This is a genomic window from Collinsella sp. AM16-21 (assembly GCF_003471905.1).
GTDB lineage: Bacteria > Actinomycetota > Coriobacteriia > Coriobacteriales > Coriobacteriaceae > Collinsella.
Map to the genome: position 1 here is coordinate 115343 of NZ_QRKJ01000004.1, position 45274 is coordinate 160616.

Annotated in this window: 37 protein-coding genes and 1 tRNA gene (1 of these 38 only partly in view); 2 read left to right on the forward strand and 36 right to left on the reverse strand. The window is 59.2% G+C overall.

What is annotated here, in order from left to right; translation table 11 throughout:
• Both DW180_RS03540 and thyA read right to left on the reverse strand, forming a co-directional pair.
• Positions 1-210, reverse strand: the 5' end (the start) of a protein-coding gene (locus DW180_RS03540) for a dihydrofolate reductase (protein ID WP_117639324.1). It extends 309 nt beyond the left edge of the window; the window shows 210 of its 519 coding nt (coding positions 1-210); its start codon is at positions 208-210; the stop codon falls past the left edge of the window.
• Positions 211-219: 9 nt separating this feature from the next.
• Positions 220-1068, reverse strand: coding sequence for a thymidylate synthase (thyA, locus tag DW180_RS03545; RefSeq protein ID WP_117629294.1), 849 nt, complete (start codon positions 1066-1068; stop codon positions 220-222).
• 166 nt (positions 1069-1234) lie between these two features.
• Here thyA and DW180_RS03550 point away from each other — a divergent pair, with 166 nt between their 5' ends.
• Complete coding sequence (locus DW180_RS03550) at positions 1235-1999, forward strand: NifB/NifX family molybdenum-iron cluster-binding protein (protein ID WP_117647331.1); 765 nt, start codon at positions 1235-1237, stop codon at positions 1997-1999.
• A 120-nt stretch (positions 2000-2119) separates the two neighbouring features.
• Here the strand turns inward: DW180_RS03550 and ffh are convergent, their stop codons facing one another.
• From ffh to DW180_RS03680, 26 genes are all read right to left on the reverse strand, one after another.
• Positions 2120-3595 (reverse strand): signal recognition particle protein, encoded by a 1476-nt coding sequence (gene ffh / locus DW180_RS03555; RefSeq protein WP_117637757.1) that lies wholly within the window; start codon positions 3593-3595, stop codon positions 2120-2122.
• 10 nt (positions 3596-3605) lie between these two features.
• Positions 3606-4523: a signal recognition particle-docking protein FtsY gene (ftsY, locus tag DW180_RS03560; RefSeq protein ID WP_117564147.1), complete on the reverse strand. Its 918-nt coding sequence runs from the start codon at positions 4521-4523 to the stop codon at positions 3606-3608.
• Entirely contained in the window at positions 4523-8059 is a 3537-nt protein-coding gene (smc, locus tag DW180_RS03565) for a chromosome segregation protein SMC (RefSeq protein WP_118237470.1), read from the reverse strand. Before smc ends, ftsY begins: the two co-directional genes overlap by 1 nt.
• 10 nt (positions 8060-8069) lie before the next feature.
• Positions 8070-8795, reverse strand: a complete 726-nt coding sequence (rnc, locus tag DW180_RS03570; RefSeq protein WP_117765703.1) for a ribonuclease III — start codon at positions 8793-8795, stop codon at positions 8070-8072.
• 3 nt (positions 8796-8798) lie between these two features.
• Positions 8799-9041 carry an acyl carrier protein gene (locus tag DW180_RS03575; protein WP_055309519.1) on the reverse strand — a complete coding sequence of 81 codons (243 nt, stop codon included), beginning with the start codon at positions 9039-9041 and terminating at the stop codon, positions 8799-8801.
• A gap of 124 nt (positions 9042-9165) precedes the next feature.
• Positions 9166-10185, reverse strand: a complete 1020-nt coding sequence (gene plsX, locus DW180_RS03580; RefSeq protein WP_117816783.1) for a phosphate acyltransferase PlsX — start codon at positions 10183-10185, stop codon at positions 9166-9168.
• Positions 10186-10272: 87 nt separating this feature from the next.
• Entirely contained in the window at positions 10273-10452 is a 180-nt protein-coding gene (rpmF, locus tag DW180_RS03585) for a 50S ribosomal protein L32 (protein ID WP_022094017.1), read from the reverse strand.
• A 64-nt stretch (positions 10453-10516) separates the two neighbouring features.
• Entirely contained in the window at positions 10517-11071 is a 555-nt protein-coding gene (locus DW180_RS03590) for a DUF177 domain-containing protein (RefSeq protein ID WP_118237472.1), read from the reverse strand.
• Positions 11071-11568 carry an ATPase gene (locus DW180_RS03595; protein WP_040358176.1) on the reverse strand — a complete coding sequence of 166 codons (498 nt, stop codon included), beginning with the start codon at positions 11566-11568 and terminating at the stop codon, positions 11071-11073. The genes DW180_RS03590 and DW180_RS03595 overlap by 1 nt, the downstream gene beginning before the upstream one ends.
• A gap of 68 nt (positions 11569-11636) precedes the next feature.
• Positions 11637-12134 carry a pantetheine-phosphate adenylyltransferase gene (coaD, locus tag DW180_RS03600; RefSeq protein WP_117847654.1) on the reverse strand — a complete coding sequence of 166 codons (498 nt, stop codon included), beginning with the start codon at positions 12132-12134 and terminating at the stop codon, positions 11637-11639.
• Positions 12127-12783 (reverse strand): 16S rRNA (guanine(966)-N(2))-methyltransferase RsmD, encoded by a 657-nt coding sequence (rsmD, locus tag DW180_RS03605; protein ID WP_118237474.1) that lies wholly within the window; start codon positions 12781-12783, stop codon positions 12127-12129. Before rsmD ends, coaD begins: the two co-directional genes overlap by 8 nt.
• Positions 12780-14957 (reverse strand): ATP-dependent DNA helicase RecG, encoded by a 2178-nt coding sequence (locus DW180_RS03610; RefSeq protein ID WP_118237476.1) that lies wholly within the window; start codon positions 14955-14957, stop codon positions 12780-12782. Before DW180_RS03610 ends, rsmD begins: the two co-directional genes overlap by 4 nt.
• Positions 14958-14967: 10 nt before the next feature.
• Positions 14968-16629, reverse strand: coding sequence for a DAK2 domain-containing protein (locus DW180_RS03615; protein ID WP_118237478.1), 1662 nt, complete (start codon positions 16627-16629; stop codon positions 14968-14970).
• A gap of 27 nt (positions 16630-16656) precedes the next feature.
• Positions 16657-17046, reverse strand: coding sequence for an Asp23/Gls24 family envelope stress response protein (locus tag DW180_RS03620; RefSeq protein WP_187361832.1), 390 nt, complete (start codon positions 17044-17046; stop codon positions 16657-16659).
• 161 nt (positions 17047-17207) lie between these two features.
• Positions 17208-17282, reverse strand: a tRNA-Asn gene (locus DW180_RS03625).
• Positions 17283-17446: 164 nt separating this feature from the next.
• Positions 17447-18796 carry an RNA polymerase sigma factor RpoD gene (rpoD, locus tag DW180_RS03630; RefSeq protein ID WP_055286388.1) on the reverse strand — a complete coding sequence of 450 codons (1350 nt, stop codon included), beginning with the start codon at positions 18794-18796 and terminating at the stop codon, positions 17447-17449.
• A 110-nt stretch (positions 18797-18906) separates the two neighbouring features.
• A complete protein-coding gene (dnaG, locus tag DW180_RS03635; RefSeq protein ID WP_118237480.1) occupies positions 18907-21015 on the reverse strand; it encodes a DNA primase in 2109 nt (702 codons plus the stop codon).
• Positions 21008-22015: a riboflavin biosynthesis protein RibF gene (ribF, locus tag DW180_RS03640; protein WP_233545169.1), complete on the reverse strand. Its 1008-nt coding sequence runs from the start codon at positions 22013-22015 to the stop codon at positions 21008-21010. Before ribF ends, dnaG begins: the two co-directional genes overlap by 8 nt.
• On the reverse strand, positions 22012-22944 hold the full coding sequence (truB, locus tag DW180_RS03645) for a tRNA pseudouridine(55) synthase TruB (protein ID WP_117800789.1): 933 nt from the start codon (positions 22942-22944) through the stop codon (positions 22012-22014). The genes ribF and truB overlap by 4 nt, the downstream gene beginning before the upstream one ends.
• 15 nt (positions 22945-22959) lie before the next feature.
• A complete protein-coding gene (locus DW180_RS03650; protein WP_118237482.1) occupies positions 22960-24003 on the reverse strand; it encodes a bifunctional oligoribonuclease/PAP phosphatase NrnA in 1044 nt (347 codons plus the stop codon).
• Positions 23996-24406: a 30S ribosome-binding factor RbfA gene (gene rbfA / locus DW180_RS03655; RefSeq protein ID WP_118237484.1), complete on the reverse strand. Its 411-nt coding sequence runs from the start codon at positions 24404-24406 to the stop codon at positions 23996-23998. The genes DW180_RS03650 and rbfA overlap by 8 nt, the downstream gene beginning before the upstream one ends.
• A gap of 11 nt (positions 24407-24417) precedes the next feature.
• Positions 24418-27132 carry a translation initiation factor IF-2 gene (infB, locus tag DW180_RS03660; RefSeq protein WP_118237486.1) on the reverse strand — a complete coding sequence of 905 codons (2715 nt, stop codon included), beginning with the start codon at positions 27130-27132 and terminating at the stop codon, positions 24418-24420.
• A gap of 91 nt (positions 27133-27223) precedes the next feature.
• Positions 27224-28471, reverse strand: coding sequence for a transcription termination factor NusA (gene nusA / locus DW180_RS03665; RefSeq protein WP_117758165.1), 1248 nt, complete (start codon positions 28469-28471; stop codon positions 27224-27226).
• A gap of 1 nt (position 28472) precedes the next feature.
• Positions 28473-28967 (reverse strand): ribosome maturation factor RimP, encoded by a 495-nt coding sequence (rimP, locus tag DW180_RS03670; protein ID WP_118237488.1) that lies wholly within the window; start codon positions 28965-28967, stop codon positions 28473-28475.
• 257 nt (positions 28968-29224) lie between these two features.
• On the reverse strand, positions 29225-31801 hold the full coding sequence (leuS, locus tag DW180_RS03675) for a leucine--tRNA ligase (protein WP_118237490.1): 2577 nt from the start codon (positions 31799-31801) through the stop codon (positions 29225-29227).
• Positions 31802-32174: 373 nt separating this feature from the next.
• The gene (locus DW180_RS03680; RefSeq protein WP_118237491.1) at positions 32175-33686 is read right to left on the reverse strand and encodes an IMP dehydrogenase; all 1512 of its coding nucleotides are present in this window, start codon (positions 33684-33686) and stop codon (positions 32175-32177) included.
• 193 nt (positions 33687-33879) lie between these two features.
• Here DW180_RS03680 and DW180_RS03685 point away from each other — a divergent pair, with 193 nt between their 5' ends.
• On the forward strand, positions 33880-34227 hold the full coding sequence (locus DW180_RS03685) for a winged helix-turn-helix domain-containing protein (protein ID WP_117758168.1): 348 nt from the start codon (positions 33880-33882) through the stop codon (positions 34225-34227).
• Positions 34228-34452: 225 nt separating this feature from the next.
• On the opposite strand, the gene DW180_RS03690 is transcribed toward DW180_RS03685, so the two are convergent.
• The 8 genes from DW180_RS03690 to DW180_RS03730 all read right to left on the reverse strand — a co-directional run.
• Positions 34453-35445, reverse strand: a complete 993-nt coding sequence (locus DW180_RS03690; RefSeq protein WP_158561595.1) for a PLP-dependent transferase — start codon at positions 35443-35445, stop codon at positions 34453-34455.
• 147 nt (positions 35446-35592) lie between these two features.
• Positions 35593-36099: a hypothetical protein gene (locus DW180_RS03695; protein ID WP_117765733.1), complete on the reverse strand. Its 507-nt coding sequence runs from the start codon at positions 36097-36099 to the stop codon at positions 35593-35595.
• A 478-nt stretch (positions 36100-36577) separates the two neighbouring features.
• A complete protein-coding gene (locus DW180_RS03700; protein ID WP_117758171.1) occupies positions 36578-36886 on the reverse strand; it encodes a hypothetical protein in 309 nt (102 codons plus the stop codon).
• On the reverse strand, positions 36883-37272 hold the full coding sequence (locus DW180_RS03705) for a helix-turn-helix transcriptional regulator (protein ID WP_117758172.1): 390 nt from the start codon (positions 37270-37272) through the stop codon (positions 36883-36885). The genes DW180_RS03700 and DW180_RS03705 overlap by 4 nt, the downstream gene beginning before the upstream one ends.
• Positions 37273-38398: 1126 nt before the next feature.
• Complete coding sequence (locus DW180_RS03710) at positions 38399-39994, reverse strand: SIR2 family protein (protein ID WP_117758173.1); 1596 nt, start codon at positions 39992-39994, stop codon at positions 38399-38401.
• 507 nt (positions 39995-40501) lie between these two features.
• The gene (locus DW180_RS03715; protein ID WP_118237493.1) at positions 40502-41911 is read right to left on the reverse strand and encodes a hypothetical protein; all 1410 of its coding nucleotides are present in this window, start codon (positions 41909-41911) and stop codon (positions 40502-40504) included.
• Positions 41912-42394: 483 nt separating this feature from the next.
• Positions 42395-43213 (reverse strand): hypothetical protein, encoded by an 819-nt coding sequence (locus tag DW180_RS03725; protein ID WP_117635105.1) that lies wholly within the window; start codon positions 43211-43213, stop codon positions 42395-42397.
• A 564-nt stretch (positions 43214-43777) separates the two neighbouring features.
• Positions 43778-45274, reverse strand: a 1497-nt coding sequence (locus DW180_RS03730) for a reverse transcriptase domain-containing protein (protein ID WP_118237495.1), incomplete at its 5' end; no start/stop codon positions are given.

Consider the following 45274-nt stretch of genomic DNA (forward strand, 5'->3'; position numbering starts at 1 on the left):
GTCACGCGTGAGCACGATATTGCGGCGGTTCTTGAGCGGACGCCCACCGGGAAAACTCAGCAGGGTCTTGCGTCCCATAATAACCGGGCACCCTTTGGTGCACGCCACAAAATGGCGCATGTCGGCGCGATTGGACACCACCATGTCGCCCTCGCACCCAATGCCCCAGTCATCGCACACGGCGACAATGGCAGAAAGCTTACACGTCATGCGCGTCACCTACACCGCAATGGGGATGTTCTTGACCTGCGGGCCGTGCTCATAACCCTCGACGATCAGGTCGTCGGTCGTAAACGCATAGAAGTCATGCACATCGGGGTTAAGCGTTACCTTGGGCGCGGCAAACTGCGGACGCTCGATAAGCTCGCGGACGATATCGACATGACGGTCGTAAATGTGGGCATCGGCAATCACATGTAGCAGCTCGCCGGGAATCATATCGACCGATTGCGCGACCATCATCAGCAAGATGGCGTACTGGCACACATTCCAGTTGTTCGCGGCCAAAATGTCCTGGCTGCGCTGGTTGAGAATCATGTTGAGCGTCGGTTTGTCATCCTGCGGGCGCTGCGTCACGTTATACGTCACGCTGTAGGCGCACGGATACAGGTGCATCTCGGACAAATCGCTAAACACATAGGTATTCGTCATAATGCGGCGGCTGTACGGCGTGTTCTTAAGGTCGTACAGAACGCGGTCCATCTGGTCGAAATCGCCCTCGGCATAATGGCTCTTTTGCCCAATCTGATACCCGTAGGCCTTACCGATGGAGCCGGTCTCGTCAGCCCACTCATCCCAAATATGGCTGTTGAGGTCATGCACGTTATTGGACTTCTTTTGATAGATCCATAGGATCTCATCCATGGCAGATTTGAGGGCCGTACGACGCAGGGTAAGCGCCGGAAACTCCTCACGCAGGTCATAGCGTGCCGTAACGCCAAAGTTTTTAATGGTATAGGCAGGGGTGCCGTCCTCCCACACCGGACGGACCTTTTGGCCCTCGGTGGTGGTGCCATGGTCCAGAATATCGCGGCACATGGTTACAAACTGTTGATCAGCCTTGCTCATTGACCCTCCTGTCAGTCGCCTACAAGCGAGATTCATTGTAGCCCAGGCGCACGCGGCCCCACAGCCCAAACATAAGCCCTTGTTTTCTGACATATGCCAGAAATCTCTTGCGTAAATCTGCACGTTCGTTATTCTATTGTTGACATATGTCAGATAAGGAGCACGTATGGCAGGAAGACGCGAGAAATTGCGCCGTGTTGGGATCATCCCCGAATATCGCGGCTTTACCCCCGACGGCCTTGCCAGTGGAGACGCCATCGACATGACGGTCGACGAACTCGAGGTGCTGCGCCTGTGCGACCTGGAAGGCCTTAACCAAGAGGCAGTCGCACAGCAGATGGGCATCGCGCGCGCCACGGTGGCGGCTATTTGCAGCCGAGCGCATCGCAAGGTGGCAAACGCGTTGGTCAATGGTCGGGCGCTCATCATCGAAGGCGGCAATATCGCGTACTCCCCCATCACCACGACAACGGCCGCATGGCCAGCAAAGGGGGTCGGCACCATGAGGGTGGCAACCACGTACGACAATGGCAACATCTTTATGCACTTTGGCCGCAGCGAGCAGTTCAAGATCTACGACGTTCAGGACGGCAAGGTGCTCAACGAGCAGGTCGTGGGCACCGGCGGCACCGGCCACGGCGCACTTGCGGGCCTGCTCGCCAACGGCGGCGTGGACACGCTCATCTGCGGCGGCATCGGCGGAGGCGCTATCAACGCGCTTGCCCAAGCCGGCATCACGGTATACGCAGGTGCCCAGGGCAGCTGCGACGCTTGCGTCGAGGCCCTTATCGCCGGCACGCTCGCACAGAACGGCGAGGCCACGTGCGGCTGCCACAGCCACGACCACGAGCACACCCATGAGCATGGCGGGTCCTGCGGCTGCCACGGCCACCACGACCACGAAGGCCATGAGGGCTGCGGCTGCCACTAACGGCACGGCACCGCGAGCTCGGGACGCGAAGCCGAACGCAACCCAACAATCAAAGCCAACAACAAAGGCCACCCGGTAGCTTCCGAGTGGCCTTTGCCATATCAAGCTGGAATTACAGCTCTATTTCTTATTACGCATCTGCGCTTCCATCTGGCGCAGCAGCTCCATATCGGACTTGGGACCGCCCGTACCTAGGCCGCCCATGCCGCCCAGACCCATAGCGTCCAGGCCAGGGATATTGGGCATGCGCATCTTCTTGCCCTTCTTTCCCTTTTTGCCCTTTTTGCCGCCGGCCTGCGCCTGATTGGCCATCGTGCGCATGCGGCCCATCATCTTATTCATCTCGCCCCACTGCTTCATAAGGCTGTTGACCTCGGTGGGGGTTACGCCGGCACCCTTGGCAATGCGGGCGCGGCGCTGGCCGTTGATGATGGAGGGACGCAGGCGCTCCTCCTTGGTCATCGACATGATGATGGCCTCGTTCTTATCGAAGATGCCCTCGTCCAGGTTGCCGCCCATCTGGTTGAGTGCACGCTGACCACCGGGGAGCATGCCCAGGATACCCTTCATACCGCCCATCTTTTTGACGGCTTTCATCTGGTCGAGCATGTCGTTCATGGTAAAGCCCTCGCGCAGCATGCGCTCGGCAGCCTCGAGCTGCTCTGCATCGGCGGCCTCCTGGGCCTTCTCGATAATGCCGACAACATCGCCCATGCCCAAGATTCGCTTGGCCATGCGGTCGGGATAGAACGGCTCCAGCGAATCGGGTTTCTCGCCCATGCTCACGAACTTGATGGGCTTACCGGTCACCTGGCGCACGGAAAGTGCGCCGCCGCCACGGGCGTCGCCGTCGAGCTTGGAGATGATCACGCCGTCAAAGTCGGTGCGCTCGGCGAAGGTCGAGACGACGTTGACAATATCCTGGCCGGTCATGGCATCGACGACCATCAGCACCTGATCGGGCTTGACGGCCTTCTTGATGTCCACGGCCTCCTGCATCATCTGCTCGTCGATCTGCAAACGACCGGCGGTATCGACAATGACCACGTCACGCAGGTGGTCGACGGCCTCCTGAATGGCGCCCTTGGCGATGTCGACCGGGTGCGCACCGTCGCCTCGGAAGACCGGGACACCGATCTCTCCGCCGAGCGTGGCCAGCTGGTCGGCAGCGGCGGGACGGTAGACGTCGCACGCGGCGAGCAGCGGCGAGCGGCCCTGCTTCTTGAGCAGGTAGGCCAGCTTTACGGCCGCCGTGGTCTTACCGGAGCCCTGCAGGCCCACGAGCATGATGACATTAGGAATGCGATTGCTAAAAACGAGCTTACTCTCGGTGGAGCCGAGCATCTCGGTGAGCTCGTCGAGCACGATCTTGACGACGTTTTGCGCCGGCGACAGCGACTCCATGACCTCGGCGGTCATGCAGCGCTCCTTGGTCTTGGCAACGAACTCCTTGACGACCTTAAAGTTAACGTCGGCCTCGAGCAGCGCCATGCGAATGTCGCGCATGGCCGAAGTGATATCGGCCTCGGTCAGCTTACCCTTGCCGCGCAGGCGGTCAAATGTGTCGTTGAGGCGATCGCTCAGAGAATCAAACACTAGTCACTCCTTAATTGGACTCGCCCACCAGGGCGCGGCAGAAATCTTTTGCATTAAACTCCTGCAGGTCATCGACCTGCTCGCCGACGCCGATGCGCAGGATCGGGAGCTTGAGCTTCTCGGCCACGGCCATGGCGATACCGCCCTTAGCCGTGCCGTCGAGCTTAGTCATGATAATACCGTCCAGGCCCAGCGCCTCGTTAAACTCGAGCGCCTGGTTCAGACCGTTCTGACCAGTGGCGGCATCGATCACAAGCACGACCGAAACCGGCATGGGACCAGCGGCCATATTGGCGGCGCGCTTACGCGTCACGTTGACCACCTTGGCAAGCTCGCGCATGAGCTCGGGGCTCGTGTGCAGACGGCCGGCGGTATCGATGAGCACCAAGTCGCTGCCGCGCTTATCGGCCTCGTCGAGCACGTCATAGCACACGCTCGCCGGATCGGAGCCGCGGTCACGCTTGATGACGGGCACGCCGGCACGCTGGCCCCACACATCGAGCTGCTCGATGGCGGCGGCGCGGAAGGTGTCGGCCGAACCGATCACCACGTTCTTGCCGCGGGCGGCCATGGCGCTCGCAATCTTGCCGACCGTGGTGGTCTTGCCGGCACCGTTAATACCGACAAACAGTACGCAGCTCGGCGTATCGGAAAACGGATCGCGCTCAACAGGCACAAAATGGCCCTCGAGCTGCTCGGCCAGGGCGCGACGAAGCTGCGGGGCGGTCTTGAGGTTCTTCTTAGCGGCGGCGTCGCGCAGGTCATCGGAGACCTGAATGGCGACCTCGGCACCCATGTCACCCATAACGAGGGTATCCTCAAGGTCCTCCCAAAAGTCCTCGTCGACCTCGCCGCCAAAGTAGAAGACCTCGTTGAGGGCCTCGCGGCTGCGCTCAAGTCCGCGCGAGAGAGCGTCAAAGAATCCCATTATGCATTCACGACCTTTCCGGTTTCGCGATCGAGTTTTTGCGAGACGACGCGGCTGACGCCGTCGGCTTGCATCGAGACGCCATAGAGAACGTCAGCGTCCTCCATAGTACGGCGCTGATGCGAAATGACCAAGAGCTGCGTATCGGAACGCAACACGTCGAGCGCGCCGATGAGCTTGGACAGGTTGGCGTCGTCAAGTGCCGCCTCGACCTCGTCCAGCACATAGAACGGCACCGTGCGCGTGCGGTACACGGCAAAGAGCAGGGCGAGTGCCGTCAGACTCTTCTCGCCGCCCGACATGAGCATCATCTTGGTGATGCGCTTGCCGCGCGGCTGCGCCACGACCTCGATACCCGTCTCGGCCGGATGCTCAGGATCGGTCATCTCCAGATGAGCCTGGCCACCCGGGAACAGCATAGCGAAGATCTCGCGGAAGTTCGCGTCGACCTTCTCAAACGTCACAAGGAACGCCTTGCGCATCTTGCGATCAATGGCCACCGTGATCTTGGTGAGCGCCTTACGCGCGCTCTCCAGATCGGCCAGCTGCTCCTCGATGTAGTCAGCGCGGCGCTTGAGCTGCTCGTACTCCTCCATGGCAACTTGGTTCACGGGACCAAGGTTGTTGATCTGGCGCACAAGCTGGTTGAGCTCGCGCTCGGCGGCATCGCGGTCCGTGGGCGCGGGAAGCATGAGCGCTTCCTCGAGTACCGTGTTGCCATCGGCGGTAATGGCCTTAATGGCGGCCTCTACCTGCACCTCGAGCTTGCCACGCGCGACCTTAAACTCGTTTTGCGTGGCGGTGGCGGTATCGACCTTCTCCTTAGCGCGGGCAACCTCTGCCTTGGCATCCTCGATGGTCTTCTTGAGCGAAGCGGAGTCCGCCTCCTCCAGAGAGGCCTGGTCACGCAGACGCGCTGCCCAATCCGACGCGCGCTCCAGCAGGGCCGAATAGCGCTCGTGCATGGGATCGACGCGCAGGCGCAGCAGCTCGAGTGAGCGCGAGGCCTGGCGTGTTCCGCGGATACGGCGGTCGATGCCCTCCAGGCGATGCTCCAGATCGGGCACGCGGCCCTTCAGAGAACGAAGGCGCTCGCTCGTCTGGGCCAGGCGGACCTTGGCATCGGCGAGCTTGCCGGCGGCCTCGGAATCGTCACGGCGAACGCGGTCGAGTTCGTCGTTGGCTTCGGCAATCTGAAGGCCAAGATCGCTTGCCTGCGCTCGGGCCTCGTCACGCGAGCGGGTGAGCTCGTCCACGCGCGGGCGCGCAGCGCGAACGGCCTCGGCGGCCTGCTCGCGGCGCTTGGAGATGCGCACGCGTTCGACCTCGGCGTTGTTGGCGCTTTGCTCCAGGCGGCCAATCTCGGAGAGCAGCGAGCGGCGCTCGCCCTCAAGACGGGCGATCTCGCCGGCGGCATCGCCCTCAGCGGCACGCGCCTCTTCGACGGCCGCATTGGCCTCGACGACCTGATCCGACACATGCTCAAACACAGCAGCCAGATCGGGCTCCAGGCCCTCCAGCTCGCGAATGCGACGCTTGCGCTCCAAGGCACCCGACGCCTCGCCGGCGTCGAGGCCTACACGCACCAGGCCGCCGCAGGCGACGCGGGCGCCATCGGGGGTCACGTAAGTCACGCCGTCAACGACAGGCGCGGCCAGCGCAGCCGCCAAGTCGTCGACAACGTAATAGCCGCCGAGCAGCGCCTCGACAACCGGGCCATAGCCGGCGCGTACGGACAGGCGATCGACCAGGCGGGAACCGGCAGCGCCCTTAGCGGCAGCAGAGGCGCTCGCACCGCGCGCCACCAGCAGCGCCTCGCCCGAGGCCTTCTTCTGGTCCAGAGCGGCACGACCGGCACGCTCAAGCGCGGACGTATCGTCGAACAGCAGCGCATCGATATCGCCGGCAAGCAGCTGCTCCACCAGGCCCTCGAGCTCACGAGGGGCCTCGAGCACGTCGCCCAGACGACCCGAGACATCGTCGCCCAGTACACCCACCAGACAGCTCACGAGCGGCGAGCTGTCGGCCATGCGGGCATCGAGTTTCTTTTGGCTAGCAAGCTCCGAGCGCACCTCGGACAGTTTGTTGCGCGCCTCGCTCTCGCGGGCACGCAAGTCCTTAAGGGCTGCACGGGCGACCTCGGTAGCCTCGCGCGCATCAATCTGGGCTTGACGGGCCTGATCGAGTGCACCCTCAAGCTCCTCGGCGCGGTCGCGACGGCTCTCGAGTGAGGCCGTGACTTCCTCGAGCTGGTCATCGATCTGCTCCAGGCGCGAGGCATACATGTTGTCCTCGACCTCGGCGTTGCTCAGCGAGTCCTTCACCTTGGCGAGTTCGAGCGCCGCGTTATCGGCCACACGCTGCACATCGCGTTGCTCACGCGTAAGCTGCGAAATCTGATTGTCGAGCGTCACGCGCCGCTCGTGGAGCTCGGCGGCGGCAGGTCCGGCGGCGTCAACGTCCTCCTGGGCCTGCATGTGCGCGCCGGTCACTTCCTCAAGCTGCGCACGCGCGTCCTCGAGCTCCTCTACCACGCGACGACGCTGATGCTCGGAGCTCGAGATCTGGCCGCGCATGTCGGACAGGCGCGACACCATGTTGTGGCCCTTTTCCTCGAGCAGGCGCATATCGGAGTTAATGCGGCCGACCACGTCTTGCATATGGCGGCGCTGCTCGCCCAGATCGCCCACAAACAGGCCCTTTTCCTCGAGCATGACCTGGAGCTTCTCGAGCTCGCGTTCCTTTTCGCCCAAGCGGTACTGCGCAAGCTCCAGCTCGGCGGCACCTTCCTTGGAGCGGCTCTCCAAGTCGTTCCACTGCGACTGCAGCGAACGCAGCTCGTCGACGGCCAGCATCTGCGTAAGCTCGTTCGCGCGCGAGGACAGCTCTTTATACTTGCGCGCGCGATCGACCTGACGCTCCAGCGGTCGCAGCTGACGGGCAATTTCCTTATTGATGTCGCGGGCACGCGTCAGGTGCTCGTCCATCGATTTAATCTTTCTGAGCGCACGCTCCTTGCGGCGCTTGTGCTTGGAGATGCCGGCGGCCTCCTCGATGAGGGCACGGCGCTCCTCGGGGCGGCTCTGCAAAATGGCGTCGAGCTTGCCCTGGCTGATGATGGAATGCGTATCCTTGCCCAAGCCCGAATCGTGCAGGATGTCCTGAATGTCCATCAGGCGGCACGGACTCGAGTTGATGAGGTACTCGCTTTCGCCCGAGCGATACATACGACGGGTGATGGCGACCTCGTCAAAGTCGACGGGCAGCATATGGTCCGAGTTATCGAGCACCAGCGTGACCTCGGCGACACCCACCGGCTTGCGCGCTGACGAGCCCGAGAAGATGACATCCTCCATGGCCTGGCCGCGCAGCTGCTTGGCGCTCTGCTCGCCCAGGACCCACAGAATCGAGTCAGAGATGTTCGATTTTCCCGAGCCGTTGGGACCGACGATGACGGTCAGGCCCGGCTCAAACGTCATATGGGCACGGTCGGCAAACGACTTGAACCCCTTGAGCGTGAGGGACTTGAGATACACGGTTCCTCGCTTAAACAGGCTTCTTGTTGAGAATCACGCCGTTGGTGGTGTAGCCCATGCGGTCAAGTGCCTCAAGTGCAGCGGCTCCCTCGGCTTCCTTCTTTGAGGAGCCGGAGCCGCGACCCTGGCGAATACCATCGATCAACACCACGGCGGTAAAGGTGGGCGCATGCGCCGGGCCCTCGGAGCCAACGAGCTTATACGCCGGGGGTTCGTGACCGTCGGCTTGCACGCACTCCTGCAAGAACGATTTGGGGTTCGCGGGGTGCTCGGCACGCTCGGAGGCCAGGTGCGGTTTGAGCGTACGATGGATAAAGTCCGCCGCAACATCCCAGCCGGCATCCAGGTACAGCGCACCCACGAGCGACTCGTAGACGTTCTCGAGCGCCGAGTGCAGGCCGCGCGCGCCGGTACCGGTCTCGGAGGCACCAAAGATGATGATGTCGTCGATGCCCAGCTCATGCGACACCTCGGATAGCGTAGCGCCCGAGACAAGCGACACCTTCAGGCGCGTGAGCTTGCCCTCGTCAAACTCGGGATAGGACTCAAAGAGCGAACGGGCGACGACGGCGCCCAAAATGGAATCGCCCAAGAACTCAAGGCGCTCATAGCTGGCAGAAACCGGCTGGCCCTCGACTGCCGAGGGATGCGTAAGCGCCGCGCGCAGAAGCACCTTATTATTGAACTCGTGGCCCAGAATTTCCTGGGCACGCGTAAGTCGTTCAGACAAAGCCAAGACCTAGGCCTCCCTGGCGTTTTCAATCGCGTCGACGGCGTCGGCGACAGAGTTGAGCGAGAGCAGAGTCTCGTCATCGATCTCGAGGTTGAACTCGTCCTCGATAGCCGTAACCAGCTGCAGGCGCTCGAGCGAGTTGGCATCGAGATCGTCAAAGGTGGTCTCATCGCTAATTTCGGCAACATCGACGCCCAGAACGTCAGCAGCGACCTCGGCGATCTTGTCGAAGATTTCGGAGCGGTCCATAGCGCTTCCTCTCATAGTGCATGAATACCAAAAGAATGGTACCGCCCGGGCGGTACCAAGACACGGTTCTGATTCTACCCCACGAAGCAGGCCGCGAGGCACATAACAGCGCTCTAACTCGCTCTTATAAAACGATGCCGTCCATGGAGTTGGCGACATTCTCGACCAGCCCGGCGCGCACGGCTTCGGCCGCCGCAAGCGTACCGTTTTTAACAGCTTCGACCGAGGTGGCGCCATGGCCGATCAGAACCACGCCGCGCAGGCCCAAAAGAATCGCGCCGCCCTTGGCGTCGCCAGAGAGCTTGGCCTTTATCTCACGCATCTGCTTTTTAATGAGCAGCGCGGCGATCTTGGTGCCAAGCGAAGACATAAAGACGCCCTTGAGCTCCTGCAACAAAAACTTGGCAGCGCCCTCGGTGGCCTTGAGCGCAATGTTGCCCGACATGCCGTCGGCCACGACGACATCGAAGTGGCCCGAGGTAAGGTCGGTACCCTCGCAGTTGCCCACAAAGCCGGGAACGGCAGCCTTCATGGCCGGGAAGCAGGACTTGGTAAAGTTGGAGCCCTTCTCGTCCTCGGTGCCGTTAGCAAGCAGGCCCACGCGGGGATGCTCGATACCCAAAACGACGCGGGCATAGGCGGCGCCCATCTGGGCAAAGCGCACCATATCGTCCACCTCGACATCGGGGTTGGCGCCCATATCGCACAGCACCGTCAGGCCGCCGGCGCGATTGGGCAGTGCATTGGTCAGACAGGGGCGCACCGGCTGCTTCTTGCCTTCGGCCTGATACCTAAACGGCGTCACATAGGCGGTAGCGGCAGCGGTCATGGCACCGGTCGAACCGGCAGAGAAGAACGCGTCAGCATTGCCCTTCTTGATAGCGCGGCACGACAGCACGATCGAAGACTTGCGTTTGGTCATCACGGCGCGAATGGGATCGTCATCCATGGCGATAACGTCGGGTGCCTCAAGGGCCTCAACACGTGCGTGGGAAGCAGCAAAGGGATTGACGATTTCGGCGGGGCCAGCTGCCAAGACCTCGATATCGGGATCGACGGCAAGTGCAGCCTCGATACCATCGAGAACAACCTGAGGTTTCTCGTCTCCACCCACAACGTCTACACAAACGCGAACGTTACTCATATACATGCTCCTTATACAAAAATGGCCGACTCATTGAGCCGGCCATTGTGGTTCCATTTGGAACGGCATCGCATCCAGAGTATACCGTTACTCGGTAACGATAACCTCGCGGTCCTTGTAGAAACCGCAGCTGGGGCACACGTGGTGCGGAAGCTTGACAGCGCCGCAACGGGGGCACGTGGACTGAGCCGCAGCCGAGATCTTCATGTTAGCGGAACGACGGGTGTGAGTGCGGATACGACCCTGCTTTTGTTTAGGTACGGGCATAGTGACCTTCCTTATGAACTATCCAGTGTGGCGATTACGCGCAAGTAGCGATACTACCACAGTTTTACTCATCGAGCTTGAGATTCTTCAATGCTGCAAATGGATTTTTCGTGGCAGCGGCCCATTCTGCCTCTGCCTGGGCGGCGCAATCGCATTGCTCGACGTTGAGATTGCAACCGCAAGTGGGGCACAGGCCGCGGCAATCGGGCTTGCACAGAACGACAAACGGCGTGTCCATGACGACCGCGTCGTTGATGGGCTCACCCAGATCGACGATGCGGTCCTCACCCAGGAGCTCGTAGCCGTCCTCGTAGGCCTCGGGATCCTCGGGCTCCTCGAAGAGGTAGAACTCCTCGATCTCGCCGGCGATATCAAACGAGGCAGGCTCCAGGCAACGGTCGCACTCGCCGGTGGCGTGCGCGCGGACCATGCCCGTGAGCAAGACACCGGTACCGGCATTGGTAAAGACAACGTCGTAGTCGATGCCGTCCTGTAGCTGGTACTCCTTCTCGCCCACCGTGTAGGTGGCAACATCGACCTTGCCGGTCAGCGGATACGAATCACCAGGAAACTCGAGCTGCTCGGAAAGATCGACGGTAACGCTCGGGAACTCAGCCATTACCACTGACCATTCTGTTGGGCGGCACCCTCGTTGAGCTGCTGACGGCAACGGGTAACGGTGCCGGTCAGGCTCTTGAGGTTCTCCTCCAGGTGCGTAAAGACCTGCTCTGCGTAGTCCTCGGCAGCATAACGCGTCTCGCGCTCGTACTGCTGGGCACGATCGCGGATGTCGTCGGCCTGCTGCTGTGCCAAGCGGACGATCTCCTGCTCACCGGCAATGGTGAGGGCCTGCTGCTGAGCGTCGGCGATGATGGAATCGGCCTGAGCGGCGGCGGAAGCCATAAGCTCCTCGCGCTCCTTAAGGATACGGCGGGACTTCTGCCACTCCTCGGGATAGCTCATGCGGATCTCGTCGAGGATGTTGAAGAACACGTCGGCGTCGATGACCTTGAACTGAGCGTTCTTGCCGAAAGGCGGCTTGGCTTCCTCGATCAGCCCTTCGAGCTCATCGACCAAGCTGACGATCCTATCGCCAGGAAAATTCTCGCCCGGCATCCGGTCTCCTTTCATAGGTAACATATCATCGTGCTAGTTTACCACATGCCACCAGGCAATAAAAAACGTCACGAAAAGCGATGTCTGAGCGCTTCGACCACGTTGGGCGGGACAAACGTCGATACATCGCTGCCGAGTGAGGCGATCTGGCGAACGACCGAACTCGAGATATAGCCGTACTGCGGCGCACTCATGACAAAAATGGACTCCAGCTCGCTATCCAGGCGATAGTTAAGGTCGGCCTGCTGCAGCTCATACTCAAAGTCGGTCATGGCGCGCAGGCCCTTGACCACGGCACCCGCCCCCTGCTCACGTGCGAAGTCGACCAAGAGGCCGGTAAAGGGCAGGACCTCGACGCCGTCGATATCGCCGAGCGCCTCGCGGGCCAGCGCCACGCGCTCATCGAGCATAAACGTGGTGCCCACGCCGTTTTTACCCTGCGACTCGGCAACAGCGACGATCACGCTGGGAAAGATACGACGGGCGCGGCGGATCACATCGATATGGCCAAACGTGATGGGATCGAAGGTGCCCGGGACGATCACGCGGTTGATGGTGTCATTCATGGACGTCCTCCTGAAACGTCGTGGCATCGTTGTTCTCGGCATCTGCGCCGGCGCTATCGCCCTCACCATCGTCATCGCCGGCCCAACGAAGCAGGTCGACCGAGGTAATGCCGTAGCGCTTCTCACGTACAGCCTCAAAGCCTGCCGGATGCGCGCCCGCATCGGCGGCGGCATGCTCAAACAAGGCGTAAGCGCCAGACGCAAGCAGACCTTGCTGAGCCAGGTTCTGCAGCAGTTCCTCGACCGGCTCGGCACCAAAAGCATAGGGCGGGTCGAGCAGGACCAGATCAAAGGGACCGCCCGGTACACGACCGCGCGAGGCACTCGCCAGCATGTCGCCCGTGACCACGCGCCAAAGCGCACGGTCACGGCAGAGCGACTCAATATTCTTGGTAATGAGCCGCGCGGCGTTGCGATCGATCTCAAACGTCGTGAGCGAACGGGCCCCACGAGAGAGCATCTCTAACCCTAAGGCACCGGAGCCACCAAAGGCGTCCAGCACACGAACCTCGTCCAAATCGAAATCGAATGCCGACATGACCATAGATGCGCACGCCTCGCGCACGCGATCAGTCGTGGGGCGGGTGACATCGCGACCACGGGGCTCCTCGATCTTACGACCGCGCCATTCGCCGCCGATGATTCTCATCCTCCGCTGACCTCCTTAAAGATATGTCGATAACGCATGGCGACCGCATCGCGCAGGGGGCGCGTCGCCACGGAGTCAAGGTTGCAAGCATACCGCAAGAGCTCGACCGCGTCCAAATGGGCCCATTCGATCAGTTCCTCGTCGGCATCCAGGTCGACAAAGCGCAGGGTCACACCGCCATGCTGGCGGTACCCCAGGATTTCGCCCTCGTGGCGCAGACGCAGGTCCATCTGGGCGAGCGTAAAGCCATCCGAGGTTTTTTCGAGCGATTGCAGGCGATCTTGCGCTGCCGAAGCGCCGCCGTTGCCCTTGGAGTGCGTCATGACCAGGCACGTGCCCGACACACTGCCGCGGCCCACACGACCGCGCAGCTGGTGCAGGGCAGCCAAACCAAAGCGCTCGCCGTTCTCGATGACCATGACGGTGGCGTTAGGCACGTCGACGCCCACCTCGACCACCGTAGTCGAGACGAGCACGTCGATCTCGCCACGCTTGAAGGCGTCGATCACACGATCCTTCTCCCCCGCCGGCATGCGGCCGTGAAGGCGCTCGATGACAAAACCCGGCAACGCCAGACGCAGGCGATCGAGCTCGGTCGCCGTATCGTGCAGCGGCACGGGGACCGTCACGCGGCCCTCGTCGTCGCGGGCGATACCAGGTACGTCTTCCAGCTCATCGGCCGAATCACTCGGCTCCACGAGCGGGCAAATCACGTAGGCCTGCTGACCCTTTTCATGCGCCTCGCGGATGGCGCCATAGGCGAGGTCGCGGCTCGACTCGGTGAGCACGCGTGTCGTCACGCCAGCGCCAGGGACGGGCCGATGGCGGATGATGCTCGTGTCCAGATCGCCGTAGACCGAAAGCGCCAGCGTACGCGGGATGGGCGTTGCCGTCATAACGAGCAGGTCCGCACCAGGGCCCTTCGCACGCAGGGCGTTGCGTTGGCCGACGCCAAACCGGTGCTGCTCGTCGATGACCACGAGCGACAGATGCTTGAACGCAACGTTATCCGAAAGCACCGCATGGGTGCCAAAGAGCACGTCAAGCTCGCCCGATTCCAGCTGGGCATGGATGCGCTCGCGCTCTGCGGCCGGCGTGGCGCCCGTCAGAAGCGCCCAGGACATGCCGGCCTGCGAGAGCAGAGGGCCAGTCTTATCGGCATATTGGAGCGCCAGAACGCCCGTGGGCGCCATAACGCAGGCCTGCGTGCCGCTATCGGCAGCCACAGCCAGCGCGCAGGCGGCAACGGCGGTCTTACCGGTACCGACATCGCCCAGCAGCAGGCGGTTCATCACTCGCCCGCCATCGCACATATCATGCAGGATGTCTTGGAACGCGGCCTCCTGCTCGTCGCTCAGCGAAAACGGCAGGGCTTGCTTGAGCACGGCCAGGTGCTCGCCCGCGGTGTGGGCATAGGGCACCACATCGACCAGGCCGCCGTCGTTGCGCAGGCGCAGCGCCAGCTGCAGGTAGAGGCACTCCTCGTAGGCAAGACGCCGGCGTGCGATGTCGCGCTCAGCCATGCTCGAGGGAAAGTGGATCGATCGAAGCGCACGAGCATTGCTCATCAGGCGACGCTTAACGCGTAAGCGTGCCGGAATGGGATCAAAGGGATTGCCGACGACCTCGAGCGCACCGCTAACGATGCGGCGCATCCACGCCTGGCTCACGCCATCGCTCACATAATGGACCGGCAAAATGGTGCCCGCGGCACGCCCGTCCTCGAGCTTTTCGAAATGCGGAGAGGCTATCTGCTTAAAACCATAGGCAAACTCGACCTTGCCCATCACGGCCAGGCGGTCGCCCTGCTTAAGCTGCTGGGCAATCCAGGGCTGGCGGAAAAAGGCGACCTGTAGCACGCCCGTCTCGTCAACGAGCGAAACCTCGGTTACCTGCATGCGCGGACGCGGCTGTTTTTGGACGATACGGTCAACCGTGGCGATGATGGTGCACACGGTACCGATGGGCGCCATCTCGATGGACCACGAGCGGGTAAAGTCGAGGTATCGATGAGGGATATGGAGAAGGAGGTCCCCCACCGTCCGAATTCCCAGACGGCGAAGGGCCTCCTCACGTTTACCCGAAACATATTTGAGTCGCGCGATATCCTCGTCGAGCGCATTGCTCTGGGCAAAGCGCTCCGAGACGCGCGGCACGGAGCACAGCTCGGACATGGGCAGTTGCCTACTCGATCGAGAAGATCACGGGATAGAGCGGCTGCTCGCCACGATGGGCGTCGATCTCCAGATCGGGCTGAGCCTCCTCGATGGCGTCGACGATCTCCTGGAAGGCCTCGTCGGATAGCTCCTCGCCGGCCAGAATCGTCAGCGCGTCGCCTTCCTCTTCCTCCTGCATGCGGTTGATGCAGTCGAGCGTGACCTGCTTCACGTCGGAACCGACCACGTCGATGGAGCCGGCGATGATGCCCATGACGTCACCGGAGTGAATCGGAGAGCCGTCCGAGGCGCTGGAGTCGCGCACGGCGCGGGTGACCTCGCCATCGCGGACCTCGCTGATGGCGTCAACCATGGCGGCAACGGCGTCCTCGAGCTCAGAATCGGGCAGGACGGCGAACAGCGCGGAGAACGCCTGCGGGACGGTCTTGGTGGGAACGACGGCGACCTTCTTGTCGGTGCAGGCAGAGGCTGCGGCCTCGGCAGCCATGCGGATGTTGCCGTTATTGGGCAGGATGATGACCGAGGTCGCGTTGACCTGGTCGACGGCGCCCAACAGGTCGGCGGTCGAGGGGTTCATGGTCTGGCCACCCGAGACGATCACGTCAACGCCGAGGGACTTGAGGATGTCGGCCTCACCGGAACCGGCGGCAACGGCGACAAAGCCCAGGGCCTTCGCGGGCTCGGCGGCCTTCTCCTGATCCTCGTGGATCTTAGCGGTACGGTCGTGGGCCTCCATCTCCATGTTGTGGATAAAGACCTCATAGATCTGACCAAGCTGCAGCATGTGCTCGAGCACCAGGTTGGGGGTGTTGGAGTGCACGTGGATCTTGTAGTCGGGATAGGCACCCACGAGCAACTCGCAGTCGCCCATGGAGCCCAGGAACTTAAGGCACTCGTCCTCGTCAAACGGAGCGTCGGCCTTAAAGAGGAACTCGTTGCAGTAGCGGAACTCCGAGCCCTCCCAGTCGTCGTTGGCCTCGATCTCAACGCGACCGAGGGCCGCGTCGCGGGCAGAGCCAGCGGAATCAAACGTGGCGGAGAAATCCTCGACAACGGTGCTGCGGCCAAGCGCGGCGGCAACAAAGTTCTCCAGGAAGATGGCAAAGCCAAAGGCGCCGGAGTCGACCACGCCGTTCTCCTTCAGAACGGGCAGCAGGTCGGGCGTACAGGCGACGGACTGATAGGCCTCGACGACGATGGCGTCGAGCGCGTCCTCGGCCGAGAACTTCTTCTTCTCGCACTCGTCAGCTTTGGTCGAAACGTCGCGCAGCACCGTGAGGATCGTACCCTCGATGGGCTTGCGGACGGCCTGGAAGGCAACCTTGACGGCTCGGCGGAACGCATAGGCGATGTTGGCGGACGTGATGGGCTCATCGGCAGAGACAAGGCCCTCGGCCACACCACGCAGGATCTGCGAGGTGATGACGCCGGAGTTGCCACGGGCACCCATGAGGGAGCCATGGGTGATGGCACCGGCGATGGCCTCCATGTCGGCGTCGGCAGGAAGGGCGGAGAGCTCCTTGGTCACCGAGGCGAGCGTGAGCGACATGTTGGTGCCGGTATCGCCATCGGGTACGGGGAAGACGTTGAGCTTGTTGATCTCCTCGGCCTTGTCGGAAACGGCAGCCGCAGCGATCGGAAAACAGGTGCGAATGGTCTTTGCAATCATGGGTATTTGAATCTCCGTTTTCGGATGCTAGTTCAGACGGCTCTTGAGCGCGTCGATGTGAATGCCGATCTTAAGGCTGGCGGGATCGATCTGGGCGATCTCCTGCAGAGTGAAGGCAACGGAGCTCGAAAGATTGTGGCAGACGGACTTCATGTTGACGCCGTTCTCGAGCACGACGTGAAGATCGACCGTAAGGCCGTTCTCGTCGGCGGAGACAAGCACGCCCTTGCGGAGGCGCTGACCGGCAAGTAGGCGCACGCTCTCGGCACCCTGGAGCTGCTCAGCCATACCGACGACGCCATAGCACGTCATCGCGGCATAACCGGCAATATCGGCAATAACGTCGTTCGAGACGCTCAGGCTGCCGTTAATGGTCTCAGACACAAGAATCTCCTTATCTGGTGCTCGCGGCACCATCTCGTGGGAGCAATCATTGCAATATTCTACAACGAGCGCGCCATGTTGAGGTGGTGGGTCGCGGGATTACATCCTCGACACGAAATGTTGATATGGTAACGTTCGCGCCAGGCGATCGCGGTATGAAAAAACCCGCCGCATAAGCGACGGGTTTTACAACCTGGCTCCCCGGGTAGGACTCGAACCTACAACAGCGCGGTTAACAGCCGCGTGCTCTACCATTGAGCTACCGAGGAATAGGTGCGTGCTCTCAAGCAACGAAGTTTATTATACGGACGAATCAGCTCAGGGCAAGAACTTTTTTAAGAATTTTTCCGACCTAGTCATTGGGGACGTCCCCAATGACCACATGAAAGCGCCCCCAAGCGGATGTGCTTGAGGGCGCTTCTTGCTTGCGAGGTTATGACTCGATGTAGTCCTTCAGCTTGCTCGAACGGCTGGGGTGGCGGAGCTTGGCCAGGGTCTTGGACTCGATCTGGCGGATACGCTCGCGCGTGACGCCAAACTCGCGGCCGACCTCCTCGAGTGTGCGGGGATGCCCGTCGACAAGGCCAAAGCGCAGCTCGATAACCTTGCGCTCACGATCGGCAAGCGAGTCGAGCACCTGAGTGAGCTGCTCCTGCAGCATGGAGAAGCTGGCGGCATCGGGCGGAACGATAGCCTGGGAGTCCTCGATAAAGTCGCCCAGCTGGGAATCCTCTTCCTCGCCGATGGGGGTCTCAAGCGACACGGGCTCCTGCGAGATCTTCTGGATCTCGCGGACGCGGTCGGCGCTCATGTCCATCTCGGCACCGATCTCCTCGGGGGTCGGGTCGCGACCCAGGTCCTGAAGGAGCTGGCGCTGCACGCGGACGAGCTTGTTGATAGTCTCGACCATATGCACGGGAATACGGATGGTACGGGCCTGGTCGGCGATAGCGCGCGTAATGGCCTGACGGATCCACCACGTGGCGTACGTGGAGAACTTGAAGCCCTTCTGGTAGTCGAACTTCTCGACGGCGCGAATCAGACCGAGGTTACCCTCCTGGATCAGGTCAAGGAACAGCATGCCGCGGCCGACATAACGCTTGGCGATGGAGACGACCAGACGCAGGTTTGCGCTGATGAGTGCCTGCTTAGCTTCGAGGCCGACGTTCTCAATGCGCGTAAGACGACGCATCTCGGCACGCGTGAGCTCGAGCTCACCGGCATCGGCGGCCTCGAGTTTCTCGGTGGCCTCAAGACCGGCCTCGATCTTCATGGCCAGATCGACCTCTTCGGAGGCGGTCAGCAGGTCGACCTTGCCGATCTCCTTGAGGTACATACGAACCGGATCGCCGGTCAGCATCACCGTGGAGGCATCGATGCCACGCACGCGGGAGCGTGAACGGGACGTGCGCACGGTGCGCTTCTTCTTGCTCTTGGAAGAACCCATCTCGGCATCGGCCTGACGGGCCATCTTGAGCTCGTGATCGTCGAGCGAGCCGGAATCGTGCTCGTCGTCGTCATCGAAATCGTCGGTATCGGTATCGTTATCGTCATCGTCGACGTCCATGGGGGCGTCGTCGTTACCGCTCGCGGAGATAATCTGGATGCCGCTGTTGCGCAGCGCGGAATACACCGCGGTGAGCTGCTCGTCAGAAACATCGATATCCTTCAGGGCGACCTGAATCTCGTCCTCGGTTACCGAAGTCCTGTTTGAGCCGTTGCCCATGAGCTTTGCAACGTAGGATTCCAGCCCAGTACCCGTGCTCTCAGTCTTTTTTGGCACAGATTCTCCCTTCATAGTCCACAGGACTCAATACTTTAGCACACACATAGACGTCTATACCCAAAAAGAGGACTGGATATAGGCGAGAATACGCTGGTTGACCACAACATCTAGGCCTGTTCGGTGCCTGCGGCCTCCAGACCGATCAAACGGAACGGGTCCGCCACGCCGCCGATCGACTTTTGCAGCTCGCGTTGACGCTGCGAATCCTGCGCGGCCTGCACGGTCAGCGCGCGACGGGCTTCATCATCGAGCGAACGGTCCTGGCGCAGCTTGGCCTGTGCGGCACGCATGCGGCGCTTGATGGTGTAGAGCTCGAGCGTATCAAGCATAAACACGATGTTCGTCTCGGTGGGGTGCTTGCTCGTCGCCGAGATGCGCCCGGCACTCACAAGCGTTGCCGCATCGGGACACACCGAGCGTGCCGCATCCATGCAAGCTGCAGGATCGGTTCCCGGCGGCGTTGCCAGAACAGCCCATGCGATGGACTCGTGACGTGGGTCAACCCACTCGATGGAGCAGATGCGGTCGGCATACGTGCGGAACAGGTCGGGGTAGCTCGTGAGCATGGTCAGCAGCTCACGCTCCCCCGCCAAGGACTTGCGCTCTAGATCAGTAAGAACCATCGGCGCCGCCGCAGCCGGAGCACCCGAACCATCAGTCACAGGTACAGCACCCATACCATCAGGCGCGTCGATCGGCGGCAGGTCGTCGACGACCTCCACAGGCGCGGCACCGTAAGCATCGAGCGGGACATAATCGTACGGCTCTTCCTCGACCGACGCCGCTACTGCCGGCGTCGCGCCCGACGCCCAAGCACCACGAGATGTCCCCTGCGAACCAGACGACCGACCGCCCGCGCTACCGGACCGCTCAGCTTGCGCCCGCTGGCGTTCATAGTTCTGTTCGCGACGGCGCTCCGCATCTTCGCGCTTGGCAACATCGCGAAACACGCGACCCGAACTCGCGCGCACCGTCTCCAAATCCAAACCCAGCAGATCGGCAATCTGGATAAAGTACGTGTCGATCATATAGCTATCGCGCAGCGGATAGATAAGCGTCAGCGCATCTTCCAGCGCCTTGGCGCGACCACCCGGCGTGGTGATGTCGCTCGACTCCTGCAGCGAGCGGTAGACAAAGTCCATAAGCGGCTCGGCGGCGTCAATACGTTTCTGCAGCTCCTCTCCGCCGTGCGCCGCGATGAACTCCATGGGGTCGTTGCCGTCGGGCAGTACCACGCAGCGCAGGTCCATCGAATCCTGCTCGATAAACTGAATCGCGCGACGGGCGGCCTTCTGGCCCGCGGCATCGCCGTCAAACATATACACGATGCGGTTGGCAAAGCGGGTGAGCGTCTTGACGTGATGCTCCGTGAGCGCGGTGCCCAGCGTAGCGACGACGTTTTTAATCCCCGCCTCCCAACAGGCGATGCAGTCGGTATAGCCCTCTACCACGATGGCGGTATCCTGCGCGACGATAAACTCCTTGGCCCAATTAAAGCCGTAGAGGTTTCGCTTTTTATGAAACACGCTCGTCTCGGCGGTGTTGAGGTACTTGGGTTGGCCGTCTCCCATGATGCGACCGCCAAAGGCGATGTTGTGACCCTGCTCATCAAAGATGGGAAACATCACGCGGTCGTAAAAACGGTCGGCGAGCTGCCCGCGCCCGCGGCTCACGGCCACGTTGGCGTCGATCATCTCCTGCGGGGTAAAGCCCGCCTGGGACAGGTGCGACACCAGAGCGTTGCGACCCGGTGCAAAGCCCAGACAGTAGCGGCGGCAGACATCGCCGCCCATGCCGCGGCTGGCAAAGTACTCACGCGGGCGGCTATCCTTACCGCGCATGAGCATGGTGTGGTAGAACTGAGCGGTCTCGGCGCACAGATCGTAGATTCGGGCACGCTTAGTACCGCGCTCGCGGCGGTCTCCGGTGTCGTGCAGCTCAATACCCGCGCGATCGGCCAAATAACGGATTGACTCGGGAAAGCTCAGGTTCTCGCGCTTCATGATATAGGTGAAGACATCGCCACCCTCACCGCAGCCAAAGCAATGCCACACCTGCGTGGCGGGGATAATGTGGAAAGACGGCGTCTTTTCGCCATGAAAGGGGCAGCAGCCCCAAAACTCATGGCCGCGGGGCTTGAGCTCAACCGTTTCCTGCACGATGGCAACTAGGTCGGACGCAGCGCGGACCTGGTCTTTTTCCTCATCGCTAATCACGGATGCTCACCCCCTGCTCACCCAAGTTGTGACGAATGTCCTCGATATTACCCTCGACGGTCGCAATCAACTCATCCAGCGAATCGAACACACGCGAGGGACGTAGCCAGCGCGTAAACGCCAGCGAAACGGAAGCGCCGTACAGGTCGCCCGTATAACCAATTAAATTAGCCTCGAGATGCGCCGAAGCGGCATCGTCGGCATACGTCGGCGGCAGGCCGACGTTCACGGCAGCGGGCCACACGGTGTCATCGACGAGCACCATGCCCTCATACACGCCATCAGCAGGCACCTGAATGCCGCTGGGAACCTGCAGGTTTGCCGTGGGAAAGCCCATGCCAGAACCCTCGTGACGGCCGCGAATAACACCACCACGCACCATATACGGGCGACCGAGTAACCCAGCAGCAAGCTCCACATGGCCCTGTCCTAGCTCGTGACGAATGCGGGTGGCGCAAATGGCCTCACCGCCCTCGCAAAGCAAGTCGTGCCCGTATACGTCAACGCCGCGCTCGGCACCCCAGGCGCGCATCTCGGCAACACCAGAAGCACCGCCACGACCTAGCCTAAAGTCGTTGCCAACGCGAATAGATCGAATGTCGACCAGACGCGACACCAGCGAGAGAAAGTCAACATGGTCAAGCGCCGCAACCTCAGGCGTAAAGGGAACGGCCACCACCGCATCGACCCCGGTCTGAGCCAAGGCATGCAGACGGTCGGCCGTCGTCATCAATTTTTGAGCGGGCGAAGGGCTCACCACAACGTCCGGGTCGGGATCGAAGGTAACCACGACCGCCTTGCAGCCATGGGCACGGGCATCGCCAACAAGCGCCGCAATGAGCTCCTGGTGTCCACGGTGAACGCCGTCGAACACGCCGATGGCAATCGATGCGGCACCCAAGTGCTCGCACTCATCAAACGTATCGGCAGCAACGATGCGAGCCTCGTCCGACTCGCCCGCGAAAAAGACACGCGCGAACTCGCGAGCGGACAACATCATCGAACACCGCCGATTGCCTGCGGAAACACGTGCTCCATGACAAAGCGGCCACCCTCGATGCGGGCGAGCGCCTTGAGTCCCCCATCGAGCACCAACGCAAACGGCGCCTTCGAGGCATCGAAATCGGCAAGCGCACGCTCAACGGGAATGCGTCGGCCGCAGAGAAGGTCGTCGGCAAGATTGCCCGGCAAGTCAACACGAGTGGCGCCCAGGGCCGCAATGGGATCCAGGGCAAAGCCAACGGCGGACTCGGGAGAAAGCTCCTCCACCGCATGGCAGGCGCCAATGGAAACAACACCGGAGGCCGTGCGGCGCAGCGCGGAAATGTGCGCGGCGCTCTCGCAGGCGCGGCCCAGGTCGCGAGCGAGCGCACGAATGTAGGTGCCCTTGCTCACCGAGAACGCCACGGTCCACACACACGTATCACCCTCGCCGCCCACGGCGATCAGGTCGGCGGCATAAACCTCGACGGGGCGCGGAGGTAGGTCCACCGCATTGCCCTCTCGAGCAGACTTGTAGGCGCGAACGCCATTGACCGAGATAGCCGAAAACGCCGGCGGCACCTGCATCTGCGGACCCAGCATGGCGGCCAAGTGCTCACGGGCATAGGCAGGATCGCGGAGCTCGTTGGCAACAGCCACCGTGCGGACCGCCTCGCCCTCCGCATCATCGGTATTGGTCTCGGCACCAAACGAGATGTCGGCGACGTAGCTTTTGGTATCGAGCGTGAGCATACCCAGCAGACGGGTGGCCTGGCCCACGCCCACCACCATGACACCCGATGCCATGGGGTCGAGCGTGCCGGCATGGCCGACGCGCCGCTCATGGAGGGCGCGTCGGCATTGCGAGACCACATCGTGGGACGTGCATCCCACCGGCTTATCGACGGCGAGCAGCATATTCAGTTGTGAAGGCGTACGACGAGCCATGTACCATCCAAAAAGTTAAAGCTCGACGGTCACCGAAGCGGGATCCTCCCCTACCAGCTCGGCCAGCATGGGGAGTGCCGCGGTGAGCGTCTCGAGAATCGTTCCGTTGTTAGAGAAACCAGCGGCCGCGGGATGCCCGCCACCGCCAAAAGCAGCAGCGATCTCGGAAACATTGAGGTCGCCCTTGGAGCGCAGGTTGCCGCGTACCTTGGTATCGCCCTCAATGCCCTTCAGGAACAGGCAGACCTCCACACCCATCACCGAACGCACCACATCGACCAAGCCGTCGCACTCGTCCGAAGTAACGCCGCAGGCCTCGAGGTCGCTCTGGTACGCATAGCTATATGCCACGCGACCGTGCGCCACCGTCTTAATGCGGCCCATAACGATGGACTTGAGATGCAAGAACTCTACGCGCATGCTCTGGTAGACCTCGAGCGCAACGCGCGCCGGATCGGCACCGTGCGCGACCAGGCGCGAGGCAGCGTGAAACGCAGCGGCATCGGCGTTTTGATACTGAAAACGACCGGTATCGGTCACCAGGCCGCACAACAGGCAGGTCGCGACACCATCGCGAGCCACAATGCCGCAATTGTCCAAAAAGCGGTCGATGATCATGGCACAGGCCGCGGCATCGACGCACCTCAGGCTCAGCTCGGCAAATTCCTCGCGCGCCGGGTGGTGATCGAAGCACACCACATGCGACGAGCGGCGGAGCACCTCGGCGGAGTTGTTCAGACGCTCGACGACCGGCACGTCCACCGAGATGAACAGGTCCGGATTGCCGGTATACGCAGATGCCGGTACCAGGCGATCGGAGCCTTCCATAAAGCGGTAGATGCGCGGAACCGGATCATCGTCTGCCAGCAGCAGCGCAATGTCCTTGTTGGGGAAAAACTTCATGAGCGAAAGGCCCAGACCCAACACGGAGCCCAGGGCGTCGCCATCGGGAGACGTATGTCCCGAAATCGCAATGGAGGACGCACCCTCGATGAGCTCAAGGATGCGTCGCTGAATATCTGCAGACTCGCACGATGCAAGGTCGGCGGAATTACTCATCTAAAGCTGCCTCCTGGGCGGCATCCGCAATTGGATAGCCGTCCTCGTCCTTTTCGATCGCAAGCGTGGCGGGAACGTTTTCCAGCGCACGCGTGATGCGCTCGGCCTCATCGGTCGAGCGATCGATGCGAAAATCGAGCTCGGGCGTGACGCGCCAATCGAGCGAGCGGGCCAGCAGGCTACGGATGCGGCCCTTGGCGCTGGCGAGCGCCTCCATGACCTCGTCGTAGCGGCTCGCGTCGCACGACACATACACACGCGCGAACGAACGGTCCACCGCGACCTCGACCGCGGTCAGGGTGACCAGGTCGAGACGCGGATCGGAAACCTCAAAGAGCAGGATATGCCCGAGCTTCTCGCGAAGCTGCTCGCCCAAACGGCGGGTTGCCTGCGTTTGCTTCATAGCGCTACCCCCTACTCGGTACGGGCAACCTGGTCGATGCGGTAGCCCTCAATGGTGTCGCCAGGCTTGATGTCCTGGAAGTTCTCCAGGCCAATACCGCCCTCGGAGCCGCTCTTGAGGCTCTTGGCCTCGTCCTTGTAGTGGCGCATCGAGGCGATTTTACCGTTGAAGACCACGATGCCGTCGCGCACCAGGCGCACGGAATCGGTCGCGGCGATCTCGCCCTCTTCGACGCGGACACCGGCGGCGATACCGACCTTGGGCACCTTGAAGGTGTCCAGAACGGTCGCGGTACCCGTGGAGACCTCGACCTCGGTGGGCTTGAGCATGCCGATACGGGCTGCGTCGAGGTCCTCGAGGCACTTGTAGATGACGTCGTAGCAACGGATCTCGACGCCCTCGCGCTCGGCGGCGGAGCGGGCCTTGCCGTCGGGACGGACGCCAAAGCCGATGATGATGGCGTTGGAGGCGTCGGCCAGGACGACGTCGGTCTCGTTGATGGCACCGACTGCGGAGTGGATCGTGTTGATGCGCACCTCGGACTGATCCATCTTGTCGAGGGAGTCCTGAAGGGCCTCGATGGAGCCCTGAACGTCGGCCTTGATGATCAGGTTGAGCTCCTTGACCTCGGCGTCGGCGATGGTCTCGAAGAGGTTCTCGAGCGTCACGTGCTTCACGCGGCTCTGCTCCTCGATGCGGGCCTTGAGCGAACGCTCGTCGGCCAGGGCGCGAGCCTCGCGCTCGTCCTCGAACACGCGGAACTCGTCGCCGGCGTTGGGTACGGACTGCAGGCCCAGGATCTCGACGGCGTCGGAGGGGCCGGCCTCGGTGACGGCGTTGCCCTTAGGATCGAGCATGGCGCGGACGCGGCCGTAGGTAAGGCCGGCGACCAGCGTGTCGCCCACGTGCAGGGTACCGCGGGTCACGAGCACCGTAGCAACCGAGCCGCGGCCCTTGTCGAGCTTAGCCTCGAGGACGTTACCGGAGGCAAAGGTGTCGGGGTTGGCCTTGAGCTCGAGCACGTCGGCCTGGAGCAGCACGGTCTCGAGCAGATCGTCGATACCGATCTTCTGCTTGGCCGAGATGTTGACGAACATGTTCTGTCCGCCCCACTCCTCGGGGATGATGCCGTACTCGGTGAGCTCCTGGCGCACGCGGTCGGGGTTGGCGCCCGGCTTATCAATCTTGTTGACGGCGACGACGATGGGAACGCCGGCGGCCTTGGCGTGGTTGATCGACTCGATGGTCTGGGGCATGACGCCGTCGTCGGCGGCGACGATCAGGATGACGATGTCGGTCACCTTGGCGCCACGGGCACGCATGGCCGTAAAGGTGGCGTGACCCGGGGTATCGATGAAGGTGATCTTGCGGTCGTTGATCATGACCTGCGAAGCGCCGATGGCCTGCGTAATGCCGCCCGCCTCGCCGGCAGCCACGCCGGTGTGACGGATGGCGTCGAGCAACGACGTCTTGCCGTGGTCGACGTGGCCCATGACGGTAACGACCGGGGCGCGCGGCTTAAGGTCGGCGGGATCGTCGTAGAACGAGAAGGTGTTCTCCTCCTCGGGGGTGATGATCTTGATCTGACGACCCAGGTCGTCGGCGACGAGCTCGACGAGGTCGTCGGACATGGACTGCGTCATGGTAAGCGGCGTACCCAGCAGGAACAGGCGCTTGATGATGTCGTTGGCCGGAACGTCGAGCGCCTCGGCAAGCTCCTGGACGGTAACGCCCTGGGAGACCTTGATGGCGTCGAGCTCCTCGGGGTTCACGCCCTGGGCCAGCGCCTCCTCTATCTTGCGCTCCTCCTGAGCCTTGGCTGCCTCGCGCTCGCGCTTCTCCTTGCGTTTCTTGCGGCGACCGGTGGACTCGCGAGAGGCCTCCTCGACGGCAGCACGAGCCTCCTCGAGCACCTTCTCGCGGCTGTACTCCTCGGCCTCGCGAGCCATGCGGCTGTAGTGGTCCTCTTCGTTGCTGTGACCGCCCTTGCGCTTCTTGCCCTTGCCCTGCTTGTCGGGGTTGGGGAAGTCCATGCCGGCAGCGACGTTGTTGCTGGCGTTGGTGCGATGGCTGTGCGGACGGCTCTCGGAGGCGTTGCGCTCGGAGTTGTTGTCGGAGGCGTTGCGATCGTTACGACGGCCACCGCGGCGGTCGTTGTTGCCGCCACGACGGTTACCGCGCTCGGCAGCGCGCTCGGCCTTGGCCTTCTGCTCGGCGTCCTTCTTCTCCTTGAGCACGGTCTCCTGTGCGGCGATCTGGTCGAGCAGAGAGCGGAAACGCGAACCGGAGTCGGAAGCGGGAACGGCGCGGCGCTGGGCCTCGCGGGCAGCCTCCTCCTTCTCGCGGGCAAGGCGCTCCTGCTCGGCCTTCTTCTTGGCCTCGGCCTCGGCACGGGCGGCCTCCTCGGCAGCCTGGGCGGCGGCGAACTGACGGCGCTCCTCCTCGCGTGCCTTCTCGGCGGCGATGCGCTCGCGCTCGGCCTCGGCAGCGCGTGCTGCCTCCTCGGCGGCAGCGGCCTGCTCCTCGGCCTGCTTGGCGGCCTCGACTTCCTGGGCGCGGGCCTCGATCACCGAGGCGAGCTGCTTGCGGACCATGGCGACGTAAGCGTCCTCCAGGGCGGAGGAAGCGGACTTAGCGGGAATCTTCATTTCGGCGAGATGACCCATCAGTTCCTTAGAGGTCATGCCGAACTCTTTGGCCAGGGTGGACACACGGACTTTTGCCATATGACTTCACCTACCCTTTCTGGCACCTTGGGTGCCTAGAGACTGAACGAGCGTGGGGTATGCGCTGGGACCTGCCCGGCGCGACCGCGCGCTAGATCAGGTCCTCCGCATCATCGAAGGCGTCGGTGTCGTGGACACCGCAGAAACGGGAGCCGGGACGGGCCTGGTTGCGGCACTGGATGCCGTCCTCGGACACGAACTCGCAGCGACGGACGTCCTCGTCCTCCTCGTCACCGATCAGGTCGGCGGCGGGCTCCTCGTGAACGGGAACGTTCTTAAGGATGTCGGCGGCAAGGGTCTCGGACTTGATGTCGATATGCCAACCGGTCAGGCGCGCGGCGAGGCGGGCGTTCTGGCCCTCCTTGCCGATGGCGAGGGACAGCTGGTCGTCGGGCACGATAACGCCGGCGTAGGCCTTCTCCTCGTCGATAAGGACGCGGGTGACCTTAGCAGGCGACAGGGCGTTGGCGACATAGACGGCCGGATCGGCATCCCACAGGATGACGTCGACGCGCTCGCCACGGAGCTCGCCCACGACGGCGCGAACACGGCTGCCCTTGGGGCCGACGCAGGCGCCAACGGGATCCAGGCGATCGTCGAGCGAGTGGACGGCGACCTTGGAGCGCTGGCCGGGCTCGCGGGCGATCGACTTGATCTGGACGGTGCCCTCATAGATCTCGGGCACCTCCTGCTCAAACAGACGACGCATGAGCTCGGGGTGGGTACGGGAGATGACAATCGGCGGACGGCTGTGCTCGCCACGAACCGGCTGCAGGTTGGAGTTGGGGTCGCGAACGTCGATGATCACGGCCTTGATGTGCTGATTGTGTAGATAGCGCTCGCCCATCGGACGCTCGTTGCGCTCGTTCTCGTAACGGCGCTGGTCGAAGTGCGGAAGCTCGGCCTCGACGCCCTCGCGGATCTTGACGATCGTGAAGTCGGGCGTGGACTGCAGCACGGTACCGCTGATGAGGTCACCGATGCGGCCAGCGAACTCCTCGTAGATCTGCTCGCGGGCGGAGTTGCGCACGATGGCGTTGATCTCGGCCTTGGCGTGCTGGGCGGCGATGCGGCTCGTGTTCTTGGGGGTGACGTCGATCTCCTCGAACTCGGTGAAGTTGCCTTCCTCGTCCATGGAATCGTCGATCGGCTCCAGGCGGTAGACGTAGATCTTGCCGGTGGTGCGGTCGATGGTCACCTTGGCGCCCCACTCAAGATGCAGGATCTCGGCATAGCTCTTGGCGAGCGACTGCTCCAGGCGGTCGATCAGGTAGAGCTGGTCGATGTGCCTTTCCTGGCAAAGCTCCATCAGGGCGGTCATCATGTCGGATGCTGCCATCTTACTTTCCTTCCTTCGCGGGCTTGAAGTCGTAGGTGGGCTTCAACTTGCACTTTTTAACATCGCAGAATTCGAGGGTGACGGACTCGCCGTCCTCGAGCTCGAGGGTCACGTTCGTCTCGGTAGCGGCGGCAATCTTGCCGGCGTACTTGCGACGGCCCTCGGTGGCGGTGGAGGTGAGCTCGCAGTTCTCGCCCACAAAGCGGGCAAAGTCACGCGGGCGGCGCAGCGGGCGCGCCATACCCGGGCTCGACACCTCGAGCGTATAGCTCGAAGAGATGGGGTCGAGCTCCTCAATCACATCGCCGACCCATTTGGTGTTGGCCGTGACGTCATTGAGCGACAGGCTCTGGCCCTCGGCACCCTCGATACGCACGCGCACGCAGGGGGCCTTGGTGGCACCCACGAGCTCAACGTCGACAATGTCGACATCGTGCTGGGGAGCAACGGCCTCGAGCGCGTCGATGATCGCCTGCTCGGTCTTGGTCTTGACCATTGCGGCACCTCCATCCATACAAAAAAGAAGCGGGGCCGAAACCCCACTTCTTTCAATTACAACTTCATTTGCAAGCAAACTATACCAATACCTGCACAAACGTGCAACCACAACACAAACCCGCAGGTCAGCGTGAGCACAGGTTCTCCACAAGAAATGGGTAATTGGGTGTTGTCGCAAGTGTCCTTAACCAAAAAGAGGGGCGACTCCCTACGGAATCGTCCCTCGCTTTTTGATGTCAGCTATACGCGCAGCGCTTACTTGACCACCAGGTTAACCAGCTTGCCGGGCACGCAGATGGCCTTGACGACCGTCTTGCCCTCAAGCCACTTGGCAACGGCGGCCTCGGCGGCAGCCTGCATCTCCTCGTTGGAGGCGTCGCGGGCGACGTCGATGCGGCCACGGACCTTGCCAAGCACCTGTACGACAATCTGCACCGTGTCCTCGATGGACTCGGCCAGGTCAAACTCGGGCCAGGCGGCGGTGTAGGCGTTGCCCTCACAGCCGAGCGCCTCATGCCACAGCTCATCGGCCCAGAACGGGCAGATGGGGGCAAGGACGCTCACGATATCCTTGGCCACGCCGTAGCACAGGGCCTTGTCACGGGAAGCGCCCTCAGTAGCGTTGAGGTAGGCGCTCGCGGCATTGACGAGTTCCATGACGGCCGAGATCGCGGTGTTGAACTGGCCGCGGTCGAAGTCCTCGGTGCACTTGGCGATGGTGCGATGGCGCTCGCGGTAGAGCTTCATCGCTGTCTCGTCGAGCGCGGACTTGTCAAAGGCCACGTTGGCGTCACCGGACTGGACGAGCTGCCACACGATACGCCAGGCGCGCTTAATGAAGCGGTTAGCGCCCTCGACGGCCTTGGGATCCCAGTCGAAGTCCTTCTCGGGCGGGGCGATAAACAGGATCGCCAGACGCATGGTGTCGGCACCGTAGGGCTCAATGACCGAACTCGGGGGCACGACGTTGCCCTTGGACTTGGACATGGTGTCGCCGTTCTCGTCCTTGACCATGCCCTGGCACAGCAGGTTGGTGAAGGGTTCGTCAACGCTCAGCAGGCCCAGGTCGCGCAGCGCCTTGGTAAAGAAGCGACTGTAGAGCAGGTGCAAAATGGCGTGCTCGATGCCGCCGATGTAGTTATCGACGGGCATCCAACGATCGGCGGCCTCACGGGAGAAGGGCAGCTCGGTGTTGTGCGGGTCGGTATAGCGCAGGTAATACCAGCTGGAGCAGGTGAAGGTGTCCATGGTATCGGTCTCGCGCTTGGCCGGGCGACCACAGACCGGGCAGGTGGTCTCGTAGAACTCCTTGCACTCGGCGAGGGTCTCGCCGGCACCCAGGTCCAGGTTCTCGGGCAGCGTCACCGGCAGCTGGTCCTCGGGCACGGGCACGATGCCGCAGTGCTCGCAGTGGATGGCCGGGATGGGGTTGCCCCAGTAACGCTGACGGCTGATGAGCCAGTCGCGCAGGCGGAACTCGACCTTGCGACGGCCGCAGCCCATGGCCTCGAGGTCGGCCACGATGGCAGCCTCGCCCTCAGAGTGCTTGCCGCCGCGCATGCCGGTGTACTTGCCCGACTGGACGAGCGTGCCCTCGGCAGCGTGGGCGCAATCCCAGTCGACGTTCTCGGCATGGAAGGTGTCGATGGTCTCGCCGCTAGCCTCGACGGCAGCGCGATCCTCATCGTCCAGGATGATCGGCACGATCGGCAGGTCGTACTTGCGGGCGAACTCAAAGTCGCGCTGGTCGCCGCAGGGAACGGCCATGACGGCACCGGTGCCGTAGTCGGCTACGACGTAGTCGGCAACCCACACGGGGATCTTCTCGCCGTTGACGGGGTTCACCACGTAGCGGCCCGTAAAGGCGCCGTGCTTCTCGAGGGTACCCTGGGCGCGCTCGACGGCAGAGATATGCTTGGAGTCCTCGACGATCTTGGTGACGGCCTCCTCGTACTGAGTGCCCTCGACGAGCTCGTGCAGACGAGCGTACTCGGGAGACAGGACAAAGAAGGAAACGCCAAAGAGCGTGTCGGCGCGCGTGGTGAAGACGGTGATCTTGCCCTCGTCGCCTTCGATGGGCTCGCCATCGGCGTCGCACAGGGTAAAGTCGACCTCGGCGCCCTCGGAGCGGCCGATCCAGTTGGCCTGCATCTGCTTGACGCGCTCGGGCCAGCCGGGGAGCTTCTCCAGGTCATCGAGCAGCTCCTGGGAGTAGTCGGTGATCTTGTAGTACCACTGCTCGAGGTCACGCTTCTCGGGCTCGGTGCCGCAACGCCAGCACTTGCCCTCGGTTACCTGCTCGTTGGCCAAAACGGTCTTGCAGGTGGGGCACCAGTTGACCGGGTTCTTCTTGCGGTAGACCAGACCCTTTTCCCACATCTTTTCAAAGATCCACTGACCCCAACGATAGTAGTCGGGGCTGCAGGTCTTAACGGTACGATCCAGATCGTAGGAGAAGCCCATGCGCCTCATCGTGGCGAGCGCCTGGTCCATGTTCTTATACGTCCAGGCGGCAGCCTGCGTATTGTGCTTGATGGCAGCGTTCTCGGCGGGCAGGCCAAAGGCGTCAAAGCCGATGGGGTGCAGCACGTCAAAGCCGCGCATACGGGCCTGACGGGCCATGGCATCGCCGATGGTGTAGTTGCGCGCGTGGCCCATGTGCAGGTCGCCCGACGGATACGGGAACATCTCGAGCACGTACTTCTTGGGCTTGCTGTCGTCAGTGTCCACGGCAAAGAGGTTGGAGTCCTCCCAGGCCTTCATCCACTTGGACTCAATGGCCTGTGCGTCGTAGGCAGGAATCTCGTCCTTATGATCTGTGCAATCGCACATATCAGCTCCTTTGTTAGCTGGGTTGGGGCGGGGCGTTCTTACCTTTACTCGCTGCTGCGGACAGTCCTGCTCGCACGAAGAGCACATTAAGTGCTCTTCGGCTCGTGCGGAACTTGCAGCGAGCAAAGGTAAGAACGCCCCGCCACATCGTTAACTCGCATGATGATAGCAAATACGACAAGCGAGATGCCTGCGACTTGCAGGCATCTCGCTTTATCTAAATAACGTGGTTGATACTCAACCTTTATTTGTGACCCGTCCTAGCATTGACGGGTTTTCCAAGTGCCGCAGTTTGGGCCGAAAGAGGAGCGACGCGTACTTTGGTACGCGAGCGACGGTTTGAGGTCCAAGGTGCGGTGCTTGGGAAAGCCGCTTATCGATAAGACACAGACTGCTGGGAGTCCTTGACGACAACGTCGTGGGCTCCGCCTTCGACGATGGAGGTGGAGCTGACCAGCGTCAGGCGTGCCTTTTCCTGGAGCTCGGGGATCGAGAGGGCGCCGCAGTTGCACATCGTGGACTTAACCTTGTAAAGCGTGCCGCCCACGCCGTCCTTGAGGGAGCCGGCGTACGGGACGTAGGAGTCGACACCCTCGACGAAGCTGAGCTTCGCGGCACCGCCCAGGTCGTAGCGCTGCCAGTTGCGGGCGCGCGCGGAACCCTCGCCCCAGTACTCCTTCATGTACTGGCCATTAACGTTAACGCGCTCGGTCGGGCTCTCGTCGAAGCGGGCGAAGTAGCGGCCCAGCATCATAAAGTCGGCACCCATGGCAAGAGCAAGCGTCATGTGGTAGTCGTAGACGATACCGCCGTCGGAGCACACGGGCACGTAGACGCCGGTCTCCTCGTAGTACTCGTCGCGAGCGCGGCAGACATCGATCAGCGCGGTGGCCTGACCACGGCCGATACCCTTGGTCTCACGGGTGATGCAGATGGAACCGCCGCCGATACCGACCTTGATGAAGTCGGCACCGCAGTCTGCCAAAAAGCGGAAGCCCTCGGCGTCGACGACGTTACCGGCACCGACCTTGACATCCTCGCCGTAGTTGGCGCGGATCCACTCGATGGTGCGCTTCTGCCACTCGCTGAAGCCCTCGGAAGAGTCGATGCACAGGACATCGGCGCCGGCCTCGATGAGCAGCGGCACGCGCTCGGCATAGTCGCGGGTGTTGATACCGGCGCCGACCATGTAGCGCTTATCGCCGTCGAGCAGCTCGTTGGGGTTGGTCTTATGGCTGTCGTAGTCCTTGCGGAAGACGATGCCCATGAGGTGATCGTTGTCGTCGACGATCGGCAGGGCGTTGAGCTTGTTGTCCCAGATCACGTCGTTGGCAACCTTGAGGCTGATGTTCTTGTCGCCCACGATGAGCTGCTCACGCGGGGTCATGAACTCGGAGACCTTCTTCTGGTGATCATCGCGGCTGGGGCGATAGTCACGGCTGGTGACGATACCCACGAGCTTGCCCTTGGGGGTGCCATCGTCGGTAACCGGCATGGTGGAGTGACCGGTCTTCTCCTTGAGGGCGATAACCTGCTCCATGGTCATGTCGGGGGTCAGCGTGGAATCGGACTGCACAAAACCGGCCTTGTGATCCTTAACGGCCTTGACCATAGCGGCCTCGGACTCGGGGGTCTGGGAACCGTAAATGAAGGACAGGCCACCCTCGGTAGCGAGCGCGACACCCATGTCGACGCCCGAGACGGACTGCATGATGGCGGAAACCATGGGGATGTTCAGGGTGATTGCCGGCTTCTCACCGCGCTTAAAGCGGGTCAGCGGCGTCTTAAGAGAGACGTTGTTGGGGATGCACTGCGAGGACGAGTAGCCAGGGACCAGCAGATACTCCGAAAACGTGTGGGACTCACCGGGAAAGAACGTAGCCATGTTTCTCCTTTTTCCATGCGACCGGTCGGCTGCAGGCCTCGTAGGACCCAGCCCAACCTTGGGCGCCCAATACTGGGGAAGTATCTTAACGCACTTTGACTGCTACAATGCATGATTTAAGAAGAGCACACGAGGGTTTGACGCAGGCTTTGCGTTTGCCCAGCAAACACTTTAGCGGGGAGACGTGGGGCGTATGAAGTACAGGACGACGGCAAAGTTGGTCATTCAAGCGTGCGACAAGGATCTGCCGGGCGTGTTTGGTCACGGCTGCGTCTTGCTGCTGCAGGGTATTGCCCACGAACACTCGCTCAACCGTGCCGCCAAGAGCATGGGCATGGCGTATTCCAAGGCCTGGCGCATCGTAAACGAGGCCGAAGGCCAGCTGGGCTGCAAGCTCATCGAGCGCGACGGAGCCCGCGGATCATCGCTCACCCCCGCCGGCGAGCGCGCCATAGCGGCCTACGAGGAGCTGCAGGCCGACATCAACAACGTCATCGCCACCAAAGCCAACGACCTCATCGCCAGCATCAATGCAGAGTAGTCCTTTTGGGACTGAATTGTTGTCCACCGTGCCCTCGGATTGAGGCTCGTGCCACAAAACGGGCCCATCTACTACGTTTAGCTGAATACCCTCGACCATACCGGACATTATGAAAATAAAACCGCTGGTAGACAGCTTGGCATTTTTCGAAATAGGCGGGTATGGTCGACCCCTATGGCTTAAACGTAGAAAATAGGCCGTTTTCGTGACACACACCCCGATTAGTTACTTTCGGAGCGCGTTGTCCAGGGTGGACGCTACAACCAGGGGGTCGTCGGTACCGGCGAAGAGGCGAATGGTGCTCCCCTGCTTGCCGCGCGGAGCAGAGAGTCGCGTCGTTGCGCCGCCGGCGGGCGATGTGCGAAACTCCCCCGGCAAAGCATCGAACAAATCGCCCGCACTGCGCTCGATAAGGTCAAACTCAACTGCCGGACCAAAGCCGTGCTCGAGGATTCCAGTTGCAACCGCATGGTCGGGATGCGAGCTCAGTCCAGGATAGCGCACGGCGTGCACCATCTCATTGGCAGCCAAGTACTCGGCCAGCGCACGTGCGCGGTCGAAATGTGCCTGCATGCGGGCATCGAGCGAGTCCAGCCCGCGCTCCAGCACACCGGCCTCATCAGCAGGCAAATCAAGTTTGACCAAGCCACAGCCCTCAAGCAGAGCATGCGCGCACTCGGCAGCAGCATCCACACGATGGCGCTTGAGCTGCGAGCGCGCGACCGATATGGCAACCAACTTGTGCGGAGCCTCACCGGCGCACACGCGGTCAAGTGCCTCGAGCGACAGCACGGCACCCAAGCGCAACGGATCGCACCCAAAGACACCAGCCACGGTGTTATCCACCACGAGCAGCGCATGAGCCTCACGCGCGGCACGTCCTAACGCGCGCAGATCGGGCACGCGCAATCCAAACCCACCAATAGAGTTGACGAACCACCACAGGTGCGGCCCCTCGACCTCAAACGAAGCATCAAAGCCCTCGGACGCAGCAGTAAACGCCGCAACCGACGGCTCCTCCACCATAGCCACGTCGCAGCACTCAAAGCCGCGCGCAAACGCATCGGCAAAGTCATCGGCAAACGCAACCAGGCGATCGCCGGGACGTACAATCCCCAACAGAGACAGCGCCGCCGGCACATGCGGCGCTGCAGCAAGACGCGCCTCACGCGCGCCGGCCCTTGCAGCCCAGGCCTCTTCTAGCTGCTGTACGTCCACGCGGCACCGTCCCTTCATAAGCAAAAAACCCACGATGCGGGTGTTCCCCGCATCGTGGGCAACGGCTGCAGTATAGCGCCGATAGGCGACGAAACGCCTAGATGCTGAGCGTGTGATAGGTCACGCTCGCACCCGGAGCGTCAACGGTCACGCCATAGGCCTCGGGTGGCCAAAAGCGTCTGCAACGTCGAGCATCTCAAAGTTGGCATCCCAGCTGTCAAAGATACGATGCACCAACACCGCGAGTTCCTCGGCACACAGCAGGGGAAACGGCGCATCTGCCGCACCCTGAAGCGCGACCGACCCGCCCGAGCATGCCTCGAACAACGGCATCAAAAATGGGTCGGTTAATGCCGGCGATGCGGTATACAGATACGGCACGCGCAGGACTTTGGCTTGGATGCCGTCGCGCGATGCATAGTAACGGCACAGGTCGTTGGCAGCGCGGGCGATAATGCCCTTGCCCGTCTGGGCCCCACTGGCGGCCGTGGCGTCGTCGTCACATCCGCCAGTGGTGCCCTCTGCACCCGCGGGCCCCGCAATAAACAGCAGCTGCACATTGCGTCCCATACAGGCACGAAACACCGAGCGCAGCAGCCCAATGTCGCCAAAAGTCACGGTATGCGGGGTGAGGTAGGTAGAAAGGTAGACCACGCGCTCAAACTCGTAGGCCTGGTCCAGGTGCTGGAGGAGCTCTTTCCACGAAGCATGGGGCGACGACTCATCGCGGCGCGCGTCCTGCGCGGCTACGACCTACACATGGTCGCCGGGGAACGCCTTGGAGCAAAAGTCATCGTCAACATATGCGGTGTTGCCAACAACCAGCACTTCCACGGCGTTCCCCCTCCCCAAAAATCTACTTTTGCCATAGTCAAACATGCGTATTGTACGCTGTAAAAGCGAGCCAAGGCGCCTTTAAGGCTGTTTTAAGAACTTTTAGAGGATGTGAGAGCGGCAACTCATTCGACTTAGATTCATCGAGGAAATGCTATTCGCTCTGAAAAGGCACATCGCAATCTGCTGACAGCTCTGCAGGGAGAATGGCAGGCAATGTAAGCGCTCCCATGGGTGAAAGTCCAGTAACAACCATCAAATAGCTCTTTGCATGGGCATATGCCATCGAAATAGCATTTTAAAGAAGGTAGTGACGCGCCTCGTCATCGGGAGAGTTCATTGGCATTTGCGCTGAAACCGAGATGGATACTGTAACGCCAGCGTGCATCTTCTCCTGTGCACCTTCGTCTCTGTCAAGGAGGCTGCCAATTACGCACATCTTTAGACTTGCGCGTGCATCATTACCTTTTTTCGAAAGATGGACATCTTGGTAGCTAACGTCAACTTTTAATTCCATGTTATCCGAGGGCGAATCCTCGATATGGAAATCGGAGTCAACGACGAACAAATGAACGACTTGAATCGGAGCAATAAAATCCCCACTCATGCTGCCAAACCTCCGGAAATCATCTCGAGATTCACATGCGAGGACGGACGCTCGTTCCTAAAAGACCATTGCTCTCGCACGAAATTGTTGGATGAAAGAAACGGTAGCTCTTTAGAATAGCTAACGGTAACCTTAGGAACGATATTGATACCCAAAGCAAGCTCGAACCTAGCGATCGTCTTCAGCGTCATATTGGGCTGAGAATTCAACAGCTTCGAAAGCGACTGAAGGCTCACGCCCATACGCTTTGCCAAATCGCTTTTGCTTAAACCCAGACGCTTCATCTCGCGATGAACAATAAACTCGATATCTAGCGCGTGTTCATAAGCGCGTGTTTCGCTGGTTTCTGTATCGGCGTAAAAATCAGATAAATCTACTTTATTCATTGTGTTCTCCGTTTCGAAAGCCAAGTATAAAAGTCAAGGCTCAGATTCCAGAAGTTGACGTGCTATTCTGGCCGATCATTGTTCGAGCGGTTAATTTCCGCTTAGGGTCTGACAACATTTTCTGGAATTGAGAGTTGTCGGGAGAAGCCGTCAATTCCCAAAACGGTCGACCCTTGAGGTCTCTATATTCGACAAGATCATATCCTTCTGCCAAAGGGCACCTCCCATTTCTAGATGAACTTAACTTATAGGTTAAGTTCATCCATTTAAATACATATAACGAGGTCCAGACAAGATTCCTCTGCCCCAATCGATAAACAAACCAGTCGAGCTTATGCAAAATCCGGAAGTGTGCGGCATATTCTAGACACGTCAACCACACTGGATAGTGGCAACGCTTCTACCTGCGGGTTCCTTTCATGAAAAGGACGATGTGCTCGAGGGTTCCAAAATTTGCCGCATGCTTCCGTCGGGCGTTTCCGGAAGTGCGGTGAAAAACCGAGATCGACAGACCAGACCCCTGTTTTAGCCTTCCGCGACCTGCGGTTTTGTTGCCGAAATTCGGTTTATGCTCGGAGGTTTCCGATTTTTCCCCGCACTTCCGAAAAGCACCCTTAAACCGCGCGTCCCGAAGCGGAAAACCGCCGGATATTTGTTCTCCCCAAATGAGATCCTTGTTTTGCCTGGCCGAATCTTACATCCAAACAAAAAAAGAGGACCGACGCATCAACCCTCTTCAGGTGTCGCCCGAAGGCTTCCAGCGCAATTGATTTAATTCTAATCGATATCACTTGTTTGACCACGATCACGTCAACCAGTAGAAGCCGCCCATGCTCGATCATTCCATTGCCGGGATGGTGCTTGGCTAGTACGTCACACATTGCATACATGAAAAAAGGGCAACACTCTCAATTTGAAAGCGTCACCCTTAAAGCTCCCAAAGAGCTTTTGTATTGCAGGAAGATACTCTACACTATCTTCCCTTGATTGGCGGGTCGAAACAGACACCATTGTGATTTCAAGCAGAAAGCGTTATATTAAGTATGCATTTGCACGTGGTGTTCGCACTATACGCTCAGATGCCATAGTTTACAAAGATGGCCTTCTTCATAGACGCTAGGTGGGATTACTCACTAGTAGCCGATATGTCGAAGGCCTTCTTGTACTTAAGGAAATCATACATTCTAATAAGCCGTTTCAGCTCGCTATTACCGTGGATTATCTTGCGATCGTCCGTGATGAGCGCCCTCAGATATTCAAGCAACTTATTTAGATCGATCTCATCTTCTTCAAGTAGCACAAGCTTTTTAAATGCTTCCTCAAAGCATTCGTTAGCTATAACAGACTGAACCGAGTGTCTAATTCCCGAATGATGATAGCTACCTTTTGCCTTTCGTAGGCTGTTGTTTAGAAAAGCATCTAAATCCTTCTTCTCATCTATTTCCTTTAGCATCCTTGGATTAAGAACTTCCCCTGAATACGCGCTTAAATACTTATACATGGGCAAACCACCCGAGTTAGAAGCAAGCAGCGAAGGAAGGTATTCCTCGACGGCAAGCTTAGGAGCAACATGTTCGTCATCAAACACAACATCACGATATAGAAGTTCGGCTTTGACCATATGCCCGTGCCCTAAAGAAGCATTCGCAACACCGATACCCAGCACAAGATGCTGTCCCTCCGGAAGTCTCTCGAGGTCGCTAAAACTCGCTTCAACTACCAGAGAGTCATTCGGATCGCCCTCATCAGCCAAGGCGTAGATGCTCCTGCGAAGCTCACGAATGATCCTGGGCGAGAAGGAGCATTTGGATTGTCCAATTGCTTCATACACTGCACCAAAATCGTTCGTCCTAATCTCGGTCATGCTTATCTCGCCAATACCTGGAAAGGTAAACGAATGAGTTGAGGTTGCGTTTTCTCCCCTAGTAAGGAAGATAAAGCGCTTTCTAAGCAACGCAAGATTGTTAGAACCGAGGCAGCGCGAAATCGACATGAGGATAGCTTGGATATCGGGGTCGTTAAGGGAATAACCGATAAAAATAATTGGGTATTCCATAAAAATAGTTAACAACTTGGCAGCCAAGTAATCCTGTGTTTCGGCGAGTTTTGCGTAATCTGCCTCCTCAAGAACCATAGATTCAGGATTATCCATAGAACCGTGGATCTTATAGATTTCACCCATTTCAAAAGTTCTGTGAAAGACGAGATCGTCTTGGCCAACAAAAACTTTAAACTCGGGAAATAGCGACTCCAGGAGACAGTCATAGTTGGTTGTTATAACTCCAGAGATACGCCGCCTGCCAACCTCTCTCAAGATATCAAGCTCATGCGTCATATATTCAGGTTTGAACGAGGATAACCTCTCGGCCGCCATGATCTTTAAAATAGATTTACGCTGACGAATGTCCTCTACATGATCGTTTCTAAAAGAAGCGAAGCGAGGGTCCTCAAGAACAGCTATGCGCATATCCTTATCAAGCATCGTCGCGGCAGAGGGCAATGCGCTATTGTCAGACTCATCTGGACAACGTGCCAGGTACGAGTCAAGCCGAAAGGGATCATCGGAAAGACGGGAACAGAGGTGCCTTAACAAACCAACCCAATCGTCGGTACCCATGTATCTACGGGAAAAGCCCGAGCCGACGAATAAATATGGGCTACGCCCCACCCCATTTATCAAACGTACAACGCTTTCTACAATGTCATCTCTTCCGACTTCCATCTAGCGCCTCCAAACAAGCTACTTCCATAAGTATAGAACATATGTTTGGATTTTACTAGAATTGCAAGACTTCATCGGAGACAAAGCTGCTCGACAATTGAAAATTCGAACCGCACAGGTGACCCAATATTCAGCAGTGTTCCGACGAGCAAATATTCATTTCGCGCCTCAGGCAATCTAGCGCAGCGGCATCAGTTAGAACGCCATGACTCTCTAGGAGTTCGATAAGTTGAGCGAAAGTCTAAAATTCCATCGCCAAAGTAACTCCTAAAATCAAAGGGCCGTTGCCGATAACAACCAAACAACGACCCTCCTTTGTCATCGCCTCACGTAGAGCCCACGACAACTGCATCACTAACTGGATGTTAACCTAGATGCGCAGTAATTGCGCATCCAAAAAAGTTAATCATGTAGCAAATACTCTTCGCGTTGAAACTAATGCGAAGCATTTTCGCGTCCGTGCACGAGAATGCGCAATCAATATGCGGAAAGGCAAAGATGATTCACCTAGCTAACAACCATCCAGTCACTACCGACAGTACTCGAAATCTTCGAGGAATCGCCGATGCACACGATGGTCGCCGAAGCGCCGGGCACATACTTGGCCTCAAGAACGGAAACACCTTGCTCCTTAAGCCTTAAGGTCGTCTCGGTTATCTGGGTTTTATTCACATCATTTTTGCTGACCAGTTTAACGCCATTGCCATCATTTTCATTCAGGCAGGATACAACCGTATTGTAATCGGCCCAATAACAGTACTCCCCAGAAAGCCATCCAAGCTCAGTGGCGCATATCGATCCAGTCGCAGAAACCGTCTTTGGAAGCAATCCGTAGCGCTGCCTTTCCTCAAATTCAAGAACATCGCAAAATACGCGATTAGCATTAAGTAATCTCGTTCCACAATAGTCCCCGTAAAACGGCGCAAAATGATTGCGGATAGTCCGCGACAACATACAGTAATCATAGGTGTAGTAACACTTGAAGATTCGTAGGGCGTCTCCCCCTGCCCCTTCGGCAGAACGGGCGAATTCAACAAGAAACTGGTCCCACATGCGCTCAATATAGGGAATTGCGAGTTTAACGCTATCCATATCAGACAAAGGAGCATCGCTCGTCTGCTGCATTATTCCAGTGGTTTTTGCCAAATGGAAATGAGCTGCCATGCGCTCGATCGTTCGGATAAACTCGGGCCGATTCCCGTCCTCAATCGCCATAATTGCAAAGAAAACACTTCTCAACAGAAGATCACTTGAAAATCGCTGAGGTAAGAGATCGCCATATTCGCGCTCGTATGAGAAGAGCCTGGCCTCACCCGTATCGATTGAAGAGTAACCAAATACGGAGTCCGAAGGAACGACATATGATGGAGCGGCATTTGAGTACACACGGCTAAACTTAATTTGATATCGCTTAAAAAAGGTTGAAATCCAAAAGGTCACAACACCAAATAATGCCAGCTCAAACTCAAAGGCAATACTCGAAGTATCAAGCACATCTAGCCCCTGGCCTCCGAGATAGCCATCGATAACAAAGTGATCGAATGCGACGGACAGCAAAAGAGACATGAACGCCTCGAATGAGAAAGGAAGAGTCCGGTACCGCAATTTACCCCTTGCATGCTTGATTACCCCAAGAAACAACCAATAGAAAAGGGTAGGCATGTATCGCAGCGAAGGACCTGGAACTGAAAACGCATCGCAAATCGAAGCCATAATAAACACCGGGAGCTGGCAACAAATTGTTGGAGCGAGAATTCGGTAGGCAACGTTCAGCCTGCCCGACTCATCGGAGGGATACAGTTCTTCGACGGTGTATTGCCCTCCGATCGCCGAGGGCCCAGCAAAGCGGACAAGCTGAACGCTCGACAAACCGATAAAGACATAAAAGACAATCCAATGAATAGTGACCGATTCCACCTGTAAACAATCTCCTCAGGTCATACGCTTGCGATTAATTGTAGATAGACAGAATTGAACAGGAAGCAACAATATTTGAAACTGTTGTTTTGCGCACCCCGGATCAACCAACATACCCCAGAAAGGTCGCTGATGTTGACTGGGGTTCCCGTAAAACCCCAACAAAAAATGTGCGGAGTGCCGGCCTGAAACTGCCTTCGGACCCTATTGGCTGCACACCGAGAGGCTCCGCTATGAAACGCCCCCTTTACCACCCGCTCTGTGCGACCGCGTGCACGTCCATGGTCAACGCGACGATGCCTATGGCAGCCATTGCAGAGGGGGTTCAGCCTCAGAAGGCCGCCGAGCAGCAGGCGCAAGCCGTGAGGTCGAGCTCAGCGTTGCTTTTGAATGCAGAAAAACGAGTCCGAACGCAGCGGCGTCCGGTCCTCTTGGCAGGTCCCATCTTGGGTTGATGTCCACAAAACTAGCCCTTGCGGTCGGTTAAACAAGTTTCAGCAGCCTTTGATACTCTCCGGGATCACGCATACGCATAATATCCATGTATGTTCTGCTTTTTGCGACCATGATATCGTCGAACTTGGATAGGCCGTGCCCGCTCGCTCTTGTGACAACCATGCGGTCGTCGCAAAAATATGAAAGGAAGGTGTCCTTGCCGGGATGGTGTATCCGTCGGACGTCGAGCACGTTCCGGAAGTCATAGTAAAGTGCGGCGTTGGCGGTTTCCTCAAGTTCAGGCAGTCTGTCGATGCCTTCAAAGCGGCAAGGATAAATTAGCAGCAAGTTTTTCGAATGACTGATTGAGCGAAGAAGTCCTCGGGCCTCACGGTCTTCTTCGCTCAATTGTTTATTACTCTCAGTTTTTAGAAGCTCGTCAAGCTTGGCGAGGCTGTAATCCCTGAGAATTGCATGCAGGCGTAAGCCTCTCTGTTCTTTTACATGACTTCTGCAAAGTTGTTCTAAAGTTATTCCGCGGTCTGAAACTCGCCTTGACGAAGTGAGACTTACGGCGCGCATCATGGATTTTCCGAAGATGAGCTTGAAATCTAACTGATACGCGTCTGATACCGCATCACACTCCCCATTTGCCTCGGATACGGGCGCATGAAACTCCGCACCTCTGGTCAGTTCCTTGAAAGCGTTAGAGTGGTTGATGAGCTCGCGCGTCCATTCCTCGTATGTATATAACGGACGCCCAGAATAGTCTTGCATGAGGTCCTTAACAAACAATTCTGGGGTAATCATTGCGGATTTAAGTCTCTCGGCTCCGGGAACGGCTTCAATAAGCCTCTTATCTATCACTGTGGCCTCCTCTTTGCGGTAGTTTTACGGATGTTGACGGAAGCCGTTCCAGCAGGGTACGCCAAAGTTGGCCGAGCGAGCGGCCCGTCCTGGCTCGGAAGGGTCCGTGCCTTCGCCTAGAATACGCGCACCATGGCGCGTTCAGGCCGCTTTCGGGGTTATCCTGGCCGTTTCCATGGCAACCTCGCGCTACTTCTCGGAGAGGAAGATGGCCGAGTTGCACGACGCGGCGCTGCGAAGGGGAGCATCGTGCTGTCATGACTGGGCCGAGCTGGAAAAGACTGCCGGGAAGATGGTCGAATCCAGCCTTGAGCTTGCCGACAGAGTGGAGTCGGCCTAGGATATCGATAGATTCCGGATCCTGGACACAGGGGCCAAGGAGTCCATTACACCAACTTTCGCGACACTACCATTCTTGTCATATCATTCTGATGTTCGGCTCGAGTTTCAGAGGCATCGTTCCGCGACCGCGTGAAGGCACATCAATTGTTACCTAGTGATCGGAATTGGCCGATATCGATTTAGTATTTATGGCTATGAATAATCCAGCGCTAAAGCCATCGTTTACCGAGCACTCAAGCGTTTAATCTTCCTATAAATCTTAGCCTCGTCGGGGGCAATCGGATCATTTGGAAACGCCTTTTGGGCTCTCGCTACGTAGGAAAGAAAGTTCCCATAGCGAGAAAATGCAGAAGGGTCAGCATCACCCGAGGGGCATAGCCTTCTTCCCTTAATACCGAGTGGTGAATAATGTTGATATAGAGCGGAGACGCGCTTTTTTGATGCGTGTCTCCCCTCTCCCTCATTAGAACGCGCAATCGCAGTGGCCGCCTCACGGAGACGTTTGTGGTACTTTCCAACCGTAGACTGTCGAAGTCTTACAATGCGCCCGTCAAAGTCAAACCCCAGGAAACTGACTTTCTGCGCCGGATGTGCACCGGAATACGAAAGAACCTCACCCGCGCAAACGCTTTCAAAATCAAGCTGAGCAACTCCGTTGCCATCAACCCGGAACACCTTGGTTTTCTCAGATTGCAGTTTAACGGAATCGACATCGGCCATTAGATTGATTGCCTCTACAAGTGCATCAAAGCCAGATTTTGGAACGGCAATAATAAAGTCATCGCAATAACGAAGATACAAGCCACCAACCCGTTCAACGGCAAGCCTGACCTTCATATCGATATCGGTCATATAGATGTTAGCGAGCACTCCACTTGCAGCAAGACCCTGAGGAATGCCGAGATCAATACCCGTTCGCCGCCACGGCCTGGTGATGACTTTACTTTTGTTTGCAAGAAACTCAGACCTTGGCAAGATAACATCCAGCTTATTAAGTTCACGAATAGACTTGAACCGAAGTTCGATAGCCGCTTCATTGATCATTTTCTCCCGAGTAGGATCGATTACTGGCCATGGAAATTCATGTCGAGCAGCCAAATCAGCAATAGGCCAGCACGAATAGCGAAGGATATTTTTAATAACTTGATAGTGATCGTCCGGCAAGCGTCCACTGGGAAACAACGAACGCAACGACGCTATTAGATGGGCATGATTTAGGTTGTCGAAGAAGCTCTCGAAATCACCCGTAAGCACAAAAGCCGAATCTTGCTCACGCATATAGTCGAATACCTTTTTAGCTGAGGAAATATTGCTGCCAGCAGTTACGGCGCTGTCTGATGAAAGCGAAGAGCGGTACGCTACGGCAACCTCATTAAACTCTTCGGCAATAGCCTTCTTGTTATATAAGTCCGACCACAGATAAGAGTAGTACTGGAAGACGCGGTGATCGAAATGCGAGGCATAAGCGATATTGCGAACTTTGCAGCTTCGCTTACCTCCACGATACCGAACAGTAATGATCTCGTTGGAAATAAGAGGGTAGAACGCATGATGAGAAACGTACCCTGAATCTAAAATCTTGGCCTGAACTTCGGCAAAAGAGGCCCTATGATCGAAATGGGCATATGAACTTTTGGAACTATATCGAGGAATACGAGCGATATCGAACTCGGGGCTTATAGGACAAAATGTGTGTCCCGATAGAACATCCGTTTCCAT

What these genes read in the sequence shown, in the direction of transcription:
- DW180_RS03685 (WP_117758168.1), top strand. Translation starts at nt 33,880, where the DNA reads ATGAAGTACAGGACGACGGCAAAGTTGGTCATTCAAGCGTGCGACAAG.
- rbfA (WP_118237484.1), bottom strand. Translation starts at nt 24,406, where the DNA reads ATGAAGCAAACGCAGGCAACCCGCCGTTTGGGCGAGCAGCTTCGCGAG.
- thyA (WP_117629294.1), bottom strand. Translation starts at nt 1,068, where the DNA reads ATGAGCAAGGCTGATCAACAGTTTGTAACCATGTGCCGCGATATTCTG.
- rsmD (WP_118237474.1), bottom strand. Translation starts at nt 12,783, where the DNA reads ATGAGAATCATCGGCGGCGAATGGCGCGGTCGTAAGATCGAGGAGCCC.
- DW180_RS03615 (WP_118237478.1), bottom strand. Translation starts at nt 16,629, where the DNA reads ATGATTGCAAAGACCATTCGCACCTGTTTTCCGATCGCTGCGGCTGCC.
- nusA (WP_117758165.1), bottom strand. Translation starts at nt 28,471, where the DNA reads ATGGCAGCATCCGACATGATGACCGCCCTGATGGAGCTTTGCCAGGAA.
- DW180_RS03700 (WP_117758171.1), bottom strand. Translation starts at nt 36,886, where the DNA reads ATGAGTGGGGATTTTATTGCTCCGATTCAAGTCGTTCATTTGTTCGTC.
- DW180_RS03710 (WP_117758173.1), bottom strand. Translation starts at nt 39,994, where the DNA reads ATGGAAGTCGGAAGAGATGACATTGTAGAAAGCGTTGTACGTTTGATA.
- DW180_RS03550 (WP_117647331.1), top strand. Translation starts at nt 1,235, where the DNA reads ATGGCAGGAAGACGCGAGAAATTGCGCCGTGTTGGGATCATCCCCGAA.
- DW180_RS03610 (WP_118237476.1), bottom strand. Translation starts at nt 14,957, where the DNA reads ATGTCCGAGCTGTGCTCCGTGCCGCGCGTCTCGGAGCGCTTTGCCCAG.
- DW180_RS03650 (WP_118237482.1), bottom strand. Translation starts at nt 24,003, where the DNA reads ATGAGTAATTCCGCCGACCTTGCATCGTGCGAGTCTGCAGATATTCAG.
- DW180_RS03680 (WP_118237491.1), bottom strand. Translation starts at nt 33,686, where the DNA reads ATGGCTACGTTCTTTCCCGGTGAGTCCCACACGTTTTCGGAGTATCTG.
- rimP (WP_118237488.1), bottom strand. Translation starts at nt 28,967, where the DNA reads ATGGTCAAGACCAAGACCGAGCAGGCGATCATCGACGCGCTCGAGGCC.
- DW180_RS03590 (WP_118237472.1), bottom strand. Translation starts at nt 11,071, where the DNA reads ATGGCTGAGTTCCCGAGCGTTACCGTCGATCTTTCCGAGCAGCTCGAG.
- plsX (WP_117816783.1), bottom strand. Translation starts at nt 10,185, where the DNA reads ATGAGTAACGTTCGCGTTTGTGTAGACGTTGTGGGTGGAGACGAGAAA.
- rpmF (WP_022094017.1), bottom strand. Translation starts at nt 10,452, where the DNA reads ATGCCCGTACCTAAACAAAAGCAGGGTCGTATCCGCACTCACACCCGT.
- ftsY (WP_117564147.1), bottom strand. Translation starts at nt 4,523, where the DNA reads ATGGGATTCTTTGACGCTCTCTCGCGCGGACTTGAGCGCAGCCGCGAG.
- DW180_RS03595 (WP_040358176.1), bottom strand. Translation starts at nt 11,568, where the DNA reads ATGCCGGGCGAGAATTTTCCTGGCGATAGGATCGTCAGCTTGGTCGAT.
- DW180_RS03575 (WP_055309519.1), bottom strand. Translation starts at nt 9,041, where the DNA reads ATGGACCGCTCCGAAATCTTCGACAAGATCGCCGAGGTCGCTGCTGAC.
- leuS (WP_118237490.1), bottom strand. Translation starts at nt 31,801, where the DNA reads ATGTGCGATTGCACAGATCATAAGGACGAGATTCCTGCCTACGACGCA.
- truB (WP_117800789.1), bottom strand. Translation starts at nt 22,944, where the DNA reads ATGGCTCGTCGTACGCCTTCACAACTGAATATGCTGCTCGCCGTCGAT.
- DW180_RS03620 (WP_187361832.1), bottom strand. Translation starts at nt 17,046, where the DNA reads ATGGTGCCGCGAGCACCAGATAAGGAGATTCTTGTGTCTGAGACCATT.
- ribF (WP_233545169.1), bottom strand. Translation starts at nt 22,015, where the DNA reads ATGATGTTGTCCGCTCGCGAGTTCGCGCGTGTCTTTTTCGCGGGCGAG.
- infB (WP_118237486.1), bottom strand. Translation starts at nt 27,132, where the DNA reads ATGGCAAAAGTCCGTGTGTCCACCCTGGCCAAAGAGTTCGGCATGACC.
- coaD (WP_117847654.1), bottom strand. Translation starts at nt 12,134, where the DNA reads ATGAATGACACCATCAACCGCGTGATCGTCCCGGGCACCTTCGATCCC.
- DW180_RS03705 (WP_117758172.1), bottom strand. Translation starts at nt 37,272, where the DNA reads ATGAATAAAGTAGATTTATCTGATTTTTACGCCGATACAGAAACCAGC.